The sequence below is a fragment of the Burkholderia ubonensis genome, from assembly GCF_902833085.1.
Classification (GTDB): domain Bacteria; phylum Pseudomonadota; class Gammaproteobacteria; order Burkholderiales; family Burkholderiaceae; genus Burkholderia; species Burkholderia ubonensis.
Map to the genome: position 1 here is coordinate 743,896 of NZ_CADFEB010000001.1, position 57,671 is coordinate 801,566.

At 69.0% G+C, this 57,671-nt stretch carries 42 protein-coding genes and 1 pseudogene (1 of these 43 running past the window's edge); 24 read left to right on the forward strand and 19 right to left on the reverse strand.

Annotated features, from left to right (window positions below; translation table 11 throughout):
• Positions 1 to 296 precede the first annotated feature (296 nt).
• Positions 297 to 2,048, forward strand: coding sequence for a gamma-glutamyltransferase (gene ggt, locus HWX31_RS03315; RefSeq protein ID WP_174962350.1), 1,752 nt, complete (start codon positions 297 to 299; stop codon positions 2,046 to 2,048).
• Between the two features lie 54 nt (positions 2,049 to 2,102).
• On the opposite strand, the gene HWX31_RS03320 is transcribed toward ggt, so the two are convergent.
• On the reverse strand, positions 2,103 to 2,489 hold the full coding sequence (locus tag HWX31_RS03320; RefSeq protein ID WP_174962352.1) for a DUF3331 domain-containing protein: 387 nt from the start codon (positions 2,487 to 2,489) through the stop codon (positions 2,103 to 2,105).
• A gap of 44 nt (positions 2,490 to 2,533) precedes the next feature.
• Positions 2,534 to 3,835 carry an NAD(P)/FAD-dependent oxidoreductase gene (locus HWX31_RS03325; protein WP_174962421.1) on the reverse strand — a complete coding sequence of 434 codons (1,302 nt, stop codon included), beginning with the start codon at positions 3,833 to 3,835 and terminating at the stop codon, positions 2,534 to 2,536.
• A gap of 146 nt (positions 3,836 to 3,981) precedes the next feature.
• On the opposite strand from HWX31_RS03325, the gene HWX31_RS03330 reads away from it, so the two are divergent.
• Both HWX31_RS03330 and HWX31_RS03335 read left to right on the forward strand, forming a co-directional pair.
• A complete protein-coding gene (locus HWX31_RS03330) occupies positions 3,982 to 4,653 on the forward strand; it encodes a TetR/AcrR family transcriptional regulator (protein WP_174962423.1) in 672 nt (223 codons plus the stop codon).
• 441 nt (positions 4,654 to 5,094) lie between these two features.
• Positions 5,095 to 6,171: a DUF3466 family protein gene (locus HWX31_RS03335; RefSeq protein WP_174962354.1), complete on the forward strand. Its 1,077-nt coding sequence runs from the start codon at positions 5,095 to 5,097 to the stop codon at positions 6,169 to 6,171.
• A gap of 52 nt (positions 6,172 to 6,223) precedes the next feature.
• On the opposite strand, the gene soxR is transcribed toward HWX31_RS03335, so the two are convergent.
• Complete coding sequence (soxR, locus tag HWX31_RS03340) at positions 6,224 to 6,694, reverse strand: redox-sensitive transcriptional activator SoxR (protein ID WP_174962356.1); 471 nt, start codon at positions 6,692 to 6,694, stop codon at positions 6,224 to 6,226.
• A gap of 79 nt (positions 6,695 to 6,773) precedes the next feature.
• On the opposite strand from soxR, the gene HWX31_RS03345 reads away from it, so the two are divergent.
• The 4 genes and pseudogenes from HWX31_RS03345 to HWX31_RS03360 all read left to right on the forward strand — a co-directional run.
• Positions 6,774 to 7,967, forward strand: a complete 1,194-nt coding sequence (locus tag HWX31_RS03345; RefSeq protein WP_174962359.1) for an efflux RND transporter periplasmic adaptor subunit — start codon at positions 6,774 to 6,776, stop codon at positions 7,965 to 7,967.
• A 14-nt stretch (positions 7,968 to 7,981) separates the two neighbouring features.
• On the forward strand, positions 7,982 to 11,155 hold the full coding sequence (locus HWX31_RS03350; RefSeq protein WP_174962361.1) for an efflux RND transporter permease subunit: 3,174 nt from the start codon (positions 7,982 to 7,984) through the stop codon (positions 11,153 to 11,155).
• A complete protein-coding gene (locus HWX31_RS03355; protein WP_174962363.1) occupies positions 11,152 to 12,612 on the forward strand; it encodes an efflux transporter outer membrane subunit in 1,461 nt (486 codons plus the stop codon). Before HWX31_RS03350 ends, HWX31_RS03355 begins: the two co-directional genes overlap by 4 nt.
• An 18-nt stretch (positions 12,613 to 12,630) precedes the next feature.
• Positions 12,631 to 12,744, forward strand: a pseudogene (locus HWX31_RS03360) (cysteine hydrolase); the annotation flags it as partial.
• Between the two features lie 3 nt (positions 12,745 to 12,747).
• Here HWX31_RS03360 and HWX31_RS03365 read toward each other — a convergent pair.
• The gene (locus tag HWX31_RS03365) at positions 12,748 to 13,227 is read right to left on the reverse strand and encodes a nuclear transport factor 2 family protein (RefSeq protein WP_174962365.1); all 480 of its coding nucleotides are present in this window, start codon (positions 13,225 to 13,227) and stop codon (positions 12,748 to 12,750) included.
• A gap of 273 nt (positions 13,228 to 13,500) precedes the next feature.
• Here HWX31_RS03365 and HWX31_RS03370 point away from each other — a divergent pair, with 273 nt between their 5' ends.
• Complete coding sequence (locus tag HWX31_RS03370) at positions 13,501 to 13,869, forward strand: winged helix-turn-helix transcriptional regulator (RefSeq protein ID WP_174962367.1); 369 nt, start codon at positions 13,501 to 13,503, stop codon at positions 13,867 to 13,869.
• 140 nt (positions 13,870 to 14,009) lie between these two features.
• On the opposite strand, the gene HWX31_RS03375 is transcribed toward HWX31_RS03370, so the two are convergent.
• Positions 14,010 to 14,384: a YXWGXW repeat-containing protein gene (locus HWX31_RS03375; protein WP_174962369.1), complete on the reverse strand. Its 375-nt coding sequence runs from the start codon at positions 14,382 to 14,384 to the stop codon at positions 14,010 to 14,012.
• Between the two features lie 593 nt (positions 14,385 to 14,977).
• On the opposite strand from HWX31_RS03375, the gene HWX31_RS03380 reads away from it, so the two are divergent.
• Positions 14,978 to 16,069 (forward strand): porin, encoded by a 1,092-nt coding sequence (locus HWX31_RS03380; RefSeq protein WP_174962371.1) that lies wholly within the window; start codon positions 14,978 to 14,980, stop codon positions 16,067 to 16,069.
• A gap of 161 nt (positions 16,070 to 16,230) precedes the next feature.
• On the opposite strand, the gene HWX31_RS03385 is transcribed toward HWX31_RS03380, so the two are convergent.
• Positions 16,231 to 16,629 (reverse strand): GreA/GreB family elongation factor, encoded by a 399-nt coding sequence (locus HWX31_RS03385; protein ID WP_174962373.1) that lies wholly within the window; start codon positions 16,627 to 16,629, stop codon positions 16,231 to 16,233.
• 514 nt (positions 16,630 to 17,143) lie between these two features.
• Here HWX31_RS03385 and HWX31_RS03390 point away from each other — a divergent pair.
• A complete protein-coding gene (locus tag HWX31_RS03390; RefSeq protein WP_174962375.1) occupies positions 17,144 to 17,470 on the forward strand; it encodes a DUF4148 domain-containing protein in 327 nt (108 codons plus the stop codon).
• A gap of 162 nt (positions 17,471 to 17,632) precedes the next feature.
• Here HWX31_RS03390 and HWX31_RS03395 read toward each other — a convergent pair whose 3' ends face one another.
• Positions 17,633 to 18,094, reverse strand: a complete 462-nt coding sequence (locus HWX31_RS03395) for a CBS domain-containing protein (RefSeq protein ID WP_059612594.1) — start codon at positions 18,092 to 18,094, stop codon at positions 17,633 to 17,635.
• Positions 18,095 to 18,270: 176 nt separating this feature from the next.
• Between HWX31_RS03395 and ribA the strand changes: the two genes are divergently transcribed.
• Both ribA and HWX31_RS03405 read left to right on the forward strand, forming a co-directional pair.
• Positions 18,271 to 18,921, forward strand: a complete 651-nt coding sequence (gene ribA, locus HWX31_RS03400) for a GTP cyclohydrolase II (RefSeq protein ID WP_059926616.1) — start codon at positions 18,271 to 18,273, stop codon at positions 18,919 to 18,921.
• A gap of 265 nt (positions 18,922 to 19,186) precedes the next feature.
• Complete coding sequence (locus tag HWX31_RS03405; RefSeq protein WP_244143649.1) at positions 19,187 to 19,669, forward strand: GNAT family N-acetyltransferase; 483 nt, start codon at positions 19,187 to 19,189, stop codon at positions 19,667 to 19,669.
• Between the two features lie 25 nt (positions 19,670 to 19,694).
• On the opposite strand, the gene HWX31_RS03410 is transcribed toward HWX31_RS03405, so the two are convergent.
• A complete protein-coding gene (locus HWX31_RS03410) occupies positions 19,695 to 20,084 on the reverse strand; it encodes a VOC family protein (protein WP_174962379.1) in 390 nt (129 codons plus the stop codon).
• Positions 20,085 to 20,190: 106 nt separating this feature from the next.
• Positions 20,191 to 22,227 carry a squalene--hopene cyclase gene (shc, locus tag HWX31_RS03415; RefSeq protein ID WP_174962381.1) on the reverse strand — a complete coding sequence of 679 codons (2,037 nt, stop codon included), beginning with the start codon at positions 22,225 to 22,227 and terminating at the stop codon, positions 20,191 to 20,193.
• A gap of 64 nt (positions 22,228 to 22,291) precedes the next feature.
• Here shc and HWX31_RS03420 point away from each other — a divergent pair, with 64 nt between their 5' ends.
• Complete coding sequence (locus HWX31_RS03420) at positions 22,292 to 22,987, forward strand: TetR/AcrR family transcriptional regulator (protein WP_174962383.1); 696 nt, start codon at positions 22,292 to 22,294, stop codon at positions 22,985 to 22,987.
• Positions 22,988 to 23,062: 75 nt separating this feature from the next.
• Positions 23,063 to 23,359: a hypothetical protein gene (locus HWX31_RS03425; RefSeq protein WP_174962385.1), complete on the forward strand. Its 297-nt coding sequence runs from the start codon at positions 23,063 to 23,065 to the stop codon at positions 23,357 to 23,359.
• 148 nt (positions 23,360 to 23,507) lie between these two features.
• Here HWX31_RS03425 and HWX31_RS03430 read toward each other — a convergent pair whose 3' ends face one another.
• The 3 genes from HWX31_RS03430 to HWX31_RS03440 form a co-directional block, all read right to left on the reverse strand.
• A complete protein-coding gene (locus HWX31_RS03430) occupies positions 23,508 to 24,311 on the reverse strand; it encodes a hypothetical protein (RefSeq protein WP_174962387.1) in 804 nt (267 codons plus the stop codon).
• A 47-nt stretch (positions 24,312 to 24,358) separates the two neighbouring features.
• Positions 24,359 to 24,967, reverse strand: a complete 609-nt coding sequence (locus HWX31_RS03435; protein WP_174962389.1) for an acyl-homoserine-lactone synthase — start codon at positions 24,965 to 24,967, stop codon at positions 24,359 to 24,361.
• Between the two features lie 208 nt (positions 24,968 to 25,175).
• Entirely contained in the window at positions 25,176 to 25,619 is a 444-nt protein-coding gene (locus tag HWX31_RS03440; RefSeq protein WP_029226193.1) for a DUF4902 domain-containing protein, read from the reverse strand.
• 71 nt (positions 25,620 to 25,690) lie between these two features.
• Here HWX31_RS03440 and HWX31_RS03445 point away from each other — a divergent pair, with 71 nt between their 5' ends.
• The gene (locus HWX31_RS03445; RefSeq protein ID WP_174962391.1) at positions 25,691 to 26,410 is read left to right on the forward strand and encodes an autoinducer binding domain-containing protein; all 720 of its coding nucleotides are present in this window, start codon (positions 25,691 to 25,693) and stop codon (positions 26,408 to 26,410) included.
• A 31-nt stretch (positions 26,411 to 26,441) separates the two neighbouring features.
• Here HWX31_RS03445 and HWX31_RS03450 read toward each other — a convergent pair whose 3' ends face one another.
• The 5 genes from HWX31_RS03450 to HWX31_RS03470 form a co-directional block, all read right to left on the reverse strand.
• Positions 26,442 to 27,149 carry an MgtC/SapB family protein gene (locus HWX31_RS03450; RefSeq protein WP_010089673.1) on the reverse strand — a complete coding sequence of 236 codons (708 nt, stop codon included), beginning with the start codon at positions 27,147 to 27,149 and terminating at the stop codon, positions 26,442 to 26,444.
• Between the two features lie 358 nt (positions 27,150 to 27,507).
• Complete coding sequence (locus HWX31_RS03455; protein ID WP_175933868.1) at positions 27,508 to 29,055, reverse strand: TolC family protein; 1,548 nt, start codon at positions 29,053 to 29,055, stop codon at positions 27,508 to 27,510.
• Positions 29,042 to 31,186 (reverse strand): FUSC family protein, encoded by a 2,145-nt coding sequence (locus tag HWX31_RS03460; RefSeq protein WP_174965112.1) that lies wholly within the window; start codon positions 31,184 to 31,186, stop codon positions 29,042 to 29,044. Before HWX31_RS03460 ends, HWX31_RS03455 begins: the two co-directional genes overlap by 14 nt.
• Positions 31,167 to 32,216, reverse strand: coding sequence for a multidrug transporter subunit MdtN (gene mdtN, locus HWX31_RS03465; protein ID WP_174965111.1), 1,050 nt, complete (start codon positions 32,214 to 32,216; stop codon positions 31,167 to 31,169). The genes HWX31_RS03460 and mdtN overlap by 20 nt, the downstream gene beginning before the upstream one ends.
• Positions 32,213 to 32,503, reverse strand: coding sequence for a hypothetical protein (locus HWX31_RS03470; RefSeq protein WP_059637498.1), 291 nt, complete (start codon positions 32,501 to 32,503; stop codon positions 32,213 to 32,215). Before HWX31_RS03470 ends, mdtN begins: the two co-directional genes overlap by 4 nt.
• A 410-nt stretch (positions 32,504 to 32,913) precedes the next feature.
• On the opposite strand from HWX31_RS03470, the gene HWX31_RS03475 reads away from it, so the two are divergent.
• On the forward strand, positions 32,914 to 34,062 hold the full coding sequence (locus tag HWX31_RS03475) for a metallophosphoesterase (protein ID WP_174965110.1): 1,149 nt from the start codon (positions 32,914 to 32,916) through the stop codon (positions 34,060 to 34,062).
• Between the two features lie 65 nt (positions 34,063 to 34,127).
• Here the strand turns inward: HWX31_RS03475 and HWX31_RS03480 are convergent, their stop codons facing one another.
• On the reverse strand, positions 34,128 to 34,712 hold the full coding sequence (locus tag HWX31_RS03480) for a malonic semialdehyde reductase (protein ID WP_174965109.1): 585 nt from the start codon (positions 34,710 to 34,712) through the stop codon (positions 34,128 to 34,130).
• Positions 34,713 to 34,975: 263 nt separating this feature from the next.
• On the opposite strand from HWX31_RS03480, the gene HWX31_RS03485 reads away from it, so the two are divergent.
• From HWX31_RS03485 to HWX31_RS03520, 8 genes are all read left to right on the forward strand, one after another.
• Positions 34,976 to 35,584 (forward strand): alpha-ketoglutarate-dependent dioxygenase AlkB family protein, encoded by a 609-nt coding sequence (locus HWX31_RS03485; protein WP_174965108.1) that lies wholly within the window; start codon positions 34,976 to 34,978, stop codon positions 35,582 to 35,584.
• Between the two features lie 243 nt (positions 35,585 to 35,827).
• Positions 35,828 to 36,034: a hypothetical protein gene (locus HWX31_RS35235; RefSeq protein WP_059615792.1), complete on the forward strand. Its 207-nt coding sequence runs from the start codon at positions 35,828 to 35,830 to the stop codon at positions 36,032 to 36,034.
• Between the two features lie 250 nt (positions 36,035 to 36,284).
• Positions 36,285 to 36,719 (forward strand): type II secretion system minor pseudopilin GspI, encoded by a 435-nt coding sequence (gene gspI, locus HWX31_RS03495; RefSeq protein WP_059612564.1) that lies wholly within the window; start codon positions 36,285 to 36,287, stop codon positions 36,717 to 36,719.
• Positions 36,703 to 37,365, forward strand: coding sequence for a PulJ/GspJ family protein (locus HWX31_RS03500; protein ID WP_174965107.1), 663 nt, complete (start codon positions 36,703 to 36,705; stop codon positions 37,363 to 37,365). The genes gspI and HWX31_RS03500 overlap by 17 nt, the downstream gene beginning before the upstream one ends.
• Before the next feature lie 252 nt (positions 37,366 to 37,617).
• Positions 37,618 to 39,762, forward strand: coding sequence for a tetratricopeptide repeat protein (locus tag HWX31_RS03505; RefSeq protein ID WP_174965106.1), 2,145 nt, complete (start codon positions 37,618 to 37,620; stop codon positions 39,760 to 39,762).
• A 48-nt stretch (positions 39,763 to 39,810) separates the two neighbouring features.
• Positions 39,811 to 42,063, forward strand: a complete 2,253-nt coding sequence (locus HWX31_RS03510; RefSeq protein ID WP_174965105.1) for a tetratricopeptide repeat protein — start codon at positions 39,811 to 39,813, stop codon at positions 42,061 to 42,063.
• Positions 42,064 to 42,137: 74 nt separating this feature from the next.
• Entirely contained in the window at positions 42,138 to 44,333 is a 2,196-nt protein-coding gene (locus HWX31_RS03515) for a tetratricopeptide repeat protein (protein ID WP_174965115.1), read from the forward strand.
• A gap of 314 nt (positions 44,334 to 44,647) precedes the next feature.
• Entirely contained in the window at positions 44,648 to 57,199 is a 12,552-nt protein-coding gene (locus HWX31_RS03520) for a filamentous haemagglutinin family protein (protein WP_244143650.1), read from the forward strand.
• A gap of 425 nt (positions 57,200 to 57,624) precedes the next feature.
• Here the strand turns inward: HWX31_RS03520 and HWX31_RS03525 are convergent, their stop codons facing one another.
• Positions 57,625 to 57,671, reverse strand: partial view of a substrate-binding domain-containing protein gene (locus tag HWX31_RS03525; protein WP_174965103.1) — the final stretch only. 1,264 nt of this gene lie beyond the right edge of the window; the window shows 47 of its 1,311 coding nt (coding positions 1,265-1,311); its start codon lies off the right edge, out of view — the gene reads right to left on this strand; it ends in the stop codon at positions 57,625 to 57,627.

Here is a 57,671-nt window from a genome sequence, read left to right on the forward strand (position 1 = left end):
ATGACAAACGGCAGACCTGCGTCCGCCGGCGAACCCACGCATGTTAGCCCATCGGTGGACGGGAATCGGGCCGCCGGCCGAAATTTGAGGGACGCATCGGTCTGTGGCGTTTTGATGCTTGATTGTAATAAATCAAACATCCGGTGCGGAGTCTTTTTGCCGTCTATTTCGCTGACATTCGGTGATATCCCTAGGTTTTTGACGTGAAATCCTGCGTGCTATGATCGCGCCCTCATCGAAATGTATTGTTTATTACATTTCGGTCTGGCCCGGTAATTTGTCTGGAGGATTCCGTCATGAGGCGGCTCGTAGTACTCACCCTGTTGTCGGCATTGCACGTGTGCGCGTTCGCCGCTTCGGAACCCGCGGTCGAGGCGAAGAACGGCATGGTCGTCTCGTCGCAGCACCTCGCATCGCAAATCGGCGTCGACATCCTGAAGGAAGGCGGCAACGCGGTGGACGCCGCCGTGGCGGTCGGCTATGCGCAGGCGGTGACCAATCCGTGCTGCGGCAATATCGGCGGCGGCGGTTTCATGACCCTCCACCTGGCCGATGGCCGGGACCGGTTCATCAATTTCCGCGAGACCGCGCCGGCCGCGGCATCCGCGAACATGTATCTCGATGCGTCGGGCAATGTCCGCCCGGACGAAAGCCTGTACGGCTATCGCGCGGTCGGCGTGCCGGGCACGGTCGCCGGCCTCGATCTCGCGCTGCGCAAATACGGGAAGCTGACGCGCAAGCAGGTAATGGCGCCCGCGATCCGGCTCGCGCGCGACGGGTTCATCCTGACGCGGGCCGATACGGACATCCTCGACACGACGATCCAGCGTTTCAAGACGGATCCGGAAGCGGCCCGCATCTTCCTGCGCCCCGACGGCACGCCGCTGCAGCCGGGCGATCGCCTGGTGCAGAAGGATCTGGCCCGCACGCTGGAGCGAATCGCGGAGCAGGGGCCCGATGCGTTCTATCACGGCGAGATTCCGAAGATCGTCGAGGCGGCGTCGAAGCGCGCCGGCGGCCTGATCACGGCGAGCGATTTCGCGTCCTATCGCGCGGAAGACCTGGCGCCGCTGAAATGCACGTATCGCGGCTACGCGTTCGTGTCGGCGCCACCCCCGAGTTCGGGCGGCGTGACGATGTGCGAGACGCTGAACATCCTCGAGGGATATGACCTGCGCAAGCTGGGCTACCACTCGGCGGCGTCGATCCACTACATGACCGAAGCGATGCGGCATGCATACGAGGATCGCAACACGCTGCTCGGCGATCCGAACTTCATCGACAATCCGGCCGCGAAGCTGACGAGCAAGGAATACGCAGCGGAAATCCGCAAGCGCATCCACGCCGATACGGCGACGCCGTCGGTCGACGTGCAGCCCGGCGTCGGCGTGCACGAGAAGCCGGAGACCACGCACTATTCGATCATCGACCGAGACGGCAACGCGGTGTCGACGACTTATACGGTGAACGGCCGCTTCGGCGCCGTGGTCATTGCGCCGGGGACGGGCTTCTTCCTGAACGACGAGATGGACGACTTCACCGTGAAGGTCGGCGCGCAGAACCTGTTCGGCCTGGTGCAGGGCACCCGCAATTCGATCGCGCCGGGCAAGCGTCCGCTGTCGTCGATGGCGCCGACCATCGTGACGAAGGACGGCAAGGTGTTCATGGTGGTCGGTTCGCCGGGCGGCTCGCGCATCATCACGATCACGCTGCAGACGGTGCTGAACGTGATCGACTATGGGATGGCGCCGCAGGATGCGGTCGATGCGTCCCGCATCCACCATCAGTGGCTGCCCGACGAGGTCTATTACGAAACCTATGGCCTGTCGCCCGATACGCTCGCGATCCTGCGCAACATGGGCTACAAGATGGTCGAGCAGACGCCGTGGGGCGCGGCCGAGCTGATCCTGGTCGGCTTGCCCGGCACCGAAGCGGCGAGCCGGCAGAGTTCCGGAAACGACTCGTCGGTGTCCGGCAACGTCCGGGCCGGCTTCGTCTACGGCTCCAACGACCCGCGCCGCCCGGCCGGATCGGCGATCGGCTACTGAAAACGAAATGAGCGAGCCGGCCCGAGACGCCGATCGCGCAACCGCTGCCTGAATTCAAGCCGCCTCGGCGGCCCGGGCCGCATCGACGCATGCCGCCAGCACCATCGCGGCGGCGTTGCCCGGCGTCGATCCCAGCAGTTGCGGCGAATACACGCTGTCGCCGATCTCGATCGGCCGCCCCGATAGCGCACAGGTGCCGCGCCGCCGCGTCGTGAACAGCCGCCACTTCTGGTAGCCGTAATGCCCGGTGCACGCGTCGCGCCACGAAATCATCACGGTGTCGGGCGTCGGGCGTTCGAGCACGCTGATCGTCGGCCGGCTCGCCGCGTCCCACGACGGCAGCCGGTCGCGCGTGATGCTGCGTCGCCGGGGCATGCCCGGCATGTCGAAGCTGCCGATCGCGGCGACGGTCCTGAGCCAGGGCGCTGCACTGTCGTTCATGTCTGCTTTCCTCGAAACGTTACGCGATGCCGCGACGCGCCGCATCACGACAGGCGGATGCGCGGCTGCACGCAGCCGTTGATCCGTTCCGCGATCCACAGCAGCGTGGCCTTGGAGAAACCGTGCAGCGCCTGCTGGTGCCGCCGGTAAAGCATCAGGTGGTTGAACTGCGCGAAACGCCCCTGGATGAAGCCGCCGCGGAAGAAGCCGAATTGCCCGAGCGTGCCGAACGCGTCGTAGTCGCTGATCGACACGAGCGCGCCGAAATCGTGGAACGCGAAAGCAGGCATCGGCTTGCCGTCGAGCCATGCGGGCAGGTGCTTCGCAAGATGCTCGGCCTGCTGAGTCGCGACTTGCGCGGTGGGCGGCAGCGGCCGCTCGTGGCCGTCGGGCAGCAGGCTCGCGCAATCGCCGATCGCGAACACGCGCTCGTCGCCCGTCGCCTGCAGCGTGGGTCCGACGACGATCTGGTTCGCGCGGTTCGTGTCGAGGCCGCCCAGCGCCTGCATGAAATCGGGCGCCTTCACGCCGGCCGCCCAGACCATCAGGTCCGCTTCCGCGAACGAACCGTCGCCATAGTGGAAGCCGCGCGCGTCGGCCGAGCTCACGCGCGTCGACGTCAGCACATGAAAGCCGATCTGTTCGAGCCGCCGCTGCGCGGACGCGGAAATCCTCGGCGGAAACGCGGCCAGGATGCGCGGGCCGCTTTCGAGCAGCGTAAGCCGCAGCCGCTCGCGCACCGTCGTGTCGCCGTACGCTTGCGCGACTTCCAGCAGCCGGCTCAGTTCCGCCGCGAGTTCCACGCCCGTCGCGCCCGCGCCGACGATCGCGACGCGCAACGGCTCGTCGCGCGCGACGCTGCGGAACACGCGCATCCGCAACGCCTCGTTGAAGGTTTCCGCCTGCCGCTGGCTGTCGATGAAGTAGCAGTGCTCGCGCACGCCCGGCACGCCGAAATCGTTGGCCTGGCTGCCGAGCGCGAGGATCAGCACGTCGTATTCGAGTTCGCGTGCTTCGAGCACCCGCTCGCCGTCCTGCGAGCGGATCTCGCCGAGCTGCACGCGCCGCCGCGCGCGATCGAGCCCCTGGAGTTCGCCGGGCTGGTACGTGTAGCCATGCTCGCGGGCGTGGGCGAGGAAGATCACCTGCTGTTGCTGGACATCGCGCGTGCCGGCCGCGATCGTGTGCAGCATCGGCTTCCAGACGTGCGTCGGGCTGCGGTCGACGACCGTGACCTGCGCGCGGCCGGACTTGCCGAGCCGCTCGCCCAGGCGGGTTGCGAGCTGCAATCCGGCGATGCCGCCGCCGACAATGACGATACGCAAGGGTCTGGATACTGTGAGCATCATTAAATCATCGCGTGATGAATAATGTATGATCCTAGCGCCGCGCGGCTTGGCGTGTCAACCGGGGGGCGGAGACCGTCCGGTTCCGGGAATCGGGGCCGGCGGACGATCAGGACAATCGAATCGTGGAAGGGAGCAAGGACAACGTGGCTGGAGTCTCGGGGCGATCGCCGTCGAAGCGGCGCACGCGTGGACGGCCTTTGCCGGGCGCGTCCGTCGGACCGGACGTCATCTTGCGCGCGGCGCGCCGCACGTTCGCGAAGCGCGGCTACGACGCGACGAGCGTGCGGGAGATCGCGCGCGAACTGGAAGTGGATGCGGCGCTGATCGCACATCATTTCGGAACCAAGGAGACGCTCTGGAACGCGGTCGTCGAACAGATCTCGGAGCTGGTGGCGCCGTTGTTGGCCGAGGTGGGCGCGCTGAGAACGTCGTCGCTGTCGCCCCGGGCGCGCGTCGAGCGCGCGCTTGCGCTGGGCGTCGACCTGACCTTCGCCGAACCGGACATCGGCATGTTCTTCTCGACCGCGACGACGGAGCAGGGCGACCGGCTCAACCTGCTGCTGGAGAGGCTGGTGCGACCGTACCGCGCGGTGTTCATACCGCTGCTGGTCGATGCGGCAGATGCCGGCGAGATCAGGATGGCGGATCCCGACGTGACGTTCTTCATGATCGAGAACGCGATCAACATGACTGTGTCCTACAGTCACCTGGTGCGGGAATTCACAGCGCTGCCGTCACGACCCGAGCAATTCAAGGCAGCCGTGCTCGCGACGGCATTCGACCTGCTGGGGCACGGCGCGCCGGCGTCGCGATGACGGCCGGCGCAACCGGGCGGTCGCGACGCTCGCGGTGAACGGGGGCCGACGGCCGGGGTGAGGGCGCGGCGTCGGGCGTTTCTTCCGAGATACGTTTTTTGCGGCGGCGCGGCTTCGCCCGCGCGCCTGCGCACGCGTGCCCGGGCCGCACCGGCCGGGCGGGAGCAGGCCGCGTCGCACACGCCACCCGCGCGCCTGCCGCGATTCGCGATCGCGTTTCTCCGTTGCAACGACTCGTGCACAAACGTCGCGTGCGGCCGGAGGAAACCGCGGTCCGACGGCCGTGGAGCGATTCATGCGTGATGGTCGGGCTTCCCGCCCTGTCGGCCGGGAAGCGAGCCGGCCCGATGCCGAACGTCGGCTTGTCGCGTCGCACGTGCACGCGCATCCGGCGCATCGCGCCGCCGTCCCGTGTCAAGCATCCATCCGAAGGAGTGAACAATGCGATCCGCATGCAAGCCGCTCGTCAGGCGCGGCGGCGTTTTCCGCGCCATTGCGATTCTTGCGCTGTTGTCCGTCCGCGCGTTCCAGCCCGCCGACGCGCAAGGTTTGGCGATACACGACCTGGGTACGTTTCCCGGCGCAACCTACAGCTCGGCCACCGCGATCAACAACCGGGGCCAAGTGGTCGGCGAGGCGAACCTCTCCGGCGCCGGATTCTTCATCACGCACGCATTTCTCTATCAGCAAGGCGCGATGTCCGATCTCGGGACCATGCAAGGCGGCGACATCAGTTCGGCGTCGGGCATCAACGACCGCGGCCAGGTCGTGGGAAGCGGAGACGTCGGGCTGAGCACGCAGGGCCGCCAGCCTAGCCACGCGTTCCTGTACGACGGCGGCGTCATGGCGGATCTCGGCGTGCCGCCGGGTTTCTTTGCGACGGGCGCCGCCGGAGTGAATCAGCACGGCCACGGGCAAGTGGTGGGCGTGATGGTGAACGGGGCAAGAGGGGAGGGGCGCGCGTTCCTGTACGAAAACGGGACCTTCACCGACCTCGGCACGCTGCCGGGCGATCTCGACAGTACCGCCGCGGCGATCAACAACCAAGGACAGATAGCCGGTGCGGCCGGGTTCCTGATCCATCACATCGAGCCGCTGCATGCGTTTCTGTACGACAAGGGCGTGATGAAGGACCTCGGCACGCTTCCCGGCGGCCAGTTCAGCGAGGCCTACGGGATCAACGATCTCGGCCAGGTAGTCGGCGACGCAACCGCCGCGAACGGCTATTTTCACGCGTTCGTGTATCGGGACGGGACCATGACCGATCTCGGCACGCTTGCCGGCGGCCATACGAGCACGGCGTACGCGATCAACAACCATGGGCAGGTCGTGGGCACGTCGGACGCCGCGGACGGCCAGATCCACGCGTTCCTGTTCGAAAACGGCGTGATGACCGATCTCGGCAATCTGCCGGGCGGCAGAAGCAGCTCGGCGTTCGGGATCAACGAACTTGGCCAGGTCGTCGGCGAGGCGACGACGTCGAGCGGGCAGACGCACGCCGTGATGTGGACGCGATAGACGCCAAGCCGGCACGGGGGGATCCCGGTCGGCGACGGACGCCCGCCGGCAGTCACTCCGGCGGCGGATCCCCGAGCCACCGCCGCGCCCCGGGCCCGCGCCGGCCCGCGCGATCCTCGGGGTTCGTCAGCTTGCAGCGCTTCAGCGACAGGCAGCCGCAGCCGATGCACTCGTCGAGATTGATATAGAGCCGCTGCAATTCCTCGATCCGGTCGGCGACGCGCTTCTTCCATCCCCGCGACAGCCGCTGCCAGTCCTTGTTGGTCGGCAGCGTGTCGACCGGCAGGCTCACGAGCTGTTCGGCGATCTCGTCGAGCGAGTAGCCGATCTTCTGCGCGAACACGATGAACGCGATCAGGCGCAGCACCGAGCGCGAATACTGGCGATGGCTCGAGCCGCTGCGATGCGACTTGATGAGGCCGCGCGATTCGTAGAAGCGCAGCGTCGACGCCGGCACGCCGCTGCGGGCGGCCACTTCCCGGATCGACAGCAGCGGCCATTTCGGTTCTTCGGTAGTACCCATGACGTGCTCCTGGAAAACTTGACTTAAAGTTAACTTCAACTTTTAAGCTACGCGGCAGTTTAACGTACCGCGAGGCTCCATGCTCTCTCTTCCCGTTCACAGGACTGCGCCGCTGGGCGCCGCCTGCGCGCTGCTGCTTGCGTTGTCCGGCTGTCATGACGGCCGCGGCGACCCGCCGGCCCAGCCTCCCCCCGAAGTCGGCGTCGCGACCATCGCGCCGCGCACCGTGCGTCTTGCCGACGCGTTCAACGGCCGAGTCGAAGCGGTCGATGCGGTCGAGCTGCGGCCGCGCGTGAGCGGCTACCTGCAGCGCGTCGCCTACAAGGAGGGCGACCTCGTGCCGCAAGGCGCGGTGCTGTTCGTGATCGATCCGCGCCCGTACCGGATCGCGCTCGACCGGGCGCTCGCGCAGCGGCAGCGCGCCCGCGCGGCGGCCGGTCTCGCGCAGGTGCAGCTCAAGCGCGTGCAGACGCTGATCGATTCGCACGCGACGTCGCAGGAGGAACTCGACAACGCGCGCGCCGCCGACGCGCAGGCGCGTGCCGACCTGCAGGCGGCCGACGCCGCCGTCGCCGACGCGCAACTGAATTTCGGCTTCACCGAGGTGCGCGCGCCGATCGCCGGCCGCGTCGGCCGCGCGATGGCGACAGTCGGCAACCTCGCCCGCGCCGACGACACGCTGCTCACGACGGTCGTGTCGCAGGATCCCGTCTACGTGTACTTCGACTGCGACGAGCAGAGCTACCTGCGCTACAACGCGCGGCGCGCCGATCCGAAGCATCGCGCGATCGGCGCCGATCCGGTGCGCGTCGGGCTCGCGAACGAGACGGGCTATCCGCACGCGGGCACGGTCGACTTCCTCGACAACCGGCTCGACCCGGCGACCGGCACGATCCGCGCGCGCGTGCGGCTGGCCAACGCCGACCGCACGTTCACGCCGGGCCTCTATGCGCGCGTGCAGCTCGTCAGCGGCCGCGACGAAGACGCGCTGCTGGTCGACGACAAGGCGGTGCTGACCGACCAGGACCGCAAGTACGTCTACGTGATCGGCCCGGGCGACAAGGCGCTGCGCCGCGACGTGACGATCGGCCGCGTGCTGGACGGCGAGCGGATCGTCGAGAAGGGGCTGAAGGCGGGCGATCGCGTGATCGTCGACGGCGTGCAGCGGGTCTACTATCCGGGCGCGCCGGTGAAGCCGAAGACGCTGGCCGCGCGGCCCGTCGCCGGCATGCAGGCCGCGTCCGCCGAAGCCGCCGCGCCTGCGGCGCAGTAACGGGAGGCCGAAGCATGGATTTCTCCCGTTTCTTCATCGACCGGCCGATCTTCGCGGTCGTGCTGTCGATCGTCATCTTCGCGCTCGGGCTGATCGCCGTTCCGATGCTGCCCGCGGGCGAGTATCCGGAAGTCGTGCCGCCGAGCGTCGTGGTGCGTGCGACGTATCCGGGCGCGAACCCGAAGGCCATCGCCGAATCGGTTGCCGAGCCGCTCGAGGAGGCGATCAACGGCGTCGAAGGGATCATGTACATGAAGTCGGTGGCCGGCTCCGACGGCAGCCTGCAGGTGGTCGTCACGTTCGTGCCGGGCGTCGATCCGGACACGGCCGCGGTGCGCGTGCAGAACCGCGTGAGCCAGGCGCTGTCGCGCCTGCCCGACGAGGTGCGCCAGTACGGCGTGACGACGCAGAAGCAGTCGCCGACGCCGCTGATGTACGTGAGCCTCTATTCGCCCGACAACAGCCGCGATTCGCTGTACCTGCGCAACTACCTGACGCTGCACGTGAAGGACGAGCTGTCGCGGATCACCGGCATCGGCGACGTCGGCGTATACGGCTCCGGCGACTATGCGATGCGGATCTGGCTCGACCCGAACCGGCTCGCGTCGCGCGGGCTGACCGCGAGCGACGCGATCGCCGCGGTGCGCGAGCAGAACGTGCAGGTGTCGGCGGGCCAGCTCGGCGCGGAGCCGTCGCCGAAGGCGACCGATTTCCTCGTGTCGATCAACGTGCGCGGCCGGCTGCGCACGGTGCAGGAATTCGGCGACATCGTGCTGCGCAACGGCGACGACGGCCAGGTCGTCAAGCTGTCCGACGTCGCGCGGCTCGAACTGGGCGCCGGCGACTACACGCTGCGCTCGTTCTTCAACGACAGGCAGTCGGCGGTGGTCGGCGTGTTCCTGTCGCCGGGCGCGAATGCGCTCGACGTCGCGAAGGCGGTGTACGCGAAGCTCGACGAACTGTCGAAGCGCTTCCCTCCCGGCATCGCGTACCGGCCCGTGTGGGACCCGACGGTGTTCGTGCGCGAATCGATTCGCGCGGTCCAGCACACGCTGATCGAGGCGGTCGTGCTGGTGGTGTTCGTCGTGATCCTGTTCCTGCAGACGTGGCGTGCGTCGATCATTCCGCTCGTCGCGGTGCCGGTGTCGGTGGTCGGCACGTTCGCGTGGCTGCTGCTGCTCGGCTATTCGATCAACACGCTGACGCTGTTCGGGCTCGTGCTGGCGATCGGGATCGTCGTCGACGATGCGATCGTCGTCGTCGAGAACGTCGAACGCAACATCGCGCAGGGGCTGAGCCCGCGCGATGCTGCGCACCAGGCGATGAAGGAGGTGTCGGGCCCGATCGTCGCGATCGCGCTGGTGCTGTGCGCGGTGTTCGTGCCGATGGCGTTCCTGTCGGGCGTCACGGGCCAGTTCTACAAGCAGTTCGCGGTGACGATCGCGATCTCGACGGTGATCTCCGCGATCAACTCGCTGACGTTGTCGCCCGCGCTCGCCGCGAAGCTGCTGCGGCCGCACGGCGCGCCGCCGGACGCGCTCACGCGCGCGCTCGACCGCGCGTTCGGCTGGCTGTTCCGTCCGTTCAACCGCTTCTTCGAGCGCAGTTCGGACCGCTATCACGGCGTCGTCGGCCGCTCGCTGAAGCGGCGCGGCGCGGTGTTCGCGGTCTATGCGGCGCTGCTCGCGGCGACAGCGCTGCTGTTCAACGCGGTGCCGGGCGGCTTCATCCCGGTCCAGGACAAGCTGTACCTGTTCGCCGGCGCGAAGCTGCCCGAAGGCGCGTCGCTGTCGCGCACGAACGCGGTGGCGCAGGAGATGGCGCGGATCGCGCGCAGCACCGAAGGCGTCGAAATGGTGGCGGGCTTCGCGGGCCTGAACGCGCTGCAGGGCGTGAACACGCCGAACATCACGAACTCGTACGTCATCCTCAAGCCGTTCGACCAGCGCAGGCGCAGCGCCGCGCAGATCAATGCGGAGCTGGGCGCGCGGTTCGCGGCGATCAACGGCGGCATTGCATACGCGATGATGCCGCCGCCGATCCAGGGGCTCGGCAACGGGTCGGGCTATTCGCTGTACCTGGAGGATCGCGCGGGGCTCGGCTACGGTGCGCTGCAGAACGCGCTGACCGCGTTCCAGGCCGCCGTCGCGAAGACGCCGGGGATGCGCTATCCGGTCAGCTCGTACCAGGCGAACATCCCGCAGCTCGAAGTGAAGGTCGACCGGCTGAAGGCGAAGGCGCAGGGCGTCGCGCTGACCGACCTGTTCAGCACGCTGCAGGTCTATCTCGGCTCGATCTACGTGAACGACTTCAACCTGTTCGGCCGCGTCTATCGCGTGATGGCGCAGGCGGATGCCGGCCATCGGCAGGCCGCGGAGGACATCGCGAACCTGCGCACGCGCAACGCGAAGGGGGAGATGGTGCCGATCGGCTCGATGGTGACCGTCGAGCCGACCTACGGGCCGGACCCGGTGGTCCGCTACAACGGCTATCCGGCCGCGAACCTGATCGGCGACGCGGACCCGAAGGTGATGTCGTCCGCACAGGCGATCGCGAAGCTCGAGCAGATCGCGAAGGACGTGCTGCCGCCGGGCATCACGCTCGAATGGACCGACCTCAGCTACCAGCAGGTCACGCAGAGCAATGCGGCGATCGTCGTGTTCCCGCTCGCGGTGATGCTGGTGTTCCTCGTGCTCGCTTCGTTGTACGAAAGCTGGACGCTGCCGCTCGCGGTGATCCTGATCGTTCCGGTGTGCATGTGCGCGGCGCTGTTCGGCGTGTGGCTGTCGGGCGGCGACAACAACGTGTTCGTGCAGGTCGGTCTCGTCGTGCTGATGGGGCTGGCGTGCAAGAACGCGATCCTGATCGTCGAGTTCGCGCGCGAGCTGGAGATCCAGGGGCAGGGGATCGTCGAGGCCGCGCTCGAAGCGTGCCGGCTGCGGCTGCGCCCGATCGTGATGACGTCGGTCGCGTTCATCGCCGGCTCGGTGCCGCTGCTGATCGGCGGCGGCGCGGGCAGCGAAGTGCGCGCGGCCACCGGCGTCACCGTGTTCGCGGGAATGCTCGGCGTCACGCTGTTCGGGCTGTTCCTGACGCCGGTGTTCTACGTTGCGATCCGCAGGCTCGCGGGCGGCACGCCGGCCGTCTGGAGCGAACAGCATGGCACCCTCGAAGGAGAAAACCGATGAGCGCAGTGTTTCGTCTTTCCGCGCTCGCGACATCGCTGGCGCTGGCCGCGTGCGCGGTCGGTCCCGACTACGACCGGCCCGCGTCGGCGGTTTCCGCGCGGTTCGCGCGCGACGCATTGCCGGCGACGCAGCATGACGCGGCGCCGGCCGACACGTCTGCGGACGCGGACGCCGCATTCTGGCGCGGCTTCGGCGATCCCGCGCTGACCCGCCTGATCGACGCGGCGCTCGCGGCGAACCTGGACCTGCAACTCGCGGTGTCGCGCTACGACGCGTCGAACGCGCTGCTGCGCGAGACCCGCTTCGACCAGATTCCGACCGTCACCGCGAGCGGGCAGATCGGCCATCAGCTGGCGAGCAAGGACCAGGCGTTCGGCGCGCCGCGCGACCAGCGCGACAAGCCGACGTCGAGCGTCGGCATCAACGCCGCGTGGGAACTCGACCTGTTCGGCCGGGTGCGGCGCGCGGTCGAAGCGCAGCGCGCGGAAACGGCCGCGAGCGCGGCGGACGTCCGCGCGGTGCGGATCGCGATCGCGGGCGAGGTCGCGCGCGCCTACGTCGACCTGCGCGGCTCGCAGGAACGGCTGCGGATCGCGCGCGAGAACGCCGACAACCAGCGGCAGACGCTTGCGCTGATCGACGCGCGCGTCGGCGCCGGGCGCGGCTCGGAGCTGGACGCCGCGCGCGCCCGCGCGCAGGTCGAGTCGACGACGTCGCGGATCGCGGTCTACGAGGCGGCGATCGGTGTCGACGAGCACCGGCTCGCGGTGCTGACGGGCCAGCCGCCGGGCGCGCTGATCGGCCAGCTCGATGCCCCCGCGCCGCTGCCCGCGCTCGTCGCGGACATCGACCCAGGCACGCCGGGCGACCTGCTGCGCAGGCGTCCGGACGTCGCGGCGGCCGAGGCGTGCCTGCACGCGGCGACCGCGCGAGTCGGCGTCGCGACCGCGGACCTGTTCCCGCGCTTCACGCTGGCCGGCCTGCTCGGCAGCATGACGAGCAGCTACGGCTTCTTCCGCTCGGGCAGCGACACGAACCTGATCGCGCTCGGCGTCGACTGGTCGTTCCTCGATGTCGGCCGGGTGCGCGCGCGGCTCGCGGCGAGCAACGCGGATGCGGCCGGCCAGCTCGCGCAATACCGGCAGACGGTGCTCGGCGCGCTCGAGGAGACGGAGAACGCGCTGCTGCGCGTCGCGCGCACGCGCGACGAAACCGCGCATCTGGAGCGCGCGGCGACCGACAGCGCGCGCGCGGCGCAGCTCGCGCATGCGCGGTTCACCGCGGGGGCGATCGACTACTACGAGGTGCTCGACGCGGAGCGCACGCTGCTGCAGGCGCAGGACGCGGCGGCCGACGGCCGGATGCGCAGCGCGGACGCGACGGTCGCGCTGTACAAGGCGCTCGCGGGCGGCTGGCCGTCGGGCGCGGGGCCGGATGCGCCGATAGCGAGGCGGTGATGCGGGACGGGGGGGCCGGGCAACGTGGTGTCGCACGACGTACTGCATCGCGCGACGCTGGCCGCGCTCGACGATACCTTCGGCGATGTCCTGACGACGCAACAGGTGCTGAAGCTCGACCTGATCCGCTGACGGTCAGAACATCGTGTTCGCGTTCGCGGATGTTTCCGGCACCGGCTGGATCACGTCCCAGTGCTCGACGATCTTGCCGTCCGTCACGCGGAAAATGTCGATGACCGCTTGTCCGCGATCGCCCGGGTGCTCGGTCGAGTGGACGTGCAGATAGACGAGATCGCCGTCGGCCGCGCTGCGCACGATCCGTGCGCGCGATTGCGGACTGTCCTTGAAGGCGCCGGTGAAATACGAGACGAACGGCTGCTTGCCGTCCGGCACGTACGGATTGTGCTGCTTGTAGCCGTCCGCGACGACGGTCGCCGCTGCTGCGATGTCGTGCTGGTTGAAGAAGCGGTCGTAGAACGTCAGCACGAGCTGGCGGTTCGCTTCCTCGGCCGCCGGGTTGCGCAATGCCGGCGGATTGGCCAGCGCAGCCGTGGTGCCGGCCAGCAGGCCGATGGCGATGGCGAGGGAGCGAAGGGGCGAGCGGGACGAGGCCATGAGGGTGTTCCTTGTTTGTCTGCGAGGGCTGCCGTCGACCACGACGCCAAGGTCTCCTGATGAAGTCGTTGGCGTCATTGCCTGCAGCGGTTCGGATGCGGCGTGAGATGCGCCTCCGGGCGTTGTCGACATGCTTCGTAGAGCAGGCGAAACCGGCCGGATTCGAGTCGCCGGAATGGTACAGTGGCCGCACAACCGTCACAAGAAGTCAGCGCGGCGTGAACAGGTCACACCGCGCTGACCGCATTCATTCCAGTGAAAGACAATCAGGCATTGCCGACTTCCTCCGCCGACGATCCGGTCGCGTTCGACCAGCCGTGCCCGATCCGCGACGTGCTCGACCGGATCGGCGACCAGTGGAGCCTGCTCGTGCTCGAGGCGCTCGCCGACGGAACCTTGCGTTTCAATGAGCTCGGCCGTGCGATCGGCGACATTTCCAGGCAGATGCTGTCGCGCACGCTCAAGCGGCTGGAGCAGGACGGCTTCGTCAGCCGCACGCTGTTCGCCGAGGTGCCGCCGCGCGTCGAGTACGAGCTGACCGCGCTTGGTCGGTCGTTTCTCGTGCCCATGCGCACGCTGATCCAGTGGGCGGACGAGAACCATCGCGCGATCTGCGACGCACGCCGCCGCCACGCGCGTTAGCGAGACGGCGACGTGCGTGAGCGGCGATTCCGGGGGGAGTGACGTTCAGCATGCCGCGCCGGCCCGATCGACGTTGCTGTTTCGCGGTTCTTGCCTGCGGTGTGCCAGCGGGCAAGGCGACTTGAACTTGCGGCTTCCGGCTAGCGCCAATAGCCGTCGACGTACACCCATGTCGGCCCCTGCCGCCGCCAGTAGCCGGGAATCCAGCGATGACCGGGGCGTCGTGCGATCCAGCGGCCGGGTATCCATCTATATTGCCCGCCTTGCCAGCGCCAGTAGCCGTCTGTCCAGAGATAGCCGTGCGGCCGTGGCGGCGGCGGGCGACGGTCATGGCGCAACGGCGGCGGCGCGACGCCCGGGCGGTCGTCGTAGGGCGGGCCGCCGGGCACGCGGTGGGGGCCGGACGGCCGGTAGACGGGCGGAGCGGGCTGGGCGGAGGCGAGGCGAAGCCATGCGGCGCTGCCGGCAAAGGCGGCGGTCAGTCCGATGGCGCGCAACAACGAGCGTCGATTCATCACGTGTCCTGTTCTGCTGTCGGGTTCGTCGTACCTTAGCCTGCCTGCGCAACGCTCGGGTTACGCGCCCGGTCAAGGCTGTTACGGCATGTCACGGCCGCCGCGATCACCTGGATGACGCCGCGGTTCGTGCACAGGTGGAATCACCGGCGTTGCGGCTATTCGTCGGAAGTTTGCCGTCCGTGCGCCGGTTCCGGACGCCGGAAGCTCAATATTTGAGATTGAATCAGGTAAAAATTGCCGAATTTGTGTCATTTGTACGATTCCGCTTGTTGTTTCTATGCAACCGTCAAGACGGTGACACGGACGAATGTTGGGATGAATGCAACCAAAAATCCCCCGTCAAGACGCCAAAAAGAATCGTCAAAACAAATACTTATAACGCGGCCCTGTTTTCATTATTTCTATTTATGGAAAAGCTTATTTCTTTATTTGCGAATCGCTCCCCTAGGGTACACCCCTAAACTCACGGTTCCCAAACGGGCAACTATCCGGACGCAGCCAGCAGGACCGATGGCGTTTCCGGGCGGTTGCAGACCGTTTATGAACAAGGTCGCGAGACCTGCCTCTTTTTATAGAAGGGAGCTCCACGAATGAACAAGACTCTGATCGTTGCAGCAGCTGCAGCATCGTTCGCAACCGTCGCTCACGCGCAAAGCAGCGTCACGCTGTACGGCGTGCTGGACGCAGGCATCACCTACAAGAGCAACGTCGCAACCGCAAACGGCGGCAAGTCGCTGTTCTCGATGGGCAGCGGCGTTGACCAAAGCCGCTTCGGCCTGCGTGGTTCGGAAGACCTCGGTGGCGGCCTGAAGGCAATCTTCACGTTGGAAAGCGGCTTCAACATCGGCAACGGCAAGTTCTCGAACAACAACGGCATGTTCAACCGCCAAGCGTTCGTCGGCCTGTCGAGCCAGTACGGCACGGTCACGCTGGGCAAGCAGTATGACGCAGTTCAAGACTACCTGGCGCCGCTGACGGCAACGGGCACCTGGGGCGGCACGTACTTCGCGCACCGCGCCAACAATGACCGCCTGAGCACGAACGGTGACGTCGCGCTGAACAACACGGTCAAGTTCACGAGCGCGAACTACGCTGGCCTGCAGTTCGGCGGCACGTACTCGTTCTCGAACAACACGAACTTCGGCAACAACCGTGCGTACAGCGCCGGTGCAGCGTACCAGTTCCAAGGCCTGAAGCTGGGTGCAGCGTACTCGCAAGCGAACGTCGGCGACAACACGTCGGGCGCGACGACCAACCTGCTCCAAGGCCGTAACCGTACGTACGGTGTGGCGGCTGGCTACGCATTCGGCCCGGCACAAGTCGGTGCTGCATGGACGCAGTCGCGCATTGACAACCAGGCTAGCGCTGCTCCGACGCAACGCACCGATAACTACGAAGTCAGCGCAAAGTACAACCTGACGCCGGCTCTCGGCCTGGGCGCAGCTTACACGTACACGAACACGAAGGTTGAAGGTGGCAACTCGCACTGGAACCAGTTCGGCGTGCAGGCTGACTACGCACTGTCGAAGCGCACGGACGTGTACGCACAAGCTGTGTACCAGCGCGGCGCGAAGGGTAACAAGGTCGGCGCGTCGATCTACGACGGCGACAACACTGGCAACGCAGCAAGCTCGTCGATCAACCAAACCGCAGCAACGGTTGGTCTGCGTCACCGCTTCTAAGCGTGACAGCTGGGTAACCAGCTCTGAAAAAGGCGCCTTCGGGCGCCTTTTTTTTCGTCCGTTGACCCGGACAGAAAAAAGCGAGGCATCCAGTCAGGAAGCCTCGCTTTTTCCATTTTCGGCAGACGGCGCGGCCGCCGCCTTCCGCTCACAGGGTCGTGTCAACGCGTGTATTCGCCGTTGGCCTCCGGCTGGAACACGATTTCCGCGACCTTCATCAGCTTTTCCGTGCCGCTCGGCTGCATCACCTTCACCAGCTGGCCGCGCTGCGTGCCCAGCAGCGCCATGCCGACCGGCGAAAAGACGTTCAGGCGTCCTTGCTCGAGATTGGCGTGCTCCGGATAGACGATCGTCCAGGTCGTCTTCTCGTGGTTCGTCTCGTCGAGCAGCGTGATCTGCGAGTTCATCGTGACGACGTTCGCCTTGATGGCGTCGGGCTGGACGATATCGGCGCGTTCGAGCAATGCGTCAAGCATCGCCTGGAAGCGCGGGTTGTGTTCGGCATGTTTCTCGAGGCGAGCGACGTCGAGTTCGGTCAGCTGATAAAGGCGTTGTTTCATGGCAGTTCTCCAAATGATCGGCAGGGGCAGGCGGGGCTTGCCTACGTGGATCGCCCGGAGCCTGTCTGACTTGGCTCCGGGTGGAGACTGGCTGGTCAGATCAAGCGCCGGGCAGGGGCGAGCGGAGCCTGGGCCGCGCGTCGAGCGAGGGGATGCGCCGGATTGCCGGCGAACGCGCGCAGGCCGCCCGGATAGGACGGCGAAACAGCGGGAAGCAGGCGTGCGCGCATGGTGGGTGAGAATTCGTCAGTCGTATAAGACCTTACGATTGTACAACACCCCGGAAAGCCGGTGATCGAAGTGTCAGCGATTTGTCAGGGATTGTTGTCGAATTGGCGTAAGTGAGCGGGCGATGGCCCCCGAGAAGCGTCTGATTTTTTCCAAAAACGCAACGCAGTATGTTCAAACTAAGGGTTTCCCCTTGGTCGTTCGGCGACTAGACTGAACTCAATCGCTTCAGACAACCCTGCCGGAAGCGACGTGAAAAACAGAACATCCTCGGAGGTAAGTCATCATGAAGTCGATCATCTACGCAGCGATTGCCGCTTCCGTCCTTGCCACCCCGATCGCGTCGTTCGCGCAGTCGGAGCAGGGCTTGACCCGCGACCAGGTCAAGGCGGAACTCGTTCAGCTCGAACAGAACGGCTATAAGCCCCTGGCTTCCGATTCGCAGTATCCGGCCGACATCCAGGCCGCCGAGCAGCGGATCCAGCCGAGCCAGCCGATGCTCGCACACGCCGATACGAGCGGCTACGGCGCCGTGGCGACCGGCGCGGCGCAGTCGGGCCGCCCGATGCGGGAAGCGCCGAATCCTGTGAATTCGGTCTATTTCGGCGACTGAACCGACTATCCCGGGTCTGCCCGCACGCATCCAACACCGCCGAGCGACGCGCGCCTGACACGCGCGTCGCCCGCAAGCAGGAGCAGAACCTCCGTCGCCGCATTTCGGCGGCTTTCTCGCCCAGACGCTCGCGCGTTTGGGCCTTTTTTGCCGGGAGCGCCGTCAGACGGACGTGACGGCCGGGGTTCCGTGAATGTAGTGTTCGAGCTGGCTGATCGTGAACTGCTGGTCGGCAATCACGCTCTTGACGAGGTCGCCGATCGAGATGAGGCCGATCAGCTTGCCGTCGTCGAGGACAGGCAGGTGGCGCATCCGGTGCTCGGTCATCAGCGCCATGCATTCGTCGCTGGATTGCGAGGGTTCGACGTAGCGGACCTTCGCGGTCATGATCTCCTCGACGCGCGTGGCTTTCGACGAACGGTCCTGCAGCACGATCTTGCGCGCGTAGTCGCGCTCGGTGACGATGCCGGATATGTCGTCGCCATCCATGACCAGCAGCGCGCCGATGCCTTTCTCGGCCATCAGCTTGATGGCGTCGTAGACGAGGTCGGTTTTCCTGACGGTGTAGATGGTGCGGCCGGATTCCGGCTTGGCCTTGAGAATCTGCGCGACAGTCGTGCTCATACGCTTTCTCCGTGTGCGAGACAATGCAGGGAAGGCTGGGCGTGATGCGCGGCACCCGATTGGTCCAGTATAGACGGGTGCGCGGCAGCGGCGCGTGACAGATTGCAGATTAGCGGTAAACTGCCGTCACGTGCCATCCAGAAAATTCCTATATTCCTGATCGTTCGATTGATTTCATGATGTCTTCGCGTCCCCAACCGCCCACGCAGGGCAATGGCCGGGCCGACGAGTGCGTGACGCTCGTCGCAACCGCGTCGCTGCCCACGCGCTACGGCACGTTCACGTCGTATGCCTTCCGCGTCTCGGGTAGCGACGCCGAACACCTTGCGCTCGTCATGGGCGACGTTGCCGGCGAGCAGTCCGTGCTGACGCGGCTGCATTCCGAATGCCTGACCGGCGACGTGTTCGGCTCGTATCGCTGCGACTGCGGCGAGCAGCTCGATCTCGCGTTGCGCTATATCGCCGCGGAAGACCGCGGCGTGCTGCTGTACCTGCGCGGCCACGAAGGGCGCGGCATCGGCCTGAGCAACAAGATCCGCGCGTATGCGCTGCAGGAGCAGGGGCGGGATACCGTCGAGGCGAATCTCGACCTCGGCCTGCCCGACGACGCGCGCGAATACGATTCCGCCGCCGCGATCCTGCGCATCCTCGGCGTGACGTCGGTGCGCCTGATGAGCAACAATCCGAAGAAATTCGACACGCTCGTGAAACACGGCATCCCCGTGTGCGAGCGAGTCGCGCTGGCAGTGCCGGTGCGCGAGGAAAACGAGCGTTATATCCGCACCAAGCAGGCCAAGTTTGGCCATTACTTCGAGGAAAACGAGTGACGCGCATCGGCGCGTCGCCGTGGCCTGCATTTCGATGCGGAGTTTCGGATCGCCGCGGTACGCAATCGAAGCCGGTTCGTCCGGCTTTTTTCATGCGTCGTGCCGATGGTGATGCGCGGTGAGATGGTCGCGTGCGCAACGTTTTGCGGCGGCAGTGCTGTCGACGAAATAATCCGGGCAACGAATGAGCGCTTCACTGGAGATTGCGACGGAGCGCCTGACGCTGCGCCGGTGGCGGCCGGGTGATGCCGAGGCATTCGCGTCGATGCATGCCGATGCCGAGGTGACGGCGTGGCTTGCGCGCGGCCCCATGACGGTAGCCGACGCGCGCGCCGACATCGATCGGTTCGACGCGCATTTCGACGTGCACGGTTTTGGCCTGTGGGCGGTCGAGCGCAAGGTCGACCGCATGTTGATCGGCCTTTGCGGGCTGCATCACGAGAAGCGGGACGGTCATCCGCCGGCGCCTTGCGTGGAGATCGCATGGCGGCAAGCGCGTGCCGCGTGGGGGCACGGGTACATGAGCGAAGCGGCGTCGTGCGTACTGGCCGACGGGTTTCAGCGGATCGGGCTGGCGGATATCTTCGCGTGGACCGCGGATGCCAATCTTCGATCGCAACGCCTGATGCAGCGTATCGGCATGCAGCGGCAGCCCATGCTGGATTTCGATCATCCGGCGCTTGCGGACGGGCATCCGTTGCGCCGGCATGTCGTGTACGTCGCGCGGCCGCGTGCGGCTTCCCGCTGACGGATCTGCGTATCGATGCGTCGGCTCATCGAGGCCACGCGGCGTTTTGCAGGACGATCCGGTATCCGTCGAGGTCTTCGAACGTCTGGCCGGACACTTCCCAATACGGATTGAACGCTTTCACGCGGACGAACCCGTGCGCCGTCGCGCGGGCGCATGCGGCCTTCCAGATTTCGCTGTCAGGCAGATAGAAGACGATCAGGTCTTCCGGCGTCGGGGCCGGTGCGACGGGATGCGTTCGGCAGTGCGTGAACTCGAAGTGGTAGTCCATGCCTTCGCGCCCGAGCATCACGCCGTCGAAGCCGTCGTGGTCCTGAAACCTGGCGAGTACCGTGAGCCCGAACGCATCGCGATACATGCGCTCGGTTGCGGCGAGATGGCTGACGGGGCGGGCAATGCGCAGATGGGCTTGCATGAGCGGGGGATGACGCGGTCGGCGAAGCTGCAATGATAGGCCGCCGGCCGGCGCGCAGCACGCGCGGCATTCGCCGGATGCCGCGCGTGCCGAACGGGCCGCGCGGTTACGCGACAGCCGGATCGGCGATCGTTGCGGCCGCACCGGGACCCGGCGCGGATGGCGCGGCCTGCGCACCGGCGAGGCGCCGATAGCGCGCGAGCGCCCACAGCGGAAAGTACGCGGTGTAGCCGTGGTACTTGAGGTAGAAGATGCGCGGAAATCCCGGCGCGTTGTGCGAGCGATGCCACCAGAAGCCGTCGTCCTGCTGGACCGACAGCAGATAGGCGATGCCGCGGCGCACGGAATCGGACTGCCAGTCGCCGAACGCCATCTGCGCGAGCAGCGCCCACGCGGTGCAGTTCGACGTGCTCTCGCCGTAGTTGGTCGCGCGGAGCTGCGGGTTCGCGTAGCTGTCGTTCGTCTCGCCCCAGCCGCCGTCCGCATGCTGGTGCGCGCTCAACCAGTCGAGTGCGCGCGCGATGCAGGGCTGCGACTTGTCCTCGCCGGCGAGCGCGAGGCCGGCCAGCACGCTCCACGTACCGTACAGGTAGTTCGTGCCCCAGCGGCCCCACCAGCTTCCGTCGGGCTGCTGGGTGCGCTTCACGTACTCGACGGCGCGCGCGGCCGCCGCCCGGTCTGCGGGGCGCTTCGTGACGCCGAAGCACAGCAGCACGCGGCCCGATACATCCTCGGTCGGCGGATCGAGCAGCGCGCCGTGATCGGCGAACGGAATCGCGTTGAGATACAGGCGATCGCAATCGGCATCGAAGGCGCCGAAGCCGCCGTTGCGCGATTGCAGCCCGCGCATCCAGTCGAGCGCGCGCGTGACGCGTTCCGCGTAAGGATTCTTGCCCGATGTCCTTGCCTGCGCACGGCCCCGGCGGTCGAGCATCGCCGTGACGACCGCGCTGTCGTCGATATCGGGGTAGTACGGGTTCGCGTACTGAAACGCCCATCCGCCCGGCTGCGTGCCGGACTGCGCGTTTTCACGCCAGTCGCCTTCCAGGTCGTTCACCTGGCGCGTCGCCAGCCAGTCGTACGCGCGCGCAATGCGCGCGTCGAGGTCACGGTCGGAGGTCTGCGCGCCCGGCGCCGCTGGCGTCACGCCGCGGGCCTGTTCGAGCGCCATCGTGCTCCACGCGGTGTCCCACACCGGAGAGAGGCAGGGCTGGCAATACACGCTGCCGTCCGCACGCGTGACCAGCAGCTTCTCGAGTGCGTCTTCGCAGTCGCGCCGCAGCGGATGGTCTTCCGGGTAGCCGAGCACTTCCATCATCTGGTAGCTGTACACGATCGGCGGAAAGATGCCGCCGAGCCCGTCTTCGCCGTTCATCCGCTCCGCGCACCACGCTTCGGCGTGCCGGATCGCGCGTTGCCGCAGGCGGCGCGGCAGCAGCGGCTCGAGATGCCGGACCGTGCGGTCCAGCGCCAGAAAGAGCCGGCGCATGCCCTTGGCGGGCGGAAAGTAGTGGCGCTCCTCGTCGGGCGGCGTGACGAAGAGTTCGGCGATCGAGACGTTGCGCGGATTGCGCGCGCGCGCCCGGAGCGAACACAGCACGAGCAGCGGCACCATCGTCGTGCGCGCCCAGTAGGCGACCTTGTACATCGAGATCGGCACCCACTTCGGGAACAGCACGAACTCGATGGGCATGAACGGCGCCGCGCGCCACGGCACCTGACCGAACGTCGCGAGCAGGATGCGCGTGAACACGTTCGAGCGGGCCGCGCCGCCGAGCTTCAGGATGGCTTCCCGCGCGCGGATCATGTGCGGCGCGTGCTCGGAATCGCCCGCCGCCTTCAGCGCGAAATACGCCTTCACGCTGCATGAGATGTCCGGGGCGCCGTCGACGTACAGGTCCCATGCGCCGTGCGTTTCGACCCGCTGGATCGCGCGCAGGTAGCGCGCCATGTTTTCCTGGCGAACCTCATCGATCCTGTCCATGAAATGCATCATCAGGATGTATTCCGCGGTGATCGTCGCGTCGGATTCCAGTTCGAAACACCAGCTGCCGTCCGGCTGCTGGAGGCCTGAGAGGGCGTCGCGTCCGCGGAGGATGGCGGCGTCGAGCGAGGACGGGGAGATAGCGTGGTTCGGTTTCATGGCGCGGATAATACCATCCGGATGGAATGTTTTATCGGAGAGGGGGCGATGATAAGATCCGCGTATGAAAAAACACCCCGACACAGCGCCACGCGACGCGTCCATGCCGACCGGAGCGGCGAAGGCCGCCCGCGCGCAAGCGGCAGAACGAGCATCGACGCCTGCCGCCTCGGCCGCTTCCGGCGTGCGGCGCAAGAAGGCGCCGGAGCAGGTGCGCTCGCAGCTTCTCGCCGCCGCGTCGGACCTTGCCACCCGGCATGGCGTGCAGGCGCTCACGCTGGACGCGGTGGCCGAGCGCGCCGGCGTGACGAAGGGCGCGCTGCAATATCACTTCGCCAACAAGCAAGGGTTGCTCGACGCGCTCTTCGAGCAAACGGTCGCGCGGTTTTCCGGGCAGGTGGCGGAACGGATCGCCGCGGATCCGGAGCCGGCCGGCGCGGCCTCGCGCGCATATATGCGCACGATGCTCGACCAGAAGAATCCGGCGGCCAGCACGGATGTGCTGCGCGTCCTGGTTGCGTCGATGGTGAGTGAACCCGACGCGCGCGAACGCTGGTCAGCGCCGATCAGCGAATTGAGCCGCCCCGATCCGGTGCCGCTCGAGCAGGCCGCGACGCTGATGATCTGCAGGCTCGCTGCCGATGGCCTGTGGCTCTGGGATCTGCTGGGTTGCCAGCGCATGCCGGATCAACTGCGTGCGGAAATCGTCCGGCAACTGGAGCGCATGACCGTCGGCGCAGGTTCGGCGCCGACCCGATGACGGATGTTTGGCTCGTGTGCGCGCCGATGATGCGCTTGCCGCACGTTCGAACGAACCCCGTTGCCGGCAAACAATGTGAACGATCGTAAACCGGAGCTTCGGCGGCCCGTCGCAGGGCCATACCGTCAGTCTCGATGGGCGGCAGCGCTGGAAAGCCTGTTCGGGTTCGTCGCGAAGGGCACGGTGGCGCTGGCTGCGTTGATCGCCGTGGTGCTTGCGATCCTTTCCGGCGAGGGGCTCGACCTCGTCAGTCCGCCGACGACGAAAAAGGGATGGATGCGCTTGCTGCTCGTACTGGCGGCACTGATTGCGCTCGTCTTTGCCGTGCTTTACTTCATGGAGCCGGGCAGCGCGGATTTCGCCGGCAAGTAACGCGGTGCGCCGCGCGCAGGCAATAAAAAAGCCCGCTGCTTGAGCGGGCCGAAACCATGTTTGGAGACATGGAGGAGACAGACGTAAATTTAAGGGAAAACCCTAGCGCCGGCAACCGGCAATTGATCGCCTGTTGTATTCCTGCAACTCAAGAGGCCCGGTGCGCACGCATGTCCACGCCGCGCGCCCGATGGCTGCCGAGCCGTTCGTGGGCGATCGGCAGCGCGAACTTGTCGCGCATTTCCGTTTCGATCCACGCGCAGGCTTCGCGCGCGCAGTCGTTCAGTTCGTGCCGGGTCGCGTGCCCGTCGATGTCGTAGACGAAGCGCACGTCGACCTCGTCGTCGGCGAGCTGCCGCTCGAGCTGATTGAGCTGCAGTTGCGGCGTGTGCCGTTGCGCGAGCGCGCGAAGCTCGTCGAAGTGATACTCGAGCCAGTCCGCGAAGAACAGCGCGTCGGTGCGGCACGACAGGCGGAACGCCGCGCTGCGCGACAGGCGCGCGGTGCCGTCGGTGCCGGCGATCGGCGCGGGCGCCGGGCCGTGCCGATCGTCTTTCGAGCCGGCTGCGGCTGCGGTGTCGACGACGGGCGCGAGCGGGTGCCCGATGTGCCGGTAAGGCTCGCGGTCGCGCAGCGTGTGCCACAGCAGTTCGTCGCTGGCGGCGCACGACGGCTGCATCGTCAGGTCATGGTGGCCGTCGCCGGTCGCGGCGACGTCGCGAATCACGAGGCGCAGCGAGCAGAGCGGCTCGTTCCGGGCCAGCAGCGTGGCCGCGCGCGGCAGTCCGCAGACGAGCGGCGCAGGGCCCCCGGTGCGGAACACGAGCCCGTGGCGGTCGAGCCGCACGAGCGGCAGCGGCTCGGGAAACGACGGGTACGCGACGGCGATGCGCGCGCCGTCGGCGCGCGTCAACTCCGGCATCATCGAGCGAAAGACCGTTGAGTGGTCCACGTTGACTCTCCTTCGAATACGATTGCGCCCGAGCGGAATGGATGTGCTCAGGCGGCGATGGCTTGCCGGGCGCCGCTTCCCGGGACGATTCCAAGTGCTGCGAACGTTTGCGGATCGATATCGATCCAGCAGGCGACCACCATCCTGCCGTCGATCATCTTCGGCGGGCCGGCCCGGTGCGCATGCACGCCGATGCGGCGGAACAGGCGCTCCATGCTGGCGAACGTCACGCCGATCAGCTGCCGCGCGCCGAGCTGCGCCGCGCACTCGACGACCGCGGCCAGCATCGGACGCACCGCCCATGCGGCGGCTTCCGTCGAGCCGTCCTCGCCCGTCGCGGCAAAGCGCGACAGCTCCCACACCGCGGCCGACCGCGGCGGCGTCAGGTCTTCCGCGAGCAGATCGGCGAACAAGGTGTCCAGCAGGTAGGGGCTCGTCGTCGGCAGCAGGCGCGCGCAACCGCACATCTCGCCGTCGCCGTTCCGCGCGAACACGTAGACGGTATCGTCGCGGTCGAACTGGTCGTGCTCGTAGATTTCGTCCGCAGACGGGAGCGCCCATCCGAGCTGCTCGACGAATACACGGCGCCGGTAGCGGCCGATATCCGCTGCAAGTTCGTGTGGCAGCCGCCCTTCCTCGTGAACGAAGGTCTGCATGGGTGTCCTCGGGTCTTTGCTTGGAGTGCGTGCATTACAGCGCGCGTCCCGAGGGGGGGTAACTGGTAACTCTTACAGGGTGACGGGCGAAAAAAGCCGACCGCGACGTGGTATCGGTTTCTTGAAGGGCGGGATTGAAAACCGGCGCGGATTTGCTTATAAAGAGCGCCTGGGCGTCAATCGTCGGATGAATTCATGCGCCGGGTTGTCACTGGAGCGTCGGCCGGGCATGATGCGCGTCGTGATGCGCGAAGACGGCGGCCGCGACGGCGGCGGGCCAGTCGAGGCGGGCGAGGCGGGCCACGAGCGCGGCGGCGGTGCGGAACATGCCGATGTCGGCGCCGGTGGCGTCGACGGCCATCACGTTGCTGCGGACGTCGCCGCCGGCGATCACGAACGCGCCTGACGCGCGCTCGAGATACCAGTCCCAGCCGAGCGTCACGTAAGCGACGCCCGCGCGGGCAGGGCGTTGCCACTCGGTGTAGCCGGCGAGGCGGGCATCGACCGCGCAGTTTTGCAGCTCCGCGAGCAGCGCCGGATCCAGGCCGCTCGCGACATGATCGAGCGCAAGCTCGGCCAGTGCGCTTTCGGAAAGACGCACGTAACCGTCCGGGGACGGACCATGGATGGGTTGCAGCAAAGGTGAAGTCATGCGCGGAATGTATCAGCCTCACCTGACGCTGAAACCTGATAAGTATGACAGCGTGACCTGTCGGAGAACGAATGGAACTACGTTGGCAGGATGCCTACCATCAATTCAGCGCCGCTGAAGATGAGCAGCAACTCTTCCAGCGGATCGCCGCGTATTCGAAGCGCCTGGGCTTCGAGTATTGCTGTTACGGGATTCGGGTGCCGCTGCCGGTGTCGAAGCCGGCCGTCGCGATCTTCGACACCTATCCGGACGGCTGGATGGCACACTACCAGGAGCAGAACTACATCGACATCGATTCGACGGTTCGCGACGGCGCGCTCGGCACCAACCTGATCGTCTGGCCGGACGCCGACAAGGCCGGCGCGTCGCCGCTGTGGGCGGACGCGCGCGCATCCGGCCTCGCGGTCGGCGTCGCGCAGTCGAGCTGGGCGGCGCGCGGCGCGTTCGGCCTGTTGAGCATCGCGCGCCATGCCGACCGGCTCACGCCCGCCGAGATCAACATGCTGACGCTGCAGACCAACTGGCTCGCGAACCTGTCGCATTCGCTGATGAGCGGCTTCATGGTGCCGAAGCTGGCGCCGGAGGCGAACGTCGTGCTGACCGCGCGCGAGCGCGAAGTGCTGTGCTGGACGGCCGAAGGCAAGACCGCTTGCGAGATCGGCCAGATCCTCAACATCTCCGAGCGGACGGTCAACTTCCACGTCAACAACATCCTCGAGAAGCTCGGCGCGACCAACAAGGTGCAGGCGGTCGTCAAGGCGATCTCGGCCGGGTTGATCGATACGCCCTGACGGGCGGCGCGGGCGCGCCGCTGCGCCCGCGTCACTCCATCAGCGGTTCCGCTTCCTTCGCGGTCCAGCTCACGCTGGAGATGCTCTTCTCCATGCTCATCCGGCTCGCGATCTGCTCGAGCTTCTGCTGATCCTTCGGATGCAGCTTCAGCGTCGCGGTGACCTTCAGCCGGTCGGGCTGGTCGGGCACGTCCTCGCTCGTCAGGCTCTGGAACGACAGCGGTTTCGCGTACATCGAATTCGACAGCAGCGTGCGGATGTGCACCTCGTCCGCCGCGAGGCAGATCACGGTGATCTGGTATTCGCGCACGAGATCGGCGTTCGACACGGGCGTCGCGTTGATCGCCTGGCTGACGCCGCGCAGCACCGTGTTGGTGAGCAGCACGACGCCCGTGCCGGCCAGCGCGGGCACGTAATGGCCGGAGCCCGACAGCACGCCGACGGCGGCCGAGCACCACAGCGTCGCGGCCGTGTTGATGCCCTGGATCGAGCCCTTGTCGCGCATGATCACGCCGCCGCCGAGGAAGCCGACGCCCGACACGACGTATGCGGCGATCTGCGTGACGCCCGCGACGCCGTTGCCGGTCAGCACGCCGAGCGTCACGAACAGGCAGGCGCCGCTCGCGACCAGCGTGATCGTGCGCAGGCCCGCGGTGCGCTGGCGCATCTGGCGTTCGAGGCCGATCGCGACGCCACAGGCGAACGCGGTGAAAAGACGAAGTGCGAAATCGAAAGTCATGAGTTGTCCTGCCGTACGGGGTGCGCATGCAGCCCGGCATCGCGTCGACACCCGGCCGGGCGGCGGCGCGATGGCGGTCGCCGCGCGGTACTGTACCGCGCGAATGCGTCATCGAATGTGAAACGGGGCGGCGTGCGGGCTCGCGGGAACGCGAGCCGGGGCAGGAGAACTGCGGCGGACAGGCGTTCAGGCGGCGAGAAGCGCACGCAACGGAGTGCTGCAACTGTCCACGATGGTTCCTGAAGGAAGAATGGGCGGCATTCTAGTGGGCGGCGCTCGGGCGCGTCAACCCGGTCGGCGGCGGGTTCGGCGGCGGGCGGGCGGGAGGCGGCGCGGCGCAAGCCGTCTCCCGTGCCGGTCATTGCGCGGACCCGATCGTCCCCGTGGCGAGCGCGAGCGTGGCGGCGGCCGACAACGCGCCGCAGTAGCTGTCGACGTCCGCATTCTTCGCCGCGAGCAGCTGGCTCTGCGCGAGCGTCGCGTCGGTCACCGAGCCGACGCCGTTGCGGTACGCGCTCAGCGCGGCATCGTAGGTCGTCTGCGCGGCGGCGACGAGCGCCGTCGCGGCCTCGTGCGACGCGAGGCTCGTCTGCAGCGCGTTCTGCGCGGCGACGATCTGCCGGACCGCGTCCTCCTTCGTGCGCGTCAGCCGCGCCGACGCGCTCTCGGCGTCGTTGCGCGCCTGCATCAGCACCGCCGAGCGCAGGCCGCCGTCGTACAGCGGGATCGTCACGCCGACGAACACGCCGCCGCCGTAGCGGCTGCCGTTCAGGTTGACGGTCGGCGCCTGCTGGCCGATCGCCGGCAGCGCGGTGATCGCCGTGCCGCCGCTGCTGTACGAGGTCGACGCGGACATGAACACCTTCGGCATGAACTCGGCCTGCGCCGCCTTCACCTTCGCGCGGTTGGCGTTTTCGAGCGCATACGCGCTCTGCAGGTCGGGGCGGCGCGCGATCGCGTCCGCGACGATCGAGTCGACCGACGCGCGCAGCGCCGGCGGCAGCGGCCGCGGCGGCAGCGCCGCGATCGTCGGCTTCGACAGCGGCGAAATGCCGAGCGCGGAGACGAGGCCCAGGTAGCCGTCGCTCTCGGCGCCGCTTGCCTCGACGAGCGCGAGATTGGCCTGCGCACGGTTCTGCGTCGCCTGCGCGACTTCGACGACGGTGCCGACGCCCTGCTTGAGCCGCGCGCGGGCGGCCGCGGCGATCGCATCGGCGTTGGCGAGGCTTTGCCGCGCGCTGAGCGCGCGCGATCGCGATGCTTCGTACCGGTAATACGCGATGGTCACGTCGTGGATCACCTGCTGGTGGACGGCCGTGAACGCGACGTTCGACACGATCGACGCCTGTTCGGCCGCTTCGACGCGCGCGGCCCGGCCGCCGAAGTCGAACAGCAGCCATTGCAGCGACAGCGCCGAGATCGTGCCGTGCACGGTCGTGTCGCTCGAGCCGGTGCCGAGCGGCGTCGTGGTCGAGCCGTGGCTGCTCTGGTAGGCGCCCATCGCGGTCGCGGAGAGTTGCGGTAGATACGCGGTCTTCGCGATGCCGACCGCGAGCGCCGCGTTGCGCGCGTCGTTCCACGCGATGCGGGTCAACGGGTTCGTCGATTCGGCGAGGTCGATCAGTTCGGGGAGCGTATACGCGTGCGCTGCATCGAGCGCGGCGGGCGGCGGCACGGCTGCGAGCGCGGGCGTGGCGGGCAGCGTGTAGTCGTGCGGCGCGCGCGGCGCGTGGGCGGGCGCCGCGCCCGGCACGATCTCGCCCGCTGCCGACGTCGGCGGCTGCCACGGGCGGTCGGACGCCTCTGGCGCCAGATCGAGCGACGACGTCGCGCAGCCGGCCAGCGCGACGGCGGTCGCGAGGGCGGCCGCGGCGATCGAGGCGGCCGGCGGTTCAGGTAGGCGCATGGGGGTGAAGCTCCTTCGATGTGGCTTGACGGGCGGCGTCGGCGATGCGTGCGAGCCGCGCGTCGATCAGGTTCAGCAGGGCGTCACGCGCAGGGTCGGCGCGGTCGCCGGACGGTCGGGACGACGTCGGGGCGTCGTGGCGCGCGTCCTGCGCAGGCGGTCGTGCGTCGTCGGTCGTGCGCGCGGCGGCAGGCGCATGACGCTCGGCGCCCGTTCCCGACTCCGCGTCGCGCCGCTCGGCCACGCGCGCAAGCTGCGCGCCGATCGCCGCATCGCCCGGCGCGCGTTCGGCGAGCAGGAACAGCGGGCCTTCGAGCGCGCCGAGTTCCGCGAGCGCGCGCCGCCGCGCGGCGAGCCACGCGGGCGCGGGCCGCACCCACGACGGTTCGTAATGGATCAGGCCGAGATCCTGCGCGATCGCGCCGTGGCGCGCAAAGGCTTCGGCCGCCTGCGCGCGCCGTTCGGCCGGCTGCGCGATCTGCGCGAGCCGCCGCCACTGGTCGACCAGCGCGGCGAGCGCCGCGTCGACCTGCTTGCCGATGCTGACCGGCCAGATGCGCGTGAACACGAGATACACGACGACGTTGCCGAGCAGGATGCCGATCGTGCGGTCGCGCGCGAGCGTCAGGTCGAAGCCCGGGCCCGCGCCCTGGATCACGCACAGGAAGAACGCGAAGGCGATCTGGAAACCCGCATACGCGATCCGCGGCGACCCGAACGCGACCCATGCGGCGAGCCCCGCGCCGGCGAACACGAGCGCCATCAGATGGCCGATCGACGACAGCGACGGCACCACGAACACCAGCGCCGCGGTGCCGGCCAGCGCGCCGACGATGCAGCCGGCGATCCGCAGCGTGAGCTTCTCGACCGTTTCGGCGGTCGAGCCGAGCGACACCATGTAGCAGGTGATGAAGCACGTATGGATGCCGGACCAGTCGAGCTGCGAGTAGAGCAGGTAGCAGAACATCGCCGCGACCGTCGTCTTCAGCGCATAGCGGATGTGATCGGGATTGGTGCGCGCGTCCGGCAGGAAGAAGCCGCCGCGCGCGGCGGGCGGCGGCGCGGCGGGTTCGGCGGCGTTGCCTGCGGCGGGCGCGTTCGCGTCGACGGGCGGCGCGGCGGCCGTCGCGCCGGGTTCCGCGAAGCGCGTGATCGCCGCGTGCAGGTCCGTCGCGACGACGCGGGCGAGCGGCGCCAGCGCATCGGCCGGCGGAAGCGCGAGCGTCACGTCGACCGGATAGCCGCCTTGCTCGAGCATGCCGGCCATCTGGTCGAGCGTCGCGGCGACCGGCGCGGCGAACGCGTCGGGCAGCCGTGCGCCGGGCTCGCGGTCCGCCAGCGCGACCGCGACGAGGATCGCGGTGCTCGACGCGACGGCCTGCCGCAGCGCGGCGACGTCGGCGGCGGACGACGTGCCTTCGAGCTTCGACAGCTTGAGCCAGGTCAGGAGCTGCTTGTCGCCTTCGCGCAGGCTCGCGTCGAACGCGGCGCGCACGTCATCCCGCACGTCATCGGTATCGCGCCCGTCATCTTCGCCGCGCAGCCGTTGCGCGGCGAGCCGCAGCCGCTTCGCGAGCTGCGCGAGCGCGAGCCGGCGCGGCGACGGCGCGATCAGCAGGTTGACGACGATCGCGATGCCGACCGGGATCGCGACCATCAGCCACGTATAGAGCAGCGCGCGCGTCGCGGCTTCGCCGCCCGGCACGAGGCCGAGCTCGTCGAGCCCGAAGCCGACGATCATCGCGAGGATCGCGCCGACGGGGCGCAGCTTGCTGGCCGACGTCAGGTAGAGCAGCCCGACCGACAGCACGGCCATGCACGCGACCCGCAGCACCGAATACTCGATGCTGAAGATCGCGACGCCGAGCACGAGCGCGATCACGACCGTAATGACCAGCATCATCGCCGTGGCGAGCACGACGCTCGTCACGCGGTCGGCCCGGTTCAGGAAGAACACCACGTAAGCGGAGATCGCGGCTTCCGGCGTGCCGTACGCGCTCGTCACGAGCACGGTCAGCGTGCAGATCAGCGCGACCCGCACGGCCATCGACGCGCGGCCCGGAAACGGCGCGAGCAGACGCAGGAGTTCGCGCGGGCCGGGCGGCCGGACGTCAGCGGCAGGCTGAGCCATGCCGCACCTCGACGATCGCGCTCGCGCCGACGCGCACGAGCTTGCCGTCGGGTTCGTCGAGCTTCACGCGCACCGGGAAGCGCTGCGCGACGTGCACCCAGTTCACCGAGCGCTGCACGATCGGCAGTGAGCGCGGCAGGTTGATGCGGTCGCTGTCCGCGATCCCCGCGCCGATGCCGACGACCTTGCCCGTCATCGCGCGGCCGCGGTCGATCATCGAATAGACGGTCGCGCAGTCGCCGACTTCGATGTGCTTGAGCGCCGTCTCGCGGAAATTGCCGACCGCGAACCATTCGCGCGCGTCGATCAGCGTGAAGATCGACTGGTTCGGCGCGAGGGTCTCGCCGACGAGCACCGACAGGCCCGTCACGAGCCCGTCGTGCGGCGCGCGCACGACGGTGTCGTCGAGCGCGTGCTGCGCGCGGGCGAGCGCGGCCTCGCGCGCATGCAGCGTCGCGATCGCGTCGGCGTCGTCGCCGATCGTCTGCGCGGACGCGCGCTGCTGCTCCTGCGCTTGCGCGAGGGACACGGCCGCGTCGCGCTGCCGGACCTTCGCCTGGTCGAATTGCTGCGCGCTGACGTAGCCCTGGGCGGCGAGCGGCGCGAGCCGGTTCACGTCGCGCGTCGCGAGGTCGTGGTTCTGCGTCGCGCGCTTCACCTGCTCGGCGGCGACCGACGCGTTCGAGCGCTCGCCGATCAGGGTCTTGCGGCGCGTGTCGAGCGACGCGCGCGCGAGCTCGACGTCGGCCTGCGCCTGCGCGACCGTCAGCCGGTATGGCACCGGATCGATTTCGTACAGCAGGTCGCCTTTCGCGACGTGCTGGTTTTCGTGCACGGCAAGCTTCACGATGCGCCCGCCGACGGGCGACGCGACGTGCACGATGTCCGCGTCGATCGACGCGTCGTCGGTCGACGGATAGGCCGTCGTGCGGTGATACGCGTAGGCGAGGGCAGCGATGCCGAGCGCGACGATCGTGAGCGCGATCACGCGGCCTTTGGTCGAGGGTTGGCTGATGCCGGCGAGTTTCATGCGAAGGGCCCCGTGCCGGTGAGCCAGACGAGCACGGCGATCACGAGCCCGATCGCGGTGCAGACGGCCAGTTGATAGGGCACCGTGGCCGCCCAGCCGGTCGCGACGAACACGCGGTGCGCGACGATCGCGCCGATGACGCCGACCAGCGCGCTGACGAGCCAGAGCGGGAAGTAGGCGCCGAACAGCACGTAGGACGGCGCGCCGCGCGACGCACAGCCCGTGAGCGGCAGGGCAGGCGCCAGGGCGGCGACGCGCAGGGACGCGCGCGAAGTTGTTTTTCTCATGATGTGACGAGCTTGACGAATGGGGGCCGGGCGCGCCGCGACGACGGTTCCGCAATACGGTGCCGATAATAAATCAGCGCGACGTGGACGGCCAGCCGGGGCTTGTTCGGCATCCATGATGGCGGGCGGCGCTTTCGTCAGGGCCGCGCGACGCAGGCGCACGGACGTATAGGGTTGCTAATGACTGCAAGGACGCGGAAGGCAAAGTGAATCGATGCGTTTGATGCGCCGTCGCGATCGAATCGGCGCGTGAACCGCGCATTCCCGTGTGAACCGGCGTGAATCCGCTCGATCCTGCCGGCCGAGCCCGTCATCTGCCGCCGGCGTCGGGTTCGGCGGGATGTGTGTACCATCGGGCGTACGGCGCGGGCCTCGCTGGCCAGTCGCGCCGCAACGTGCGTGAGCGCTCCATGCGAAGTTTCCTTGTCCGGTTCATTGCGATCGGCTTGCTGTTCCATCTGTACGTCGGGATGCGGATCATTCCCGACGCGTTCGCGTCGACTGCCGCGCGCGTCGTCGCGGCGCTCGTGCTCGCGAGCTTCTGCGTGCTGATTCCGGTCGGGATGTTCGCGCGGCGTTTCGATGAAGGCTGGGCGGCGACGCTGTTCGGCTGGGCCGGCGCGGTCGCGATGGGGTTCTTCTCGTCGCTGCTCGCGCTGACGTTCCTGCGCGACCTGATGCTGCTCGGCGTGGCCGCGTGGCGCGCGCTCGGACACGCCGGCGCATGGAGCGGGGCGGCGGCGGCCAGCGCGCCGGGCGTGCTGGCCGCGGCGCTGCTGATCACGGCAATCGGCTTCGTGAACGCGCGGCGCACCGCGGCGGTCAAGCGCGTGTCGGTTCCGGTGCAGGGCCTGCCCGCCGCGCTCGACGGCCTGAAGATCGTGCAGCTGTCGGATATCCACGTCGGGCCGACCATCAAGCGCGCGTATGTCGAGCGCATCGTCGGCGCGGTCAATGCGCTCGATGCCGACATCGTCGCGGTCACGGGCGACGTGGTCGACGGCTCCGTCGAGCGGCTGCGCGAGCACACGGCGCCGCTCGGGCGCATGAAATCCCGGCACGGCAGCTTCCTGGTGACGGGCAATCACGAGTACTACGCCGGCGCGCATGCGTGGATCGCGGAGTTCCGGCGCATCGGCCTGACGGTGCTGCTGAACGAGCACGTGGTGGTCGAGCACGACGGCGCGCGCGCGGTGGTCGCGGGCGTCACCGACTTTTCGGCCGGGGCGTTCGACCCGGCACACCGCAGCGACCCGCAGCGCGCGCTGGCGGGCGCGCCGCGCGACGTGGGCACGCGGATCCTGCTCGCGCATCAGCCGAGGAGCGCGGAACAGGCGAGCCGGGCCGGGTTCTCGCTGCAGATCTCGGGCCATACGCACGGCGGGCAGTTCCTGCCGTGGCCGCCGTTCGTGCGGCTGCAGCAGCCGGTCATCGCCGGGCTGCGGAAATTCGGCGATCTGTGGGTCTATACGAGCCGGGGAACCGGCTACTGGGGGCCGCCGAACCGGTTCGGCGTGCCGTCCGAGATCACGCTGATCCGCTTGACGCGGGGCGCGTAGGCGGCGCCCCGCGCCGGCGTGGCGCAATGGCCGCGGCGCGCGCGTTCGTGCGCGCCGCGCGAGCGTCACGCGATGCGGGCGATGTCGTCGAAGTCGAAGCGCGGGCTGCGCGGGAACAGCCCGGCCGGATCGCCGTAGCCGAGGTTGACGAGGAAATTGCTCTTCACCGTGGTGCCGGCGAAGAACGCGGCGTCGACCGCCGCGTTGTCGAAGCCGGACATCGGGCCGGCGTCGAGGCCGAGCGCGCGGGCGGCCATGATCAGGTACGCGCCCTGCAGCGACGAGTTGCGGAACGCGGTGGCCTGGATCAGCGCTTCGTTGCCCGCGAACCAGCTGCGCGCGTCCGCGTGCGGGAACAGGCGCGGCAACTGCTCGTAGAACGCCATGTCCATGCCGACGATCACCGTGACGGGCGCGGCCATCGTCTTCGCGAGATTGCCTTCGGACAGCGCCGGCTTCAGGCGGGCCTTCGCTTCCGGCGACTTGACGAACACGAAGCGCGCCGGGCTCGAGTTCGCCGACGTCGGGCCGAATTTCGCGACGTCGACCAGCCGGTGGAGCAGCGCGTCGTCGACCGGCTTGTCCTGCCAGGTGTTGTGCGAGCGCGCGGTCAGGAACAGCTGGTCGAGCGCGGAATCGGAAAGCGTCATGATGATGAGGTCCGGAAAAGGGCCGGCGAAGCGCGCCGGCCGGGTTGAACGGGAACGTGGCGCGGCTGGGCAGGGACGGCCGCGCGACATGGCGCGATGATAGCGTGACGCGCCGGCGCATGCCCGGCAGCCGTCGGCCGGGCAGCGGCAGCGGATTGGAACGACCCGCCGCCGCGAATGAACGAGCATGGCAGCCGCGTGCGCGGTTCGCTACCATGCAATCATGCGTCGCCCGTCGATGTTTTCCGCCTGACCCGCCCGATATGTCCACGTTCGATCTCTTCGATGACACCCCCGCGCCCGACGTCGACTGGTACCCGGACTGGCTCGCGCCGGCCGACGCCGATCGCGCGCTGGCCGCGCTGATCGGCGAGGTCGCGTGGCGCCAGGATGCGATCCGCACGCCGCGCGGCCGCATCCCGCTGCCGCGCCTCACCGCGTGGCAGGGCGAGCCGGACGCGGTCTACGTGTATTCGGGCATCCGCAACGTGCCCGCGCCGTGGACGCCGGCCGTGCTCGACCTGAAGCGCGCGGTCGAGGCGGCATGCGGCGCGCGCTTCAACAGCGTGCTGCTGAACCGCTACCGCAACGGGCAGGACAGCATGGGCTGGCACGCGGACAATGAGCCCGAACTCGGCGACGCGCCGGTGATCGCGTCGGTGAGCCTCGGCGCGATGCGCGTGTTCGACCTGCGGCACCGCGCGACCGGCGTCACGCATGCGTACCGGCTGACGCACGGCAGCCTGCTCGTGATGCGCGGGCGGACCCAGGCCGAGTGGCAGCATCGGGTGCCGAAGGCGCCGTCCGTGCAGGGCGAGCGGATCAACCTGACGTTCCGGCGGGTCGTCGCGGGACCGGCGGGCGCCGCCTGACGCAAGCGCGGCGCGGGTTCGGCGCGCCGCAGCGGCGGCCACGGCGAGCGAATGCCGCCGGTCGATTTAATTCAGCTATCGGTTTGATTTTTGAATAGCCCAGTGAAACCGCTGATGGTGCGGCGCAACATTCTCCGTGTAGACTGTCTGATGGACCGGCGCGTACCGATCGCTGCCGGAATGATTGCATCGCATGCCCGGCGGCCGGCCAGTGCCGGACGACGGGCGGCGGGAGAACTTCGCGTGACCGGACTGAGTGAATCCCTCGAACCCTTGCTGCACGTCTTCGAACAGGACGGCGAATGGCAATGGGCGCTGACGGTGAAGCGGACGGCGGGTGTCGGCGTGAAGGTGGTCGCGTTCAGCCGGGAAGGCTTCCTTCGCGAGGCCGACGCGCATGCCGCCGGCGAAAGCGCGCGCGCGTCGCTCGACCGCGCGGTGCTCGCCTGACGTTTCCCGTCGTTTCCCGCAGGCTGCGGCGCGCGTCGAATGTGGCGCGTTGCCGGGGCTGCCGTTTTTCTTCATCTTCGGTCGCGACGCCGACCGCCGCGCCGCGCGTGCGCGTTCCCGTCCCGTCAGGAATGGTCCGTATCTTTCGACACGCGGCTGCCACAGGTTTCGCTTAACGTAGGCGCGCATCCGGCCGGACGCGCGCTGCGCGGGCCGCGCCGGCATGACGGACAACCGACGGACGTGGGTCATGTGCGACGACAAGACAGGCTGTGACGATCGCCCGGTCCGCGGCGGGGCGTCGGCGGCGCGGGGGGCGCAAACGGGTTTCACGCTGATCGAGGTGCTGATCGCGCTCGCGATCGTCGCGGTCGCGCTGGGCGCGGTGATGCGCGCGATCGGCGCGCTCGCGTCGGACACCGACACGGCCCGCATGCGGCTGCTCGCGCTGTGGAGCGCCGACAACGCGCTCGGCGCGATCCGCATCGCCGCGAGCTGGCCGCCCGTCGGCGCCAGCACGTTCGCGTGTCCGCAAGGGCCGTACCGGTTCGTGTGCCGCCAGTCCGTGACGGCGCTGCCCAGCCCGCTCGTGCGGCAGGTGACGGTGAGCGTCCATGCGTCGGCGTCGAGCCGGACGGTGCTCGCCGAAGTCGTCACCGTGGTGCACGATGAAGCGCGGCGCTGACCCGCGCGCCGCGCGGCGCACACGCGGCTTCACGCTGATCGAGATGCTGGTCGCGATCGCGCTGCTCGCGGTGATCGCGCTGCTGTCGTGGCGCGGTCTCGACGCGACGATCCGCGGCCGCGACGATATCGCGTCGAATCTGGCGCAAACGCGTCTGCTCGGCCGCTATTTCTCGCAACTGCAATTCGACCTGCTGAACCTCGTGACCGCCGACGAGGTGTTCGGGCCGCCGCTGCGGCTCCGTCCGAACGAGCTGGTGCTCGTCCGGCATCTCGGCGTCGGCGGCGGGCCGACGCACGTCCAGGTGGTCCGCTATCAGCTCAAGGGGCGCGAGCTGGCGCGCAGCGCGTCGCAGCCGCTCGCGTCGCTCGCCGAGCTCGAGGACGCGCTGCATCACATGGATGATTTTGCGAAGGTGGTCGTCAGCCGCGACGCGCGCGCGCTGCAGCTGGCGGTGTGGATCGCGCCGGGCGGATGGACCGCCAGCCAGGCGGTCATCGAGCAGACCTATGCGCAGTTCCTCGCGCAGCACGGCATCAGCAACATCACGTCGCTCGGGATGCCGCTGCCGCGCGGCGTGCGCTTCGCGGTCGCGCTCGGCTCGCCGTCCGTCGAATACGAACGGACGATTCCGATCGGGCAGTAAGCACGCCGGCCGCACGGCGTGGCGCATCCCGCCGGCCCGTCAAAATGGTCCGTAACATTCGTCATACGCGTGTTACCGCTCGTCCGCTAGTCTCGCTTCGACAGCGATTGCCGCGACCCGCCGCTTCGGACGGTCGACCGGCAACGGATTCCGCAAGACGGCAAGGGGGCCAACGTGGCGGGCGAGTACTCACAAGGTGCACACGCACGCGCATCCGCGCGCGATGCGTCCGGAACCCGCGCGCCGGCGGCGATGCTGTCCCGCGCGCAGAACTGGCACAGCGCGGGGCGGTTCGACGACGCCGCGCGCGAATATCTCGCGGTGCTCGCGAACGAGCCGGACAATCCGCAGGCGCTGCACCAGTACGGCGTGCTGCAATTCCAGCGCGGCGCGGCCGCCGATGCGGAAGCGCTGCTGCGGCAGTCGATCGCGATCGACGCGGGCGTGCGCGCGCTGTCGGATCTCGGCGCGATCCTCGGCGACTGCGGGCGCGCGGACGAAGCGCTCGCGCAGTTCGACGCGGCGCTGCGCGTCGATCCGCGCGACGTGCAGACGCTGGTGCGGCTGGGCAACACGCTGATCGGGCTGCGCCGCCACGAGCCCGCGCTCGCCGCGTTCGACCGGGCGCTCGCCGTGTCGCCGCTCGTGCTCGACGCGTTGTGTAATCGCGGCAGCGCGCTGCGCGCGCTCGGGCGTCATCAGGAAGCGCTCGACACCTACGACCGCGCGCTGATGGTCGAGCCGCGCTCGTTCGAATCATGGTTCAACCGCGCGCTCGTGCTGCGCGCGCTGCAGCGCCCGGCCGACGCGCTGCATTGCGTCGACCGCGCGATCGAGATCCGGCCCGGCGTCGCGGTGATGCTGTCGATGCGCGGCCAGATGCTCGTCGATCTCGGGCGCCTGAACGAAGCGCTGAGCGCCTTCAACGAAGCGATCGCGGCCGACCCTGCGTTGGTCGAGGCGCTCTACAACAGCGCGGTCGCGCTCGAACGGCTGGGCCGTGCCGGCGAGGCGCTCGCGCGCTGCGAACGCGTGCTCGCGCTCGAACCGCGGCATGCGCGCGCGCACGCGTGCCGCGGCAACGCGCTGCTGCAGCTCAAGCGCCACGACGCCGCGCTCGACAGCTATGCGCGCGCGCTCGACATCGACCCGGGCGCGCACGAGGTCCGCTGCAATCAAGGCACCGCATTGCGCTTCCTGAAACGTTTCGGCGAAGCGCTGCAAAGCTACGACGCCGCGCTTGCGAACGATGAGCGTTTCGGCGAAGCCTGGACCCATCGCAGCAGCGTGCTGCAAGACCTGCATCGCTACGACGACGCGCTGCGTTCGCTCGACCGCGCGCTCGAATTGCGTCCGGACCATGCGGCGAACTGGCTCAACCGCGGCAATCTTCACTACGCGACCGGACGTGCGGACGATGCGCTGGCGGCCTACGACCGTGCGATCGCGCTGGACGCGGACTACGTGGACGCGCATGTCGCGCGGGCGTCGCTGCACCTCGTCGAAGGCGACTTCGCGCGCGGCTGGGCGGAATACGAATGGCGGCTGCGCGATCCGGCGCTGGCGCGCCACGACCGTCCGTTCGCGCAGCCGTCGTGGCGCGGCGACGCGCCGCTCGCCGGCCGGACGATCCTGATCCATGCGGAACAGGGTTTCGGCGACACGCTGCAGTTCTGCCGCTACGTGCCGCATCTCGCCGCGCAGGGCGCGCGCGTCGTGCTCGAAGTGCCGGCGCCGCTGCGCGAGCTCGTTGCGTCGCTGCAAGGGCCGGCGCAGGTGATCGCGCGCGGCGAATCGCTGCCGCCGTTCGACTGCCACTGCCCGCTGCTCAGCCTGCCGTTCGCGCTGCGCGCGACGCTGCCCGACATGCCGCGCCGGACGCCTTATCTGCATGCGGACCCGCAGCGCGTCCGGCAGTGGACGGAGCGGCTCGGCGAATCGCACCGCCCGCGCATCGGGCTCGCATGGGCCGGCAATCCGGAACACCGCAACGACCACAACCGCTCGATCGACTTCGCGCTGCTCGCGCCGCTGTTCGCGCTCGACGTCGAATGGGTCAGCCTGCAGAAGGCCGTGACCGCGCGCGACGACGCGCTGCTGGCGAACGCGCCGGTGCGGCGCTGCGGCGACGAGCTCGGCGATTTCGCGGATACGGCGGCGCTGGTCCGCTCGCTCGATCTCGTGATTTCCGTCGATTCGGCGGTCGCGCACCTGGCCGGCGCGCTCGGCCATCCGGTCTGGGTGCTGCTGCCCGATCCGCCGGAATGGCGCTGGCTGCGCGACCGGGACGACAGCCGCTGGTATCCGGACGCGCGCTTGTTCCGGCAGGCCGTTGCGGGCCGCTGGGCGAGCGTGATCGACGCGGTGTGCGCCGCGCTCGACCGGATCACGTGTTAGAACAGACCCAAAACACGACGACACGATGCGACAACCGGGGGCCAGAGCATGACATCGAACGGGGCAGGGACGCCGCTCGCGACAGCAACGATTCCGGAGCCGCCGCCCGCGATCCGTCAGCCCGACGCCGCGCAGCTCGACCGGCTGCTGGCGCGGGCGCGCAACGCACATCAGGAGGGCGCGCTGCATCATGCCGAAAAGGCTTACGCGGAGTTGCTGGCGCTCGCGCCCGACCATCCGGAAGGGCTGCATCTGCTCGGCGCGGTGCGCTTCCAGCAAGGGCGGCTGGCCGAGGCCGACACGCTGATGCGGCAGTCGATCGAGCGGCAGCCGGCGCCGCTCGCGCTCGCGAACCACGCGGCGGTGCTTGCCGGTCTCGGGCGCGAGCAGGACGCGCTCGCGCGCCTCGACCACGCGCTCGCGATCAACCCCGCGCACCAGCGTGCGCTGTTTCAGCGCGCCGGCCTGCTCGCGCAGCTCGCGCGTCACGACGACGCATGCGAGGCTTACGATCGCCTGCTCGAACTCGCGCCGCAATTCGCCGACGGCTTCGTGAAGCGCAGCGAGACGCTGCTGGCGCTCGGCCGCTGCGACGCCGCGCTGGCCGATTGCGATCGCGCGCTCGCGCTCGCCGGACGTTCGTTCGACGCATGCCGCGCGCGCGGCCTCGCGCTGCGCGGGCTCGGGCGCTTCCGCGACGCGGCGGACAGCTACGGTCACGCGCTGGCGCTCGTGCCGGGCAGCGCCGAGGTGTCGTTCCTGCGCGGCGTCGCGCACCTGGATCTCGGCGAGCCGGCGCTTGCGCTCGCCGATTTCAACGCGGCGATCGCCGCGAGCCCGGGTTTCGTCGACGCGCTCTTCAACAGCTCGATCGCGCTCGAACAGCTCGGCCGGCACGACGAGGCGCTCGTGCGCTGCGACCGCGTGCTCGCGATCGAGCCGCGGCACGCGCGGGCGCTCGCCAATCGCGGCAACGCGGCGAGCTACCTGGCGCGCTACCGCGACGCGACCGACAGCTATGCGCATGCGCTCGACGTCGAGCAGGACAATCCCGGCGTGCTGTGCAACTACGCGAGCGCGCTGATGCGGATCGACCGCCACGGCGACGCGCACGATGCGTGCGACCGCGCGCTGGCGGCGGAACCGGGCTACCCGCCTGCGTGGTTCACGCGCGGCCGTGTGCGGCTCGAGACGCATCGCTACGGCGACGCGCTCGACGACTTCGCGCGCGTGATCGCGGCGACGCCGCGCGACAAGTTCGCGCATTTCCATCGCGGCAACGCGCTGCGCGCACTGCGGCGCCACGATGACGCGCGGCAGGCCTATGCGGACGCGATCGACATCGATCCCGACTACGTGCTCGCGCACTGCATGCGCGCGTTCCTGTGCCTGTCGATCGGCGATTTCGAAGCCGGCTGGGCCGAGTATGAATGGCGCTGGCGCGACAGTCAGCTCGACGCGAGCCGGCGTGCGTTCGCGCAGCCGCGCTGGACGCGCGGGATGCCGCTCGACGGGCAGACGATCCTGTTGTACGCGGAGCAGGGGCTCGGCGACACGCTGCAGTTTTGCCGCTACGTGCCGCTCGTGAAGGCGCTCGGCGCGCGGGTGGTGCTCGAATCGCCGGTCGAGCTGACGACGCTGCTCGCGACGCTCGACGGCGTCGATGCGCTGGTCGCGCGCGGCGCGCCGCTGCCGCCGTTCGACCTGCATTGCCCGCTGCTGAGCCTGCCGCTCGAATTCCGCACCGATCTCGCGTCGATTCCGTCCGGCGCGCCGTACCTTCATGCGGACCCGGCGCGCGTCGCCCGCTGGCGGGAGCGGCTCGGCGCAGCCGCGCGGCCGCGCATCGGCCTCGTCTGGTCCGGCAACCCGCTGCATTTGAACGACCGCAACCGCTCGATGACGCTGGCCGACCTGCTGCCGCTCGTCGACGACCGCTACGAATGGGTGAGCCTGCAGAAGGTGATCCGCGACGAGGAGCGCCCGCTGCTCGAAGGCGGGCCGATCCGCTTCGTCGGCGACGAACTCGAGGATTTCGCGGATACGGCCGCGCTGACCGCGCTGATGGACGGCGTGGTCAGCGTCGATACGTCGGTCGCGCACCTCGCCGGCGCGCTCGGGCGGCCGCTCGCGGTGATGCTGCCGCATACGCCGGATTTCCGCTGGCTGCTCGAGCGCGACGACAGCCCGTGGTATCCGACCGCGCGGCTGTTCCGGCAGCCGGAAGGCGGGCAGTGGGCGAGCGTCGTCGAACGCATTCGGGACGCGCTGCCGGCGCTGGTCGGCGGAGTCGCGCGATGAACGCGCAGGCCGCGCGGCCGGGATCGGCACCGGAATTCACGTCGGGCGCGGGTATCGGCGCGGGCATCGGCGTGATGCAAGCCGCGCTCGACGATGCGCTGCGCAACGCGCGCGCGCGGTTCGAGCAGCGCGACTTCGCGGGCGCCGCGCGGCTGTACGAGGGCGTGCTGGCGATCGCGCCCGATCACGTCGAAGCGCTGCACCTGCTCGGCTTCGCCTACCTGCGCATCGGCGACCCGGCGCGCGCGGAGCCGCTGATCGCGCGTTCGATGCGCGCCGGCCTGAGCCAGCCGTGGAATCTCGCGAACCATGCGGCGGCGCTCACGGGCATCGGCCGCCATCGCGACGCGCTCGCGTTATGCGAGCGCGCGCTTGCGCGGGACCCGGGCCATGCGGAGGCCAATGCGGTGCGCGGCGACGCGCTGCTTGCGCTCGGCGACGGCGACGCCGCGCTGGCCGCGTACGATCGCGCGCTCGGCCGCGAGCCGGGGCATGCGCTCGCGTGGCGCAAGCGCGGCGAGGCGCTGCGGATGCTCGGCCGGCCCGCCGACGCGCTGATCAGCATCGAGCGCGCGTTGCGGATCGATCCGAACGATCCGGCCGCGCACGCCGAACGCGGCCATGCGCTGCGCGCGCTGGGGCGTCGCGACGAGGCGCTGCACTGTTACCAGCTCGCGATGGTCGTGCGCGGCAGGACGCCGGATCTCGTGTACGCGTGCGGCGTCGTGCTGACCGAACTCGGGCGTCCGGCCGACGCGCTGGCGTGCCTCGACGAAGGGCTGGCCCGCACGCCGGACGACGCGCAACTGCTGTTCGCGAGCTGCGTCGCGCTCGACCTGCTGCATGCGCGCGACGAACTGCTGAAGCGCTGCGACCGGCTGCTCGCGCTGAATCGCGACCACGCCGGCGCGTGGGTCGGCCGCGGCAACGCGCTGCTCGGGCTCGAACGGTACGCGGACGCCGCGCACGCTTACGGCGAAGCGCTGTCGCGCAGGCCCGACGACCTCGATGCGCTGCGCAACCGCGCGGCCGCGCTGCGTGCGCTCGGCGCATTCGACGACGCGCTCGTCCACTACGACCGTGCGCTCGCGACGACCGGGCCGCAGCCCGAACTGCTTTACCAGCGCGCGCTGACGCTGCAGCAGCTCGGCCGCTACGACGACGCGCTCGCCAGCCACACGGCGGCGGCCGGCGCGCCCGCGGACGCCGCGCAGGCGCTGTTCACGCGCGCGGTCGCGCGCCAGCAGCTCGGCGAGCACGACGCGGCGCTCGCCGACTTCGCGCGCGCGTGCGAACGCGATCCGCATCACGGCGCGGCGCGCCGCTCCGAGGCGTTCTGCCGCCTGCTGATGGGCGACTTCGACACCGGCTGGCGGCAGCACGAAGCGCGCTGGCAGGCCGCCGACGTGATGCTGCACCGGCGTCACGCGGACCGGCCGCGGTGGCACGGCGATGCATCGGTCGCGGGCCGGACCGTGCTGCTGCACGCGGAGCAGGGCTACGGCGACACGCTGCAGTTCTGCCGCTACGCGAGCCTCGTGCACGATCGGGGCGCGACGGTGCTGGTCGAAGCGCCGGCCGCGCTCGGCGAACTGCTCGGCACGCTGCGCGGCGTGGCCCGCGTCGTCACCGAAGGACAGCCGACGCCGGCGTTCGACCTGCACTGCCCGTTGATGAGCCTGCCTTATGCGTTCCGGACGACGCTCGACACGGTGCCGGCCGACGTGCCGTACCTGCGCGCCGACGCACGGCGGCGCGCGGCGTGGGCCGGCCGGCTCGATGCGCTCGCGCCGCCGCGCCGCCTGCGGGTCGGGCTCGCATGGTCCGGCAACCCGCGCCACGCGAACGACGAGAACCGCTCGCTGCCGTTTGCCGCGCTCGCGCCGCTGCTGGCGCTCGACGCGACGTTCGTGAGCCTGCAGCCGCAGGTGCGCGCGCGGGATACGCAAGCCTTCGCGGCGAGCGGCGTCCTGTCGTTCGACGACGCGCTGGCGGACTTCGCGGAGACGGCCGCGCTCGTCGACACGCTCGATCTCGTGATCAGCGTCGACACGTCGGTCGCGCACCTGGCCGGCGCGCTCGGGCGGCCGGTGTGGGTGCTGCTGCCGCGCGTGCCGGACTGGCGCTGGCTGCTCGAGCGCGACGACAGCCCGTGGTATCCGTGCGCGACGCTGTTCCGGCAGGCGCGGCCCGGCGACTGGCCGGCGGTCGTGGCGCGCGTCGGCGCGGCGCTCGCCGCGCTCGCGCGGTCGCAACGCGAGCCGGCATGACCCGGCGTGCTCCGGCACATATGACAAAAGCTACGGACCTTTTCAGCGCGGCCGGAATGGTCCGTAGCACCCGCCATGCCGCTGCCACGCGCGCTTCGTATGGTCTTCGGATTCCAGTGGCCTGTTCAAGGCGCATCGACACGCGCGGCTACGGATCGGCGCCGGCCTCGGCGCGATCGCGGCAACGCGCAATTTTCCAGGGTTCGGGGTGAAGAATGGCAGCACGCGCACGCGCAGTACGACAACATGACCCGATTCGTTCGCGGTCCGTCCTGAGATCGGACCTGCGTCCGCTATGCCGGGCGGTCGCCGTGATGCTGGCGGCGGGCGTCACCGCGCACGCGCAGGCGGCGGGCATCGTGAACCTCGGGCAAGCGACCGCGCGTGCGCCCGGCGGCGGCGCGGGCGGCGCAGGCGGCTTGGCCGGCGTGCCGAATCTCGGCGTGTCGCCGCAGCAGGCGCTGCAGGCGAGCCAGCCGTCGATCCGCAACCTCGGCTACGCCGCGCATGCGATCGCCGCGCAGATCGCCGCGCAGCAGAATGCGGCCGCGGCCGCCGCCAGGCTGCCGTCGAGCGTGCCGAACGGGCTCGCGCCGGGCGGGCTGCAGGTCGCGGCGGGCGCGACCAACGATCCGAACAACCCGGTGCTGTGGTTCAACGCGAACGCGCCGCAGCAGAGCGTCGACGCGAACGGGCACGTGAACGTCGACGTCAGGCAGACCGGGCAGAACGCGGTGCTGACGTGGGAGACGATGAACGTCGGCCGGCAGACGACGCTCAATTTCGACCAGTCGGCCGGCACGCAGACGAACGGCGCGAACAACTGGGCGGTGCTGAACCGCGTGAACGACCCGAGCGGGCGGCCTAGCCAGATTCTGGGGAACATCACCGCGCAGGGGGCCGTGTATGTGATCAACCGGAACGGGGTGCTGTTCGGGGCGGGGTCGCAGGTCAACGTGCATTCGCTGGTGGCGTCGTCGCTGAATCTGCTGGACATGAAGAACCAGCCGGTGCCGACGCCGGACGGCATTGCCGCGAGCAACCGGCAGTTCCTGAGCCTGTCGGCCGGTACGACGGGGGGGCTCGCCTATCCCGAGTCGGGCAGTTCGTCCGGCGTGGCGGGGGCGAATCGCCCGAACGAGGTGCTGGGGCTCGGCAACGTGGCGACGGCGAACGGGACGTATCAGGCGCCGGGCGACATCACGATCGAGCAGGGTGCGTCGATCACGACGCACGTGAACGGCACCGTCAGCGACGGCGGCTTCGTGCTGGTCGCGGCGCCGAACGTGACGAACGGCGGCAGCATCACGGCGACCGACGGCCAGGTCGTGCTGGCTGCGGGCATCGGCGTGAGCCTGCGGCCGAACGGTGTTCCGAGGCCCAATCCGCAACTGCTGCTGCCCGAGCTGAGCGGCCAGATCGTCACGTCGCAAAACGGCGTGACGGCCGACGTCACGCCGGCGGGCACGCTCGTCAACACGGGCATCGTGCAGGCCGCGCGCGGCAACGTGAACCTGCTCGGCAGCCGCGTCGCGCAGGACGGCGTGGTGGGCGTCACGACGAGCGTGAACACGCCGGGCCGGATCACGATCTCGACCGTCGACGAGTACCGGTCGAACGATCCGCTCGGCAACGCGTATCCGGGGACGCCGCTCGTGACGGGCACCGCCGACGACGCGCACCGGGCGGGCCTGCTCACGTTCGGCCCCGGATCGGTGACGACCGTGCTGCCGGACAACAACGGCCAGACGGCGACGTCGACGCCCGGCACGGTGTTCACGCCGGGCGGTATCGCGATGACGGCGGGCGCGGTGTGGTTCCAGCGCGGATCGCTGATCGAGGCGCCGGGCTCCAACGTGTCGGTGACGGCGCTTTCGCCGTCGGCGTTGGTCTATACGCCCGACGTCGCGCGGAACGCGGCGCCCGGCCGCATTTATCAGGATGCCGGCTCGACGATCGACGTGTCGGGGCTCGCGAACGTCGGGCTGCCGATCGGCCAGACGCTCGTCACGGTGCCGCGCATCGGCCAGAACGAGCTCGCCGATTCGCCGCTGCTGCGCGACAGTTTCCTGGCCGGGCTGAAGAACGTGATCGTCGACAGCACGCTGACGGGTACGCGCAGCGACGGCGTGTCGTGGGTCGGCAGCCCGATCCTGAACCTGTCGGGCTATGTGAACCTGATGCCGCGCACGGTCGACCAGCTGCTGACCAACGGCGGGACGATCACGCTGTCCGGCAACGAAGTGATGACCGCGCCCGGTTCGTCGATGAACCTGAACGGCGGCTACGTGCACTACGAAGGCGGCATCGTCGCCACGACGCGCCTCGTCGACGCGAACGGCGCGATCGTGCCGATCGGGCAGGCGAGCCCGTACCAGACCTACGTCGGGATCGCGGGCCAGTTCGTCGAAAACCATCCGCGCTGGGGCGTGGCGAAGTCGTGGTACAACCCGCTGCAGACGGGCGGGGTCTATCAGCCGGACTACATCGTCGGCGGCAACGCGGGCACGCTCGATCTCTTCGCGACCTCGGCGCTCGTGCTCGACGGCGACATCAGCGCGCACGCGTTCGGCGGCGCGAAGCAGATGCAGGGCAACAGCCTGCCGTCGGGCGGGACGTTCAATCTCGGCGCCGATCCGAAGCTCGACGGCAGCGCGCTCGCCAATCTCACGTCGAACAACGCAAACGGCGCCCCGTCCGGCGTATCGGGCCTGACGATCCTGCAGGACCGGGCCCCGCAGCTCGACGATCTCGCGCCGGGCTTTTCGAGCAGTACGCCGATCGACAAGACGGCGCTGCAGAACGTCGCCGCCGCCGATCCGCGCAACGTGCTGACCACGATGGTGGTGCCGGTCGCCGCGCTGAACGGCGGCGGTTTCTCGAACGTGAGCGTGACGCAGGACACGCACGGCGGCAAGGGCATCGTCGTCGCGCAGGGCACGCGCCTGAACGTGCAGCCGGGCGGGTCCATCGCGCTCGTCAGCCCGACCGGCGGCGCCGACGTCAACGTATCCGGCAGCCTGTCCGCGCCGGGCGGCGCGATTTCGATCGCGAGCGGCGGCAACATCGTCGTCGGGCCGCAGGCGGTGCTCAGCGCGGCCGGCCAATGGGTCAACAACGACGTGCGGGCGGCGCCGGGCACGACGCCCGGCAACACCCAGTTCATCAACGGCGGCAGCATTTCGCTGGCGACCAGCGAGGGCTCGGTCGGAACCGTCGGCGTTGGTTTCAAGGACACGACGGGTTCGATCCTGCTGCAACCCGGCAGCGTGCTGGACCTGTCGAGCGGCGGTGAACTGCTGCCGAACGGCCAGTTGCTGATGCGGAACGGCATCCCGGTCGGGCGCGGCGGGAACCTGTCGTTGCAGACCTACGTGGCGCCCGCCACAAAGCAGTTCGGTCACACGGCCGACGGCGGCGCGGTCCTGCCGACCATTCAGCCGGCGAACGGCACGATCGCGCTCGGCGGCACGATTCTGAGCGACGGCTTCTCCGGCGGCGGCACGCTGACGCTGCAGGCGCTCGGCTTCCGGATCGGCGGCGATCCGGCGACCGCCGCGCCGTGGGACGTCTATTTGCCGGAGCGCTTCTTCGCGCAGCAGGGTTTCGGCAAGTACGTGCTGAATGCGTACTACGACGCGACCGTGGCGCCCGGCGCGACGGTCGCGCTCACGCAACGCAATCTCGTTCCCGACACGCTCGCGCTGCGGCAGGCGGCCACCGGCGCGAACCTGTCGACTTCGGGCCTGACGACGTCCGGCCGTCTCGACGACTATCACCGGCAGCCGACGAGCCTCGTGCTGACGGGCGGCAACGACGTGTCGTGGCTGACGTCGCTGGCAGCGGTGCCGTCGTACCCGGGCGTGACGGGCGCGGTCACGCTGTCGTCCGGCGCGTCGATCCATGCGGATGCCGGCGCGAGCATCGGCTTCGGCTCGCCGACGCAGGTGACGGTGCTCGGCTCGATCGTGGCGCCGGGCGGGGCGATCACGCTCAGCGCGGACACGGGCGGCCCGTTCGCGCAGACGGGGCAGTACAGCGTCTTCACGCCGAGCGACAGCCGGTCGGTCTGGCTCGGCGCAAACGCGACGCTCGACGTGTCGGGCGTCGCGATCGCGAATCCGCTCGCCGCGCCGGTCAAGGTCGGCGGGAAGGCCGTCGTGCCGAACACCGGCAAGGTCCTGCCGGGCGGCTCGGTCACGCTGTCGAGCGATGCGGGCTATGTGGCCGCGCAGCCGGGTTCGCGGATCGACGTGTCCGGCGCATCCGCGAACTTCGACCAGTTGCAGGCGAACGGCGCTTACGCGTCGCAGCCGCTCTGGAGCGATGCCGGTTCGATCACGCTGTCCGCCGCGTACGGCCTGTTCGCCGACGCGACGCTGGCCGCGCAGGCGGGCGCCGCGCAGGGGCGGGGCGGTACGCTGACGATCCTGCCGCATCAGAGCGGCGGCGCCGGGGCGACCGCGCTGGTCGTGCGGCAAGGCGGCGAACTGACGCCGGCCGGCCTCGCGGCGGGCCAGAGCTTCGTCACGGCGATCGATCCGACCACCGGATTGCCGATCGGCCAGCCGACCGGCGTGCTCCAGTTCGCGGCCGACAGGCTGGACGGATCGGGGGTCGCCAATCTGGTGCTCGGCAACGGCGGGATTACGCCGTTGGGCATGGAGGTGCCGCCGATCGTGTTTGCGGGCGATGTCAGGCTGGCGCTGTCGGAATCCGTCACGTTGAATACCGGCCGCATCGCGGCGCTCGGGATGGACCAGCTCGCGACGCTGCTGTCGACGCCGGCCCGTCAGCCGAGCGGCGGCACGATACCGCGGTCCGTCATCCAGGACCTGCTCGCGCAGCCGCCGCAGCGACCGCTCGGCACGACGATCGAAATCGATGCGCCGTACGTCGCGCTGGCCGGGCCGGCATTGACATCGCAATCTCCGGCATTCGCGCCGGTTGCGACGGTGTCCGACGCGACGCTGAACGTGAACGCGTCGTTCATCGACCTGCGCAACCAGTTCCAGCTCAACAACATCGGACACGCGAACTTCACCAGCGCCGGCGACATTCGCGTGAGTTCGATCAATGCCAATCCGGCGGGCACGGCTGCGGCCCCCGGCATGCTCTATACGCCCGGCAATCTGTCGTTCAAGGCAGCGAACCTGTATCCGGCCACCGGCAGCACGTTCATCGTCGATGCGGTCGGGCCGACCGATCCGGCAACGGGCAAGCCCGCGCCGACGACGGTCACGTTCGCGTCGAACGGCGCGTCGGCCACGCCGCTGTCGGCGGGCGGCACGTTGCTCGTCGATGCGACCGACATCGTGCAGGGCGGCACGGTGCGCGCGCCGTCCGGCACGATCGTGTTCGGCGTCGGCGATCCGTCGAATGCCGCGACCAAAGCGCAATTCGCGGGTCTGCCGCTCGTCGCGACCGATTCGGTCACGCTTGCGAACGGCAGCACGACGTCGGTATCGAATGACCGCCTCCTGATTCCGTACGGCACGACGGTCGACGGCGTCGCGTGGCAGTTCAACCCGATCGCGGACGTGACGGCGCCCGACCTGGGCGCGCCGCCCGCGAAGTACGTCGGCGTCAACGCCGGCCGCGTCGCGCTCGACAAGGGCGCGAAGATCGACCTGTCGGGCGGCGGCGACCTGCAGGCGGTCGAGTGGGTGCCCGGCACGGGCGGCACGCGCGACGTGCTGTCGCAATACAACATCAGCTATGCGAACAATCCGGCCGGCGTGACGGTGCCGGTCAATCCGGGCGCGGCGAACGTCTATGCAATCGTGCCGGGCGCGCAGTCGCCGGTGGCGGCCTACGATCCGGTATTCGCGCAAACCGCGCAGCCGCCGGCGGGCGGCGCGGCGGGCAGCACGACGGCGAGGCTCGGCGTCGGCCAGGCCGGCATGAACGATGCGATCGGCAAGGCCGTGTACCTGTCCGGCGTGCCGGGGCTGGCCGCCGGCTACTACACGCTGCTCCCGGGCAAGTACGCGACGCTGCCGGGCGCGTACCGCGTGACGGTGGCGGGCGTGCCCGGCAATGTCGTGCCGGGCGCGAGCCAGGTGCTGCCGGACGGCACCGTGACGACGGCGGGCTACTTCGCCGATGCGGTGACGGGCGGCCGCAGCGCGACGCCGACGCTGTTCAGCGTGCAGTCGGGGCCGGTCTGGCAGCGATACTCGCAGTACACGCTGACGGGCGCGAACGGCTTCTTCGCGGCGCAGGCCGCGAAGAAGGGCAACGTGACGCCGCCGCTGCCGGTGGACGGCGGCCAGCTCGTGCTCGCCGCGACCCGGGCGCTGACGCTCGGCGCGACGCTGAACACGGCCGCAGGCAGCGGCGGTGCGCCGGCCGAAGTCGACATCGCGTCGCAGGACATCCAGATCACCGGCAATGGCGCCGCCGCGTTGCCGGGCTATCTGCAGATCGGCAGCGACGCGCTCGATTCGCTGAACGCGGGCAGCCTGCTGATCGGCGGCACGCGCGCGGCGACCGCGAAAGGCGTGACGATCACGCCGATCGCGAACAGCGTCGTCGTGTCGAACGATGCCAACACCGCGCTCAAGGGCCCGGAAATCCTGCTCGTCACGAAGACCGACGCGAGCGGCGCGGACGCAAACGCGGCGAACGGCTTGCGCGTCGATGCGGGCGCATCGATCGCGGCGGCGGGCGACTATCCGGCGGCGAAGGACCTGCCGATCGCGATTGCGGGCGACGGCGCGCTGCTGCGCGTGTCGAACGGCGCGATGGCGCCGCTCACGCGCACGGGCTCGACCGGCAGCGGCCTGCTGACGGTCGCCGCCGGCGCGACGCTGACGGGCGGGCAGGCGCTGACGCTCGATTCGTCGGGAAACCTGAAAGTCGATCCGAGCGCCGTGCTGTCGGCCAAGGCAATCACGGCGGACGGCTCGGCGATCACGTTCACGGGCGCGAACGGCGCGGCGGCCGCGGCGCTGCCGGGCTTCGTGATCGATCCGGCGGGGCTGGCGCAATTCGGCAACGCACAGCAGGTGACGCTGCGCAGCTACGGCGCGATCGGCTTCGTCGGCGACGTGAACGCGACGTTCGGCAACAGCGTGGACCTGAGCGCGGGCACCTTCACGAGCGACGGCGGCCACGTGACGCTGAACGCGCAGCAAATCGCGTTCACGAACGAGACGGGCGCGCCGAACGGCGCGGCCGCAACGGGCAACGGCACGTTGACCGTCAATGCAAAGGAAATCGATTTCGGCGCGGGCACGAAGACGATGAGCGGTTTCGGGGCCGCGAGCATGACGGCGACGGGCGGCATCGTCGGGCAAGGCACCGGCGCGTTCGACTTCGGCGCGCTGCCCGTCACGCTGAATGCGCCGGTGTATCTCGCCGATACGAGCTCGGCATCGACGGTGAAGACGACCGGTGCGTTGACGCTGAACGGCGCGCCGGGCGCCGCGCTTGCAAAGACGCCGGTCGGCGGCGCGTGGCGCTTCGTCGGCGGGACGATCGCCGACAACGGCGCGACGATCGCCGCGCCGGCGGGCAACGTGAGCCTCGAGGCGACGAGCGGCAACCTGACGATCGGCAGCGGCGCGACGGTGAGCGCGGCCGGGGTGTCGAAGCCGTTCTTCGACGTTGTGCGCTACGCGCCGGCCGGCGCGATCACGCTGACCGCCGACAAGGGCACGGTCGACGTTCAGGCGGGCTCGACGCTCGACTTCTCGGGCGCGAACGGCGGCGGCGCGGCGGGCAGCCTGACGCTGTCGGCGCCGCAGCAGGTCGTGAACCTGAACGGCACGATCAAGGGCGGCGCGGCGAGCGGCTACGCGGGCGGGTCGCTGTCGCTCGACACGGGCGGCGCGGCCGATCTCGACGCGTTATCGAAGACGCTGGCGTCGAGCGGCGTGAACCAGGCGATCGCGATCCATACGCGCGCGGGGAATCTCGCGCTGTCGGCCGGCAGCACGCTGACCGCGCACGCGGTGTCGCTGACGGCGGACGGCGGCGCGGGCAACGCGGCGGACACGGCGAACGGCAACGTGAACGTACTGGGCACGATCGACGCGTCGGGCAAGGCCGGCGGCGCGATCGCGCTGTACGGCCGCAGCGGCGTCGACGTCGAAGGCACGCTGCTCGCGCGCGGCTCGAATCCGAACCAGCGCGGCGGCAAGGTCGACATCGGCACGGGCGGCGTGTTCGATCCGAATTCGCCCAATCCGTACGACACGACCTACGGCTACGAGCACATCGATCCGTCGCGAGCCGGGCTGATCCGGGTCGGCGCGAATGCGCTGATCGACGTGTCGGGCGGGACGGCGGGCGGGCTGTCGGGCGGCACGGTGAATTTCCGCGCACCGCTGCTGGCGGACGGCACCGTGAACGTGTCGCTGCCGCCGTCGGGCTTCAACGCGGACAAGGGAATCGCGGGTTCGCGCGCGACGACGCTCGAGGCCTACGCGGTGTGGAGCACGACGGATGCGACGGCGGGGGCGAAGCATTTCGACGGCGTGATCGATCCGGCCGGCTGGTATGACGCCCGAGGGCACCTGCTGGCCGGCACGTTCACCGCGCAGAGCGCGTCCGGCTCGCCGGCGACCTTCACGTTCACGCCGGATGGAACCGGCGGCGGCACGGTGACGAACGACGCGACGGGCGCGACGGCGGCGGTGACGCAGGCGCAGTTGCAGAGCGGCTACGGCGCGATCGGCTTCGGCGGGCTGCAGACGATGTTCTTTGCGCTGGCGTCGGGCGGCGCCAACGCGGATCATCAGACCTTCTACGGCTACCTGGGCGGGGACGCGTCGGCGGCCGCGCCGGGCACGCTGATGGGCTTCGTGCGGCACGGGCTCGATGCGCTGAAGAATCCGTTCGCCGGCACCGGGATCGCGAATGCGCGCATCGTGCCGGGCATCGAGCTGGACAATCCGAGTGCATCGATCAACGGCGGCAACATCGCGGTGCTGACGAACTGGAACCTCGGGGCAGGGACGTCGCCGACGAATCCGGCATTCCGGTTCAACGGACAGGCGCCGGTCGTGACGTTGCGGGCGGAGAACGACGTCGACGTCAGGGCGAGCCTGTCGGACGGCTTTTTCCAGATCGACAATCCGATCGGGAGCAGCATCGTCGCGCCGCGACCGACGCCGTCGAATTACGGCGCCGCGAACTATGCGTGGTCGGCGCAGCCGTTCGGCCCGTTCAATTACATCCTGGCGAACTACAGTTATCTCGGCCTGAGCGGGCCGTACAACTGGACATCGGGGAACAGCGACGAGATTGCGCAGTATTACGGCATGTACAAGGAATATGCGCAGTACCTGATGTCGCAGCTGTCCGACGGCGCCTGGGCGCTCAACTACGCGGACATGTTGCATCAGAATGCGCAGCAGGCGGCAGGGCAGCCCGTACTGACGCTTCAGGCGCCGACGGCGGCCCAGGAGCAGGCCGACCCGACGTGGTATCCGCGTTATCTCGCGCAGTATCAGTCGTACGTCAAGGACATGATCAAGTGGCAGGCCGCCCATCCTGGCGTCACGCCGCACATCGACCAGGTGCAGGCGCCGCCGACCGTGCTGGTGCCGGTCATCGCCGGGGACATCACGGTGCAGCCGCCCCAGACGGACAACACGCCGGCGCCGGTCGCGGTGGCGGCGAACGCGCTGCCGCTGCTTTCCGCCAGCCTGAACCCGGGGAGCAGCACGTCGTACCGGCTCGTGGCGGGCGCCGATGCGTCGAGCGCCAATCCGCTCGCGCTGAAGCCGTCTGACGTGTTCTCGGCGTCGACGGGCGGCAACGTGATCGTGGACGGGCATTTCGAGTACAACAACGCGACCAATCCGAACATCGCCAATCCGAACGGCCTTGCCGTCGTCGCGCCGACGATGGTCCGGACCGGCGTCGGCTCGATCGACGTCGCCGCGGCGAACGACGTCTCGCTGTTCGATCCGGCCGCCGCGCGCGAGCCGGGGGCGACGGTCATACCCGGCGTGATCTACACGGCCGGCACGCCGTCGCCGAAGGCGCCCGTCACGCCGGCGGGGTCGACCACGGTCGTGCAGGGCGGGGCGGCGCCGGCGCCCAATATCCTCGTCACGTCGGCGGTCAATCCCGAAGCCGCGGGCGACATTTCCATCCGCGCGCAGGGCGACATCGCCGGTCTCGAGAACGTCATCGACACGAACGGCACGATCTCCGGGCGGGCCGGTGCGTCGATCGGCCAGTTCTGGTGGCAGTGGATGCAGGTCACCGCGAAGCCGACGATCGTCACGGGCGGCAGCGGCTATGTGCCGATCGACCGCACGTCGATCGACTTCGGCGCGTTCGGTCAGGGCGTCATGAGCGTGGGCGGCAACGTCTCGATCAACGCGGGCGGCAACATCGCCGATCTCGGCGTGTCGCTGCCGACCACCTGGTACAAGGATGCGACGGGCACGCCGATCACGGTCGGCGGGGGCAACCTGACGGTGCGGGCGGAGGGCGATATCCGGAGCGGCGACTATTTCGTCGCGAAGGGCGAGGGAACGATCGCGGCAGGCGGGCGCATCGGTTCGGACATCGTCGTGCAGCCGTGGCTGGTCGGGCAATCGCCGATGTCGGTCTCGACCTTGCTGGCGACGCAGGACGGTGTGCTCGATGTCAGCGCACGTCAGGGAGCGGACATCGGCGGCGTGTTCAATCCGTCGTACGTGCAGGGCGATGTGCTGCAGAACAGCTACAAGCGGTATGCCGATTCGCAGGCCTATTCGGCAAATTCCGCGGTGAATGTCCAGGCCACGACGGGTGACGTCGTGTTCGGCTCGCTGCCTGCGAAAAAACTCATTGGCGGATCGGACCAAGGTGAGAATCCGAAGAACGACTTGTCGTACATCTTGCCGGCAACCGTGAATGTGACCGCGTTCTCGGGCGGTGTCGACGTCTTGTCGAGCACCGCACTTTTCCCTTCCTCGTCGGGCAATCTGAATCTCGTCGCGGATCAATCGGTCAACTTCTCGAATCTCTATGGCAATGTCACGGGGCGCGCCAGATTCGGCATGCTCGATCTGGATCCGTCATTGATGCCTTCCGCGGCGAATCCGTTCGCCGTCGTGCCCGTGCTCGGCGATACGACGGCGGCGGCGCACGCCGTCGGCGCGTTACATGCCGACGATCCGGTACCGGCGCGCATCTATAGCCTGAACGGCGATATCGTGAGTGGCACGGTGCAGACAACCGGTCGCAACGCAGGATTCTACGACCAGCTATTGTCGATCATGACCGACAAGCCGGCGTTGATCCAGGCCGGTCGGGACATCGTCAACCTGTCGTTCCAGGGGCAGAACCTGCGCAAGTCGGACGTTACCCGGATCGTGGCAGGGCGCGACATCCATGACACGCCGCTGGCGTACAACGCAGAGACCGTGCCGGCATTGGTCCTGGGCGGGCCGGGAACCTTCGACATCGACGCGGGGCGGAATATCGGCCCGCTGACGAGTCAGACGGAAGTCTACGCCGCAAAAGCGGGCGGATCGTCGGTCACGGCGGGGCTGACGGGCATCGACGCAATCGGCAATGCGTTCAATCCGAACCTGCCGCACGACGGCGCGAACGTGAACGTATTGTTCGGTATCGGTCCGGGCATCGACACCGGCACGTTCATCTCGAAGTACGTCGACCCTGCGAGTTCGGTGCCGGGCGTGGCGGGCACGGCGCCCGCACTCATCGCGTTCGTGCAGCAGTACGAGGCTGGACGGGTGATCGATACGGGGCTGGTGAAGAACCAGCCGGCGCTCGCCCCGCTCGACGCGGCGCAGGCGTGGGCGAAGTTCAAGGCATTGCCGTCGTACGTTCAGCAACTGTTCGCGGAGCAGGTGCTGTTCAACGTGCTGACGCGTGTCGGCGAAGACTACAACAATGCCGCCAGCCCCTATTTCCAGAAGTACGCACGCGGCTACGAGGCGATCAATACAATGTTCCCCGCGTCGTTCGGCTATACGGCGAACAATTTGGGCGGCGGCGGAAACGGCGCGAACAAACCGGTCGCGACCGGCGATCTGGACATCCGCAACACGACGATCCAGACGCAGCAGGGCGGCAACATCTCGATCCTCGGGCCGGGCGGGCAGGCGCTGGTGGGCAGCGCGTCGGCGCCGCCGCAGATCGTGGACGCCAACGGCAACGTGATCGTCGGCCCCGGCGCGATGGGCATCCTGACGCTCGAGAAGGGCGACGTGAACATCTTCACGGATCGCAGCGTGCTGCTCGCGCAAAGCCGGATCTTCACCGAGCAGGGCGGCGACATGACGATCTGGAGCTCGAACGGCGACATCAACGCCGGCAAGGGCGCGAAGTCGGCGGCCGATACGCCGGCGCCGCAGTATCTGTGCGACGCGAACCACTACTGCACGGTCGACGCGCGCGGCCAGGTGACGGGCGCCGGCATCGCGACGCTGCAGACCGTGCCCGGCGTGCCGCCGGGCACGGTCAACCTGATCGCGCCGCGCGGCACGGTCGATGCGGGCGATGCCGGGATTCGCGCGGGCAACCTCAATGTCGCGGCGCTGCGCGTGGTGAACGCGGACAACATCCAGGTGACGGGCAACGCGAGCGGCGTTCCGCTGGTGCAGGCGGTGAACACGGGCGCGCTGACCGCGGCGAGCGCGGCCGCGACGGCGGCCAGCCAGGTTGCGCAGGACCTCGCGAAGAACGGCGCATCGGGTGCGCCGGCGCGTCGCTGGACGATTTCGGTGCAGGTCGAAGGATTCGGCGACGCGGGCGACGATGGTTCGCGAAAGCGCAAGCAGGCGAGCTACGATCCGTCGAACGCCGTGTCGATTCTCGGCTTCGGGCAGGCCGGGGCCGCCCAGCGAGCTGCGTTGACCGAGGATGAGCGCGCGAAGTTGGGAAAGATCTGAGGGCAGCGAGGTGAAGCATGACGCGGGCCGCCGGTTTTTGCCGGTGGCTCGCGTTTTTTTGTATGCCGGGTCGCGCGGATCGCAGGGCGAGAAGACGTCATGCGGGGGAACGCGAGGAAGCGTCACCGAAACTGCGAGATGGATGCGCGGGATACCTCGAATGATCGACGCAAAGCTGGCATTCGTGTAGTGGCCGTCCGGAAAGTCGTGCACGGCGGTCACGACCTGTACGGGAGCATGGATGCCGAGTCCGAATCGGGTTCGCCCGTAGATGATTTTCGGTGCGTGATCGTTCGGTGTCCTGGAAGGTAGTGCCGACTCAGCGGACGACCGGGCACGCGGATTGAAGATACAAACGAAAACTGCGCCCTTGGTTGCCCAAGGGCGCAGCCGTGTCGATGGCGGTCAGTCGACCCGCCGAACGCTCAACGACCCGTGACCGTGCCCGCGCAGACGGTCGCGTTGCCGATGT

Coding starts and splice junctions, on each gene's coding strand:
- ggt (WP_174962350.1), top strand. CDS start 297: ATGAGGCGGCTCGTAGTACTCACCCTGTTGTCGGCATTGCACGTGTGC.
- HWX31_RS03320 (WP_174962352.1), bottom strand. CDS start 2,489: ATGAACGACAGTGCAGCGCCCTGGCTCAGGACCGTCGCCGCGATCGGC.
- HWX31_RS03325 (WP_174962421.1), bottom strand. CDS start 3,835: ATGCTCACAGTATCCAGACCCTTGCGTATCGTCATTGTCGGCGGCGGC.
- HWX31_RS03335 (WP_174962354.1), top strand. CDS start 5,095: ATGCGATCCGCATGCAAGCCGCTCGTCAGGCGCGGCGGCGTTTTCCGC.
- soxR (WP_174962356.1), bottom strand. CDS start 6,694: ATGGGTACTACCGAAGAACCGAAATGGCCGCTGCTGTCGATCCGGGAA.
- HWX31_RS03345 (WP_174962359.1), top strand. CDS start 6,774: ATGCTCTCTCTTCCCGTTCACAGGACTGCGCCGCTGGGCGCCGCCTGC.
- HWX31_RS03350 (WP_174962361.1), top strand. CDS start 7,982: ATGGATTTCTCCCGTTTCTTCATCGACCGGCCGATCTTCGCGGTCGTG.
- HWX31_RS03355 (WP_174962363.1), top strand. CDS start 11,152: ATGAGCGCAGTGTTTCGTCTTTCCGCGCTCGCGACATCGCTGGCGCTG.
- HWX31_RS03365 (WP_174962365.1), bottom strand. CDS start 13,227: ATGGCCTCGTCCCGCTCGCCCCTTCGCTCCCTCGCCATCGCCATCGGC.
- HWX31_RS03375 (WP_174962369.1), bottom strand. CDS start 14,384: ATGAATCGACGCTCGTTGTTGCGCGCCATCGGACTGACCGCCGCCTTT.
- HWX31_RS03380 (WP_174962371.1), top strand. CDS start 14,978: ATGAACAAGACTCTGATCGTTGCAGCAGCTGCAGCATCGTTCGCAACC.
- HWX31_RS03385 (WP_174962373.1), bottom strand. CDS start 16,629: ATGAAACAACGCCTTTATCAGCTGACCGAACTCGACGTCGCTCGCCTC.
- HWX31_RS03390 (WP_174962375.1), top strand. CDS start 17,144: ATGAAGTCGATCATCTACGCAGCGATTGCCGCTTCCGTCCTTGCCACC.
- HWX31_RS03395 (WP_059612594.1), bottom strand. CDS start 18,094: ATGAGCACGACTGTCGCGCAGATTCTCAAGGCCAAGCCGGAATCCGGC.
- ribA (WP_059926616.1), top strand. CDS start 18,271: ATGATGTCTTCGCGTCCCCAACCGCCCACGCAGGGCAATGGCCGGGCC.
- HWX31_RS03405 (WP_244143649.1), top strand. CDS start 19,187: ATGCATGCCGATGCCGAGGTGACGGCGTGGCTTGCGCGCGGCCCCATG.
- HWX31_RS03410 (WP_174962379.1), bottom strand. CDS start 20,084: ATGCAAGCCCATCTGCGCATTGCCCGCCCCGTCAGCCATCTCGCCGCA.
- shc (WP_174962381.1), bottom strand. CDS start 22,227: ATGAAACCGAACCACGCTATCTCCCCGTCCTCGCTCGACGCCGCCATC.
- HWX31_RS03420 (WP_174962383.1), top strand. CDS start 22,292: ATGAAAAAACACCCCGACACAGCGCCACGCGACGCGTCCATGCCGACC.
- HWX31_RS03435 (WP_174962389.1), bottom strand. CDS start 24,967: ATGCAGACCTTCGTTCACGAGGAAGGGCGGCTGCCACACGAACTTGCA.
- HWX31_RS03440 (WP_029226193.1), bottom strand. CDS start 25,619: ATGACTTCACCTTTGCTGCAACCCATCCATGGTCCGTCCCCGGACGGT.
- HWX31_RS03445 (WP_174962391.1), top strand. CDS start 25,691: ATGGAACTACGTTGGCAGGATGCCTACCATCAATTCAGCGCCGCTGAA.
- HWX31_RS03450 (WP_010089673.1), bottom strand. CDS start 27,149: ATGACTTTCGATTTCGCACTTCGTCTTTTCACCGCGTTCGCCTGTGGC.
- HWX31_RS03455 (WP_175933868.1), bottom strand. CDS start 29,055: ATGCGCCTACCTGAACCGCCGGCCGCCTCGATCGCCGCGGCCGCCCTC.
- HWX31_RS03460 (WP_174965112.1), bottom strand. CDS start 31,186: ATGGCTCAGCCTGCCGCTGACGTCCGGCCGCCCGGCCCGCGCGAACTC.
- mdtN (WP_174965111.1), bottom strand. CDS start 32,216: ATGAAACTCGCCGGCATCAGCCAACCCTCGACCAAAGGCCGCGTGATC.
- HWX31_RS03470 (WP_059637498.1), bottom strand. CDS start 32,503: ATGAGAAAAACAACTTCGCGCGCGTCCCTGCGCGTCGCCGCCCTGGCG.
- HWX31_RS03475 (WP_174965110.1), top strand. CDS start 32,914: ATGCGAAGTTTCCTTGTCCGGTTCATTGCGATCGGCTTGCTGTTCCAT.
- HWX31_RS03480 (WP_174965109.1), bottom strand. CDS start 34,712: ATGACGCTTTCCGATTCCGCGCTCGACCAGCTGTTCCTGACCGCGCGC.
- HWX31_RS03485 (WP_174965108.1), top strand. CDS start 34,976: ATGTCCACGTTCGATCTCTTCGATGACACCCCCGCGCCCGACGTCGAC.
- gspI (WP_059612564.1), top strand. CDS start 36,285: ATGTGCGACGACAAGACAGGCTGTGACGATCGCCCGGTCCGCGGCGGG.
- HWX31_RS03500 (WP_174965107.1), top strand. CDS start 36,703: ATGAAGCGCGGCGCTGACCCGCGCGCCGCGCGGCGCACACGCGGCTTC.
- HWX31_RS03505 (WP_174965106.1), top strand. CDS start 37,618: ATGCTGTCCCGCGCGCAGAACTGGCACAGCGCGGGGCGGTTCGACGAC.
- HWX31_RS03510 (WP_174965105.1), top strand. CDS start 39,811: ATGACATCGAACGGGGCAGGGACGCCGCTCGCGACAGCAACGATTCCG.
- HWX31_RS03515 (WP_174965115.1), top strand. CDS start 42,138: ATGCAAGCCGCGCTCGACGATGCGCTGCGCAACGCGCGCGCGCGGTTC.
- HWX31_RS03520 (WP_244143650.1), top strand. CDS start 44,648: ATGCTGGCGGCGGGCGTCACCGCGCACGCGCAGGCGGCGGGCATCGTG.